General features: G+C 43.5%; 55 protein-coding genes, 4 pseudogenes and 1 riboswitch (1 of these 60 only partly in view). Of the genes and pseudogenes, 15 read left to right on the forward strand and 44 right to left on the reverse strand.

Annotated elements, in window-relative coordinates; all coding sequences use genetic code 11:
• The 6 genes and pseudogenes from NCCP2222_RS16325 to NCCP2222_RS16350 all read right to left on the reverse strand — a co-directional run.
• A pseudogene (locus NCCP2222_RS16325) lies at positions 1-317 on the reverse strand (amino acid permease); the annotation flags it as partial.
• Between the two features lie 22 nt (positions 318-339).
• A complete protein-coding gene (locus NCCP2222_RS16330; protein ID WP_248513415.1) occupies positions 340-1,050 on the reverse strand; it encodes a cysteine hydrolase family protein in 711 nt (236 codons plus the stop codon).
• 175 nt (positions 1,051-1,225) lie between these two features.
• Positions 1,226-1,410: riboswitch (Lysine riboswitch) on the reverse strand.
• Between the two features lie 200 nt (positions 1,411-1,610).
• Positions 1,611-2,726: a mandelate racemase/muconate lactonizing enzyme family protein gene (locus NCCP2222_RS16335; protein ID WP_248513417.1), complete on the reverse strand. Its 1,116-nt coding sequence runs from the start codon at positions 2,724-2,726 to the stop codon at positions 1,611-1,613.
• The gene (locus tag NCCP2222_RS16340; RefSeq protein WP_248513419.1) at positions 2,723-3,883 is read right to left on the reverse strand and encodes a M20 metallopeptidase family protein; all 1,161 of its coding nucleotides are present in this window, start codon (positions 3,881-3,883) and stop codon (positions 2,723-2,725) included. The genes NCCP2222_RS16335 and NCCP2222_RS16340 overlap by 4 nt, the downstream gene beginning before the upstream one ends.
• A 26-nt stretch (positions 3,884-3,909) precedes the next feature.
• A complete protein-coding gene (locus NCCP2222_RS16345; RefSeq protein ID WP_248513420.1) occupies positions 3,910-5,301 on the reverse strand; it encodes a YfcC family protein in 1,392 nt (463 codons plus the stop codon).
• Positions 5,302-5,434: 133 nt separating this feature from the next.
• Entirely contained in the window at positions 5,435-6,820 is a 1,386-nt protein-coding gene (locus tag NCCP2222_RS16350) for a hypothetical protein (RefSeq protein WP_248513421.1), read from the reverse strand.
• A gap of 290 nt (positions 6,821-7,110) precedes the next feature.
• Here NCCP2222_RS16350 and NCCP2222_RS16355 point away from each other — a divergent pair, with 290 nt between their 5' ends.
• Positions 7,111-7,431: a DUF3889 domain-containing protein gene (locus tag NCCP2222_RS16355; protein WP_248513422.1), complete on the forward strand. Its 321-nt coding sequence runs from the start codon at positions 7,111-7,113 to the stop codon at positions 7,429-7,431.
• A 72-nt stretch (positions 7,432-7,503) separates the two neighbouring features.
• Here NCCP2222_RS16355 and NCCP2222_RS16360 read toward each other — a convergent pair whose 3' ends face one another.
• The 3 genes from NCCP2222_RS16360 to NCCP2222_RS16370 all read right to left on the reverse strand — a co-directional run bounded on the left by NCCP2222_RS16360 (position 7,504) and on the right by NCCP2222_RS16370 (position 10,009).
• Positions 7,504-7,995 (reverse strand): hypothetical protein, encoded by a 492-nt coding sequence (locus NCCP2222_RS16360; RefSeq protein ID WP_248513423.1) that lies wholly within the window; start codon positions 7,993-7,995, stop codon positions 7,504-7,506.
• Between the two features lie 132 nt (positions 7,996-8,127).
• Positions 8,128-8,331: a hypothetical protein gene (locus NCCP2222_RS16365; RefSeq protein ID WP_248513424.1), complete on the reverse strand. Its 204-nt coding sequence runs from the start codon at positions 8,329-8,331 to the stop codon at positions 8,128-8,130.
• A 448-nt stretch (positions 8,332-8,779) separates the two neighbouring features.
• Positions 8,780-10,009, reverse strand: a complete 1,230-nt coding sequence (locus NCCP2222_RS16370; RefSeq protein ID WP_248513425.1) for a NupC/NupG family nucleoside CNT transporter — start codon at positions 10,007-10,009, stop codon at positions 8,780-8,782.
• A 171-nt stretch (positions 10,010-10,180) separates the two neighbouring features.
• Between NCCP2222_RS16370 and NCCP2222_RS16375 the strand changes: the two genes are divergently transcribed.
• Positions 10,181-11,179, forward strand: a complete 999-nt coding sequence (locus NCCP2222_RS16375) for a LacI family DNA-binding transcriptional regulator (protein ID WP_248513427.1) — start codon at positions 10,181-10,183, stop codon at positions 11,177-11,179.
• A gap of 20 nt (positions 11,180-11,199) precedes the next feature.
• Here NCCP2222_RS16375 and NCCP2222_RS16380 read toward each other — a convergent pair whose 3' ends face one another.
• From NCCP2222_RS16380 to rbsK, 4 genes are all read right to left on the reverse strand, one after another.
• Complete coding sequence (locus NCCP2222_RS16380; protein ID WP_248513428.1) at positions 11,200-12,486, reverse strand: uracil/xanthine transporter; 1,287 nt, start codon at positions 12,484-12,486, stop codon at positions 11,200-11,202.
• A gap of 64 nt (positions 12,487-12,550) precedes the next feature.
• On the reverse strand, positions 12,551-13,471 hold the full coding sequence (locus NCCP2222_RS16385) for a nucleoside hydrolase (RefSeq protein WP_248513429.1): 921 nt from the start codon (positions 13,469-13,471) through the stop codon (positions 12,551-12,553).
• Positions 13,468-14,673: a M20 metallopeptidase family protein gene (locus NCCP2222_RS16390; protein WP_248513431.1), complete on the reverse strand. Its 1,206-nt coding sequence runs from the start codon at positions 14,671-14,673 to the stop codon at positions 13,468-13,470. Before NCCP2222_RS16390 ends, NCCP2222_RS16385 begins: the two co-directional genes overlap by 4 nt.
• 12 nt (positions 14,674-14,685) lie before the next feature.
• The gene (gene rbsK / locus NCCP2222_RS16395; protein WP_248513433.1) at positions 14,686-15,615 is read right to left on the reverse strand and encodes a ribokinase; all 930 of its coding nucleotides are present in this window, start codon (positions 15,613-15,615) and stop codon (positions 14,686-14,688) included.
• A 212-nt stretch (positions 15,616-15,827) separates the two neighbouring features.
• Here rbsK and NCCP2222_RS16400 point away from each other — a divergent pair, with 212 nt between their 5' ends.
• The 6 genes from NCCP2222_RS16400 (at position 15,828) to NCCP2222_RS16425 (ending at position 22,322) form a co-directional block, all read left to right on the forward strand.
• On the forward strand, positions 15,828-16,538 hold the full coding sequence (locus NCCP2222_RS16400; protein ID WP_248513435.1) for a polysaccharide deacetylase family protein: 711 nt from the start codon (positions 15,828-15,830) through the stop codon (positions 16,536-16,538).
• A 212-nt stretch (positions 16,539-16,750) separates the two neighbouring features.
• A complete protein-coding gene (locus tag NCCP2222_RS16405) occupies positions 16,751-18,268 on the forward strand; it encodes a phytoene desaturase family protein (RefSeq protein WP_248513436.1) in 1,518 nt (505 codons plus the stop codon).
• Between the two features lie 14 nt (positions 18,269-18,282).
• On the forward strand, positions 18,283-19,146 hold the full coding sequence (locus NCCP2222_RS16410) for a phytoene/squalene synthase family protein (protein ID WP_248513437.1): 864 nt from the start codon (positions 18,283-18,285) through the stop codon (positions 19,144-19,146).
• 23 nt (positions 19,147-19,169) lie between these two features.
• Positions 19,170-20,663, forward strand: a complete 1,494-nt coding sequence (locus tag NCCP2222_RS16415) for a phytoene desaturase family protein (RefSeq protein WP_248513439.1) — start codon at positions 19,170-19,172, stop codon at positions 20,661-20,663.
• A 36-nt stretch (positions 20,664-20,699) separates the two neighbouring features.
• The gene (locus tag NCCP2222_RS16420) at positions 20,700-21,809 is read left to right on the forward strand and encodes a glycosyltransferase family 2 protein (RefSeq protein ID WP_248513547.1); all 1,110 of its coding nucleotides are present in this window, start codon (positions 20,700-20,702) and stop codon (positions 21,807-21,809) included.
• A gap of 30 nt (positions 21,810-21,839) precedes the next feature.
• A complete protein-coding gene (locus tag NCCP2222_RS16425) occupies positions 21,840-22,322 on the forward strand; it encodes a glycosyl-4,4'-diaponeurosporenoate acyltransferase CrtO family protein (RefSeq protein ID WP_248513441.1) in 483 nt (160 codons plus the stop codon).
• A 53-nt stretch (positions 22,323-22,375) separates the two neighbouring features.
• Here the strand turns inward: NCCP2222_RS16425 and NCCP2222_RS16430 are convergent, their stop codons facing one another.
• The 9 genes from NCCP2222_RS16430 to NCCP2222_RS16470 all read right to left on the reverse strand — a co-directional run bounded on the left by NCCP2222_RS16430 (position 22,376) and on the right by NCCP2222_RS16470 (position 28,619).
• Positions 22,376-22,819 (reverse strand): GNAT family N-acetyltransferase, encoded by a 444-nt coding sequence (locus tag NCCP2222_RS16430; protein WP_248513443.1) that lies wholly within the window; start codon positions 22,817-22,819, stop codon positions 22,376-22,378.
• Between the two features lie 28 nt (positions 22,820-22,847).
• Entirely contained in the window at positions 22,848-23,186 is a 339-nt protein-coding gene (locus NCCP2222_RS16435) for an NIPSNAP family protein (protein ID WP_248513444.1), read from the reverse strand.
• A gap of 29 nt (positions 23,187-23,215) precedes the next feature.
• Positions 23,216-23,692, reverse strand: coding sequence for a GNAT family N-acetyltransferase (locus tag NCCP2222_RS16440; protein WP_248513446.1), 477 nt, complete (start codon positions 23,690-23,692; stop codon positions 23,216-23,218).
• A 135-nt stretch (positions 23,693-23,827) separates the two neighbouring features.
• Positions 23,828-25,090, reverse strand: coding sequence for an Nramp family divalent metal transporter (locus NCCP2222_RS16445; protein WP_248513447.1), 1,263 nt, complete (start codon positions 25,088-25,090; stop codon positions 23,828-23,830).
• A 50-nt stretch (positions 25,091-25,140) separates the two neighbouring features.
• Positions 25,141-25,776 (reverse strand): helix-turn-helix transcriptional regulator, encoded by a 636-nt coding sequence (locus NCCP2222_RS16450; RefSeq protein ID WP_248513448.1) that lies wholly within the window; start codon positions 25,774-25,776, stop codon positions 25,141-25,143.
• A gap of 130 nt (positions 25,777-25,906) precedes the next feature.
• Positions 25,907-26,881 carry an agmatinase family protein gene (locus NCCP2222_RS16455; protein ID WP_248513449.1) on the reverse strand — a complete coding sequence of 325 codons (975 nt, stop codon included), beginning with the start codon at positions 26,879-26,881 and terminating at the stop codon, positions 25,907-25,909.
• 153 nt (positions 26,882-27,034) lie between these two features.
• On the reverse strand, positions 27,035-27,892 hold the full coding sequence (locus tag NCCP2222_RS16460) for an aminoglycoside phosphotransferase family protein (RefSeq protein WP_248513450.1): 858 nt from the start codon (positions 27,890-27,892) through the stop codon (positions 27,035-27,037).
• Positions 27,889-28,104, reverse strand: coding sequence for a hypothetical protein (locus NCCP2222_RS16465; RefSeq protein ID WP_248513451.1), 216 nt, complete (start codon positions 28,102-28,104; stop codon positions 27,889-27,891). The genes NCCP2222_RS16460 and NCCP2222_RS16465 overlap by 4 nt, the downstream gene beginning before the upstream one ends.
• Before the next feature lie 29 nt (positions 28,105-28,133).
• Positions 28,134-28,619 carry an NUDIX domain-containing protein gene (locus NCCP2222_RS16470; RefSeq protein WP_248513452.1) on the reverse strand — a complete coding sequence of 162 codons (486 nt, stop codon included), beginning with the start codon at positions 28,617-28,619 and terminating at the stop codon, positions 28,134-28,136.
• A gap of 205 nt (positions 28,620-28,824) precedes the next feature.
• Between NCCP2222_RS16470 and NCCP2222_RS16475 the strand changes: the two genes are divergently transcribed.
• Together NCCP2222_RS16475 and NCCP2222_RS16480 are read left to right on the forward strand one after the other, a co-directional pair.
• Positions 28,825-29,106, forward strand: a complete 282-nt coding sequence (locus NCCP2222_RS16475) for a phospholipase (protein WP_248513454.1) — start codon at positions 28,825-28,827, stop codon at positions 29,104-29,106.
• A gap of 170 nt (positions 29,107-29,276) precedes the next feature.
• Entirely contained in the window at positions 29,277-31,349 is a 2,073-nt protein-coding gene (locus tag NCCP2222_RS16480; protein ID WP_248513455.1) for a S9 family peptidase, read from the forward strand.
• 39 nt (positions 31,350-31,388) lie between these two features.
• On the opposite strand, the gene NCCP2222_RS16485 is transcribed toward NCCP2222_RS16480, so the two are convergent.
• From NCCP2222_RS16485 to NCCP2222_RS20775, 3 genes are all read right to left on the reverse strand, one after another.
• Positions 31,389-31,916 (reverse strand): ribonuclease FAU-1 family protein, encoded by a 528-nt coding sequence (locus NCCP2222_RS16485; RefSeq protein WP_248513457.1) that lies wholly within the window; start codon positions 31,914-31,916, stop codon positions 31,389-31,391.
• A gap of 117 nt (positions 31,917-32,033) precedes the next feature.
• Positions 32,034-32,867, reverse strand: a complete 834-nt coding sequence (locus NCCP2222_RS16490) for a GNAT family N-acetyltransferase (protein ID WP_248513458.1) — start codon at positions 32,865-32,867, stop codon at positions 32,034-32,036.
• A gap of 29 nt (positions 32,868-32,896) precedes the next feature.
• Positions 32,897-33,481, reverse strand: a complete 585-nt coding sequence (locus NCCP2222_RS20775; protein WP_375709202.1) for a serine hydrolase domain-containing protein — start codon at positions 33,479-33,481, stop codon at positions 32,897-32,899.
• Between the two features lie 19 nt (positions 33,482-33,500).
• On the opposite strand from NCCP2222_RS20775, the pseudogene NCCP2222_RS20890 reads away from it, so the two are divergent.
• Positions 33,501-33,695 (forward strand): annotated as a pseudogene (locus NCCP2222_RS20890) (hypothetical protein); the annotation flags it as partial.
• Here NCCP2222_RS20890 and NCCP2222_RS20785 read toward each other — a convergent pair.
• From NCCP2222_RS20785 to NCCP2222_RS16520, 6 genes and pseudogenes are all read right to left on the reverse strand, one after another.
• Positions 33,684-33,923, reverse strand: a pseudogene (locus NCCP2222_RS20785) (serine hydrolase); the annotation flags it as partial. The pseudogenes NCCP2222_RS20890 and NCCP2222_RS20785 sit on opposite strands and share 12 nt — an antisense overlap.
• A gap of 183 nt (positions 33,924-34,106) precedes the next feature.
• Complete coding sequence (locus tag NCCP2222_RS16500) at positions 34,107-34,385, reverse strand: CD3324 family protein (protein ID WP_248513459.1); 279 nt, start codon at positions 34,383-34,385, stop codon at positions 34,107-34,109.
• Between the two features lie 232 nt (positions 34,386-34,617).
• Complete coding sequence (locus tag NCCP2222_RS16505; protein ID WP_248513461.1) at positions 34,618-35,463, reverse strand: DUF4037 domain-containing protein; 846 nt, start codon at positions 35,461-35,463, stop codon at positions 34,618-34,620.
• Positions 35,464-35,518: 55 nt separating this feature from the next.
• Positions 35,519-36,481 (reverse strand): hypothetical protein, encoded by a 963-nt coding sequence (locus NCCP2222_RS16510; RefSeq protein ID WP_248513462.1) that lies wholly within the window; start codon positions 36,479-36,481, stop codon positions 35,519-35,521.
• A 455-nt stretch (positions 36,482-36,936) separates the two neighbouring features.
• Positions 36,937-37,350, reverse strand: coding sequence for a universal stress protein (locus tag NCCP2222_RS16515; protein WP_248513463.1), 414 nt, complete (start codon positions 37,348-37,350; stop codon positions 36,937-36,939).
• A 23-nt stretch (positions 37,351-37,373) separates the two neighbouring features.
• Complete coding sequence (locus NCCP2222_RS16520; protein ID WP_248513465.1) at positions 37,374-38,783, reverse strand: SulP family inorganic anion transporter; 1,410 nt, start codon at positions 38,781-38,783, stop codon at positions 37,374-37,376.
• An 848-nt stretch (positions 38,784-39,631) separates the two neighbouring features.
• Here NCCP2222_RS16520 and NCCP2222_RS16525 point away from each other — a divergent pair.
• From NCCP2222_RS16525 to NCCP2222_RS16535, 3 genes are read left to right on the forward strand one after another with little or no spacing between them, the layout of a single operon-like run.
• The gene (locus NCCP2222_RS16525; RefSeq protein ID WP_248513466.1) at positions 39,632-40,174 is read left to right on the forward strand and encodes a histidine phosphatase family protein; all 543 of its coding nucleotides are present in this window, start codon (positions 39,632-39,634) and stop codon (positions 40,172-40,174) included.
• A 25-nt stretch (positions 40,175-40,199) separates the two neighbouring features.
• Positions 40,200-40,985, forward strand: coding sequence for an alpha/beta fold hydrolase (locus tag NCCP2222_RS16530; protein WP_248513468.1), 786 nt, complete (start codon positions 40,200-40,202; stop codon positions 40,983-40,985).
• Positions 40,986-41,033: 48 nt separating this feature from the next.
• Entirely contained in the window at positions 41,034-42,218 is a 1,185-nt protein-coding gene (locus tag NCCP2222_RS16535) for a DHH family phosphoesterase (RefSeq protein ID WP_248513469.1), read from the forward strand.
• A gap of 364 nt (positions 42,219-42,582) precedes the next feature.
• On the opposite strand, the gene NCCP2222_RS16540 is transcribed toward NCCP2222_RS16535, so the two are convergent.
• Complete coding sequence (locus tag NCCP2222_RS16540) at positions 42,583-42,948, reverse strand: amidohydrolase family protein (protein ID WP_375709206.1); 366 nt, start codon at positions 42,946-42,948, stop codon at positions 42,583-42,585.
• A 391-nt stretch (positions 42,949-43,339) separates the two neighbouring features.
• Between NCCP2222_RS16540 and NCCP2222_RS16545 the strand changes: the two genes are divergently transcribed.
• Positions 43,340-44,395 (forward strand): acyltransferase family protein, encoded by a 1,056-nt coding sequence (locus NCCP2222_RS16545; protein ID WP_248513471.1) that lies wholly within the window; start codon positions 43,340-43,342, stop codon positions 44,393-44,395.
• A gap of 49 nt (positions 44,396-44,444) precedes the next feature.
• Here NCCP2222_RS16545 and NCCP2222_RS16550 read toward each other — a convergent pair whose 3' ends face one another.
• From NCCP2222_RS16550 to NCCP2222_RS16605, 12 genes and pseudogenes are all read right to left on the reverse strand, one after another.
• On the reverse strand, positions 44,445-45,077 hold the full coding sequence (locus NCCP2222_RS16550; protein WP_248513473.1) for a GDSL-type esterase/lipase family protein: 633 nt from the start codon (positions 45,075-45,077) through the stop codon (positions 44,445-44,447).
• Positions 45,078-46,165: 1,088 nt separating this feature from the next.
• Positions 46,166-46,386, reverse strand: a pseudogene (locus tag NCCP2222_RS16555) (23S rRNA (uracil(1939)-C(5))-methyltransferase RlmD); the annotation flags it as partial.
• Between the two features lie 44 nt (positions 46,387-46,430).
• Entirely contained in the window at positions 46,431-47,654 is a 1,224-nt protein-coding gene (locus NCCP2222_RS16560; RefSeq protein ID WP_248513475.1) for an amidohydrolase, read from the reverse strand.
• Positions 47,651-48,898 (reverse strand): amidohydrolase, encoded by a 1,248-nt coding sequence (locus tag NCCP2222_RS16565; protein ID WP_248513476.1) that lies wholly within the window; start codon positions 48,896-48,898, stop codon positions 47,651-47,653. Before NCCP2222_RS16565 ends, NCCP2222_RS16560 begins: the two co-directional genes overlap by 4 nt.
• A 74-nt stretch (positions 48,899-48,972) precedes the next feature.
• Entirely contained in the window at positions 48,973-49,683 is a 711-nt protein-coding gene (locus NCCP2222_RS16570) for an ankyrin repeat domain-containing protein (RefSeq protein ID WP_375709203.1), read from the reverse strand.
• A gap of 255 nt (positions 49,684-49,938) precedes the next feature.
• Positions 49,939-50,706: a 3-hydroxybutyrate dehydrogenase gene (locus tag NCCP2222_RS16575; protein ID WP_248513478.1), complete on the reverse strand. Its 768-nt coding sequence runs from the start codon at positions 50,704-50,706 to the stop codon at positions 49,939-49,941.
• 46 nt (positions 50,707-50,752) lie between these two features.
• On the reverse strand, positions 50,753-52,075 hold the full coding sequence (locus tag NCCP2222_RS16580; protein ID WP_309295977.1) for a GntP family permease: 1,323 nt from the start codon (positions 52,073-52,075) through the stop codon (positions 50,753-50,755).
• A gap of 26 nt (positions 52,076-52,101) precedes the next feature.
• Positions 52,102-52,764, reverse strand: a complete 663-nt coding sequence (locus tag NCCP2222_RS16585) for a 3-oxoacid CoA-transferase subunit B (protein WP_248513482.1) — start codon at positions 52,762-52,764, stop codon at positions 52,102-52,104.
• A 17-nt stretch (positions 52,765-52,781) separates the two neighbouring features.
• Positions 52,782-53,474, reverse strand: coding sequence for a CoA transferase subunit A (locus tag NCCP2222_RS16590; RefSeq protein ID WP_248513484.1), 693 nt, complete (start codon positions 53,472-53,474; stop codon positions 52,782-52,784).
• Positions 53,475-53,696: 222 nt separating this feature from the next.
• Positions 53,697-55,040, reverse strand: coding sequence for a sigma-54 interaction domain-containing protein (locus NCCP2222_RS16595; RefSeq protein ID WP_248513486.1), 1,344 nt, complete (start codon positions 55,038-55,040; stop codon positions 53,697-53,699).
• 145 nt (positions 55,041-55,185) lie between these two features.
• The gene (locus NCCP2222_RS16600; protein ID WP_248513488.1) at positions 55,186-56,538 is read right to left on the reverse strand and encodes a glutamine synthetase family protein; all 1,353 of its coding nucleotides are present in this window, start codon (positions 56,536-56,538) and stop codon (positions 55,186-55,188) included.
• A gap of 2 nt (positions 56,539-56,540) precedes the next feature.
• Positions 56,541-57,671 carry the 3' portion of a M20 metallopeptidase family protein gene (locus NCCP2222_RS16605; protein WP_248513490.1) on the reverse strand. The gene runs 51 nt beyond the window's last position, so only the last 1,131 of its 1,182 coding nucleotides appear in the window; the start codon falls outside the window, past its right edge — the gene reads right to left on this strand; its stop codon occupies positions 56,541-56,543.

Genomic DNA, 57,671 nt, shown 5'->3' on the forward strand with positions numbered 1-57,671 from the left:
AACATGGCCCATCCGGCGAAAAAGCCTAAATGAGGATTGATCGCACGCTGTGTATATGTATAAGTGGACCCCGAAACAGGAAAAGCCGCAGCCATTCGTCCGTAGCTATATGCCGAAAACATCATGGCGAACATTGCAACCAAATAAGATAGCGACAGCATCCCCCCTGTCAGCTCGGAAGCATAGCCATAAATATAAGCCGGAGCGATTGGTGTCATAAAGGCGATTCCGTATATGACCAGGTCTCTCAGTTTCAGCACCCGCTTAAATTGCGGAGCCGCTTGATCTGTTGATGTATTTTGCTGCATGATCGTCATCTCGCCCGCTTCCTCTCTATCATTAAACTAGAATTTCTTCTTGTAATTGTTCTTCAATCAACTGAAGTGTTTCTTCCGTGCTCATCACTTGGCAATAGATTTGATTCATGATCATAATCTCGGCATCATGCAATTGCTGTGTTGCTGCGGCACATGCATCTTCAACTAATATCACTTCAAAGCCGGCATCTGCTAAACTGCGGACAGTGGAAGCGACACATTGATCCGTAACCACGCCTGTACATACAACCGTTTCAATGCCCATATTGCGAAGAAGGAATTCATAGTTGGTCCCGCTTAATACGCTGTCCGTTGTTTTATTTACGACAATCTCATCATCCAGCGGCTTCAGCTCCTCCACCATTTCAGCTCCCGGATCGCCGATTGGCAATAAAATATTGTTCCATCCCGGACGGCGCTGAACGGCTGAACGATCACGGCCGTCCTTATGATGGCATGCAATGCGGCCAAAGGTTACTTCCAGTTGATTTCTACGGAAAAAGTCCAGCAGCTTTTTATTGTTTGGAACGACAATGTCATCAATCCGATCAAAGAAGTACTCCCATTTATCGAACATGCCGCGTTCCCGTGCTAGTTTTGCATCCAAGCCATCGCGGCTGATAAATTGATGTTGCATATCAACAACCAACAAAGCGGTCTTTGCCGGATCGATAGTCATTTTCCCTTCCTCTGTCGGTGCGAACTCGTAGTACAAGGTTTGTTGGTTTTCCATCATAGTTTCCTCCGTTTTCACAGCCGGTATCGACTGCATGATAGTTAATTTTAGAAATACAAAAAGGAGATTCTTTATGTGCTAAAGAATCTCCAAAGGCAATAAAAAAAGACTAGATCTTTCCAGAAGAACCGGAAATGATGCAGTCATTCCAAATTCCTCGCCCTTTATCTCAAGTGGAGATAGCACAACTTAATAAATCGGCAAATTTATTAAGACAGTCCTGTAATTATTCATTACAGGCCCAGTACATAATGGCGAGAACTCATTACATACTTCGGCGACATTTCCTTCTTCATAGCATCCACGTCTTCCCGGACTCCGCTATGCGCTAATAAATATCGCGCCTCTACCTCACCTGCGTAAGCAGCAGCGAGGTCTATTAAATTATAGGTTTCATTCTAGTACTCGTTTCTAGCCTGTGTCAATGGATTTTTTTATTACTCATTTAATTGCAAAGATAATAAACCCTTCCGAAGCTTGCAGTAGCAGGTATTTCAGATGTTAGAAGAGAGTACTAAAAATTTTCAAGCACTCTCTTCTTATCTCCGCAAAACTCCTCAATTCAGTTCAATCTTCACATAGTCACTTGTCAGTTTTTCAAGGATAGCTTCGTCCACCTCAATACCAAGGCCAGGACGTTCAGAAAGGTGGACAAAAGGAATTTGAAACTCGAATTGTGCCACGTCCTCGCTGAACATTAACGGACCGACAAGCTCATTGCTCTTAATCCGTTTTTTGGCTGTGGATAAATGCAATCCAGCAGCTGATGCGATAGCAGATTCCACCATGGAGCCGACTTGGCATGTATACCCTGCCAGCTGAGCTTGGTGGACAATATGCGTAGCGGGATAAATACCTCCGCACTTCATTAGTTTGATATTAACCATATCAACTGCCCGTTTCACAGTGATTTCGTTCATTTCCTTGTCCCCATGAAGACCTTCATCAATCATGACCGGAATGGTCGTCTTTTGTTTGATTTCTGCTAAACCATCAATATCCGTTGCAATGACAGGCTGTTCAATCCAATCAATCTGGCAGTCGGTAATTCGCTGAAGGACATACATCGTATCGGCACTTGTCTCCCAGCCTTGGTTGGCGTCGACTTTTAGCGCAATTTCATGTCCGACTGCTTCTCGAACCGCGCGGATGCGCTCTACATCAAGGCGTTTATCTGTCCCCACCTTCAGCTTCAAGGTCTTATACCCTTCTGCCACCGCCTGTTTCGCTTTTTCAGCCATTTCCTCCGGCGACAGAATGCTGATGACTTTTGGAAGCTCCAACTTGTCATAATACCGCCCGCCGAGCAAATTATAGACTGGCTGATTTGCCGCTTTTCCCATAAGATCGTAGCAAGCGATATCCAATGCGGCTTTCGCAGTCGTCGCACCTAAGATCGTCTGATTCATCTTGTCATGGATTTTCTCGATGTCGAATGGATTTTCTCCGAGAATAACAGCTGCCAATGTCTTGCTCAGCACCGCGAAGACGCTTTCCCATGTTTCACCTGTTACATGCTCATCGGGCGTCCCTTCCCCGAATCCGACAAGTCCATTGTCCGTTTGCAGTTTCACGACGATTGATGGCATGTCCTTGTACGTATGGTAACTGACAATGAACGGGTCATGAAGCGGAAGCCGGATTGCATATACCTCGACTGATGTAATTTTCAATTCCCCGCCCCCTCTTTCATGTACTCCAACAGACTCGTTGTGAATAAATCAACACCTACGGAAAGCATCTCTTCATCAATATCAAATTTAGGATGATGGTGTCCAAAAGGATGCGAGTCTTTACCGATTCCAATAAAAATATAAGATGCAGGGATTTCTGTTGAGTAATAGGCGAAATCCTCACTGCCCATAATCCCGTCGATTCGTTGCACCCGCTCTTCCCCTACTAGAGACTTTGCCTGCTTTTCCATAAATCCGGTCAAGCGGACATCATTTAAGAGTGGGGGATCGCCATGTTCGTACGCCAGTTCATAGGCTGCACCGTGTGCATTGCAAATCCCTTCCACAATGGCTTCAAAACGTTTACGTATTAGGAACGACGTGTCTTTATTAAAATAACGGACCGTTCCGGAAGCTACTGCTGTGTCCGGGATGACATTATAATTGGACCCGGAATGTAACTCTCCGATACTGAGCACCGCTTCTTCCTTCGGATCCAGGCTGCGGCTCACAATCGTATGGAGCTGCGTGATGATCGTCGAAATAATTAAAGTCGGGTCGATGGTCTGCTGCGGCATCGAACCATGCCCGCCCTTGCCTTTAATTGTAAGGGAGAAGCGGTCGGCCCCTGCCATCGTCGCTCCTTCCCGTATGCCAATGACTCCTGACGGAATGGGCTGCCATAAATGATAGCCGAATATCGCATCCATTCCTTCCAGAAGATTCGCCGCGACTAGTTCCATCGCGCCTCCCGGGAGTTCCTCTTCTGCGTGCTGGAAAATCAATAGAATTGTCCCGTTGATCTCTGCCTTTTTATTGACGAGCACTTTCGCCACGCCGAGAAGAATTGCCATATGTCCATCGTGACCACAAGCATGCATGACATTACTTGTTTTTGATGAAAACGGCAAACCGGTCTCTTCCTGAATCGGGAGGGCATCCATATCTGCACGGATTCCAACTACTTTGCCATCCCCGTCCCCTTTGATGATGCCGATAACGTCCTTCCCTGTCAGAGAAAAAGTATCGATGCCTAACTGATGAAGCTGCTGTGCAATATACGCTTTCGTTTCGCGCTCCTGATGGGAAAGCTCCGGATGCTGGTGCAAGTAACGTCGCTGTTCAATAACCCAATCCATTAATTCTTGTTGTTTCAAAGCTTTTTTCCACCTCTTCCATCAAATTATGAAAACCCGATTACATGGGCAATTGTTACGAAAATAGCACCTAAGACGTAATGAATGATGATTAATGGGAAAATCCATTTCACCCATTTTGACCAGGGGATTCGTGCTAATGCAAGTCCCGCCATGAAGTACCCTGAGGTCGGGGTAAAGATATTCGATATTCCATCCCCAAACTGGAATGCCAGCACAGCAGTTTGCCGTGTTACGCCGACCAAATCAGAGAGCGGTGCCATAATCGGCATCGTCAATGCGGCCTGCCCGCTTCCCGAAGGAATGATATAGTTTAATAAACATTGGACAACATACATACCGAAAGCTGCAAGTACTGAAGGCAATTCGCCAATGGTGGAAGCAAATGCATGCAAGATCGTATCCATGATTGCGCCATCCTGCAGCACAACGAGTATCGCATTTGCAATACCGACAACAAGCGCTCCCATGACAAGTACACGGCATCCTTCAATAAACGACTCGGCAATGGTATCGAATTTCATCTTTCCGACAATCCCCATTACAATGCCCATTAATAAAAACAGACCTGCGATTTCAGTCAGATACCATCCATATTTGATGACTCCGACTGCGAGTCCGACCAATGTTGCAAGCAGAATCAAAAAGATGATCTTATGGCGTGTCGTCATTTCTTCGACCACTGTAACCTTCTCAAAATCCTGCTCTGTCCCATACAATACACTCTTCGTAGGATCCGCCTTCACTTTCTTCGCATATCGCATGACATACCAAATACTTACACTTAAGAAGATGACCCATAAAACAATACGGAATCCAAGCCCCGAGAAAATCGGTAGCTCTGCGATTCCTTGTGCAACTCCGACTGTAAACGGATTCATAAAAGCGGCGGTGAAGCCTGCAGAAGTTCCCAATAACACGATGGCCGCCCCGACAAGGGAGTCGTAGCCGATCAGCACCATTAACGGCACAAGAATTGTAATGTATGGAATAGTTTCTTCCGCTAAACCTAGCATGGCTCCGGACAATGCAAAAAACGTCATCAAAATAGGAATCAGCCAATATTCCCTGCCGCTCATTTTCTTAGAAATTGTACCGACAGCAGCCGAAATGGCTCCCGTCGCATGTAAAATACCAAATGAACCGCCGACGATGAAAATATAAAAGATTATGCCGGCAGAGTTCAGCATCCCTTTATGAATTGCTTGAAATATGCCTAGAAAGCTAGTTGGCGATGATTCTACAAAATGATAGGTGCCATCCACTACAATGGTCCGGTTATTCTCATCCACCATCTTGTCGTATTCCCCCGCCGGTACCAAATATGTTGCAATCGCTGCCAAAATAATAATGGAAAACAGGATAACATACACATGCGGTACATGGAACTTCCTTTTTACTTTCACTTGATCCCCCATTGGTTTCCCCCCATTTTTTATACGTCGGTATATAGACGCTAACTTGGAACAATACTATCGAAAATTAAAAAAATAGTCAATAACTATTTTGACTATTTTAAATCGAGGGACCCTTTTATTTTTTTCAACACTATCAATCAGGAAGATCTAATCGATACACGGCTCGCGGACGACCATTCTGATAAGGCTGCTCTTCTCCGATGACTTGCAGCCAGCCAACGTCCATGTACTTCTTTAACATTCTCTCAGCGCTCCGCTTTGTAATTCCGAAATAATCGGCTATGTCACTAGACGTAAAACGGTTTAGCGGTCTGGATTTTTGAAATTGAATCATTTTGATTACATTCGTCACACTAATTTTAAGTGTTTTCGCTAATTGGATAATCTGTTCATCATCTGTTAATAAGACATACTGTTCCTTCGCTGCTTGCGGATTAATAACCATCTTATCTTCTGAAACGACAATAAAGGAATGTGACGATTCTTGCTTTTGGGCATACGATAACGCAATCGTAGCGTTATTCTTCGCATCCACAAGTGTCATGCCAAATCCGGATCCGAGATGCAGGTAAACGGATAATTGATCAGCAATGGAGAAAACAGGATGTAGCAGTTCCTGGTGCTCCATCAGAAATTCGATGCCTCCCTTTGTTCCATAAAAAACAAACGATTGTTTCGTTAGCTGCTGTACGGTTCCATTGACTTGCTTGGACAATTCCTGCAAGCCACTGAAGAGGGGCTCCATTTCTTCTGGAGAAAGCTCATGTTCTGTATTTTGAAATGAAATGGACATCGTACTGACCGCCACTTGTGAAAGCTCTGTTTTTTGAAGAAGCCCCTTATGTTTGGCATCCTTCAAAGCATCTAAGATCGTCTTTTCGGCATCCACCATCCGCAAACACGGCAACCCTTGATTGACTAAATGATCGTATACCGCATGAATGCTCGTAATTGCAAGATCTGTTTTCCCAGCGTTCCACAATTCCAGATGGAAATCTAAAATCGGCTTCATCTGGAAAGCCATGCTTTTATCCGTTTTCACCCATGCAAAATCCTTCACATAAATCGGTTCTGGATCAATATGTAATTGCTCGATAATAATATCCAAATTCTTGCGTTCCGGCAGATCAATCGAGATTCTATCCAGATCAGCAAGCCGATGGTGCACAACCGATAATAGTGTCAATGAAACATTCAGTTCATTATCGGCAATATAGACAGCCGGTTTATCAAAACTCCCGACCAGCCGTTCCGCATGTACATAGGGCAAGATGCCTGAAAATAAGTAGACATCACAATGGCCTGCTTGTGGCAACAGCTCTCCCAAATCGTCAACGGTCCGATAGGGAAAGGCTTGTATTGCTATATTATCAATATGATCTTCATACCGTTTTACTAAGTTCACAGTCTCTTCCGATCCGAATAATGCAATGATAATCAATTGTCCAGCCCCTCCTTTATTGGTTTTATTTTTCAATTCACGCTCATCATAACTAATAAAGTAATGATGGTACCTCATTTGCTGCGTTTCCTTTTATTACTCAAATTACTCTCCATATCAACGTTTTCACGATGGATTTCTTTCTTCATTCGCCTCAATGAAAAAGGTCAATTTACTATGTTGCACTTGACAATCTACCCAAAATAAAATCACACAACCATACAAGAGGAGACAATTCTTTGCCTCCTTGGCACGCACTTATTGGAATCATAACACAACTCCAATACACTCCATGTTAGATTTACACAAATAGGTTGCGAATGATTTATGCAGTATGACTCATGATATGGAAAAGGAGAGTTTTCTATATGAAAAAAGTATTGATGAGCCTTGGGTTGTTGTTTCCACTTGCCCACACATTCTTTACCACACCCAGTTTTCAAGCTGAAACGCCTACCTACGCTAAATGGAGCCAAATCGCAATAAAAGAAACACAGGCTCGGTACCCAAATGTGAATATTGTGGACTACTTGCATATCGGAAGCACTTCTGAAGACGGATTGACCAAAGAACAATTCAAGCTTTGGCTGAAAGACGACAAACGAGAATTCGGTGTTTTCGTCACCATTACTTATTGGAATGAGACCGGAACACTAAAGGATATTGAATTCCGTGAAACAGATCGTTGACAGTAAACTCGGCGCTTTTTATTAGAAAAACCAATAGAAAATCCTGCTCAGGAAATCCTAAGCAGGATGTGGTTAACACATAACAATCACTTGAGACGGGGTCGTTTGGGCAGGAATGCTCCTTGTCGTGGCACTATACACGACGATTAACTCCCGATTGCCCGGATTCCTAGTAAATGCCTGCCCATTCTCCAAAACAACTTTCGTTTGCCTCGACAAATTCAGCTTCAGCGTCCCTTTGCTGTTCACCAACTGGTTATCAAAATAATCGACATCGACAAATTGGCCCGCTTGGTTTTTCGCCATGACCACCGCCCGATATTGCGGCGGATAAATGAACGGCACTGGCAAGTCTGCATCATAGAAGCCTGTTACCTGGTCGCCCACTTTCACTAACACATGATCCACAAAATAAGTGGAAGGCTCCACAACAAAATTAACAATCGATCGGTTTCTGTCCTCCACCGTAAACAATTTATAACACCCGGTCATCATATCATTCGGCCCCATCATGAAATCAGTAATCGCCGTCACTCTGCCGCTCACCGCTTGAAAATTCACCATTTTATTGCCTCCATCCTATCAATCATACGCCTAATTAGAATATGCTGATGCTTGCTTGGGTGTTCGCGGTATCGGGCGGCTGATTTTATTTGATGGCCGGAAGAATATACAAGGGGTTTATTGGGCTGAACGTCAGGTTAGCGGGCTGAACGCCAATAACTCCAGCAGAACGCCAATTAATCGATACGAACGCCAATAACTCCGGGTGAACGCCAATAAGTCGAAACGGACGCCAATAACTCCGGATGAACGCCAATTAATCGTAACGGACGTCAATAACTCCAGCCGAACGCCAATTAATCGTAACGAACGCCAATAACTCCGGATGAACGCCAATTAATCGTAACGAACGCCAGATTACCGAAATGAACGCCAGAATAGCGAAACGAACGCCAGAATAGCGAAACGAACGCCAGATTAACAAAGTGAACGCCAGAATAACGATACGAACGCCAGATTAACAAAGTGAACGCCAGAATACTAAAACGAACGCCAGATTAACAAAGTGAACGCCAGAATACTAAAACGAACGCCAGATTAACAAAGTGAACGCCAGAATACCGATACGAACGCCAGATTATCAAAATGAACGCCAGAATAGCGAAACGAACGCCAGATTAACAAAGTGAACGCCAGAATAGCGAAACGAACGCCAGATTAATAGCAAGCACTGCCCAGATAATAATCACCTCGTCGAAAAACCGCTCCTCTCACTCTATCCCCACGCCACGTATTGCCCCAACACAAAAACCGTCCCGACAAAACGTCAGGACGGTTCATTTGATTACATAAACATACCAGCAATCGTACCGCTCATAAGATTGGCGAGAGTTCCTGCCAAGACGGCTTTCATGCCTAGTTTTGCGACAACGCCGCGTTGGTTTTCTGCGAATGCGGTCATGCTGGCGATCAAGATTCCAAGTGAGCCGACATTGGCAAAGCCGCAAAGGGCGAATGTCATGATAGCGACGGTCTTGTCAGACAGCGAATCAATCAAAGGCTGGAATGATGTAAAGGCGACCATTTCATTCAGCACCACTTTTTGGCCAAGCAAGTTGCCTGCCGTCAATGCTTCCGACCAAGGAACACCCATGACGAACGCAAGCGGGGAGAAGATATAGCCAAAAATTTGTTGAAGGGACAGTTTTGGATAGCCGAACCATCCGCCGATGCCTCCGAGTAAGCCATTGAACAAGGCCATGATTGAAATGAAAGCAATCAGCATGGCGATGATCAGTCCCGCCATCTTCAGCCCTTCCATGGCGCCTCTTGTAATTGCGTCAATCACGCTCGGCTTGACTTCATCGGCGCTGGATGGCTTTGATTCCTTTGTTTCCACTATATTTAACGGCGTTTCCGTTTCCGGAATCAGGATTTTCGCGAATACGAGTCCAGCTGGAGCGGCCATGAAACTGGCGGCAAGCAAATAATTGATTGGAATGCCCAATGCGGCGTAGGCAAGGAGTGTTCCCCCTGCGACCGAGGCCAGTCCGCCGGTCATGACGGCGAAAATTTCGGAACGTGTCAACGTTTTAATGTATGGCTTGATGATCACTGGCGCTTCTTGAACACCTAGGAAGATGTTAGAGGCTGCCGTCAGCGACTCCGCCTTGCTTGTCCCAAGAATCTTGGAAAGTCCGCCTCCGATAATGCGGACGAAAAGCTGCATGATGCCAAAATGATAGAGTACAGAAATAAGTGCTGTTACGAATATTGCCATGGCAGCGACTCGGACTCCGAATATGAAACCGGTCGGCTGGGAAGCATCCGCCAATCCGCCGAAAACGAATGTTAATCCTTCGTTTCCATAATGGATTATATTGCGGACTCCTTCAGATATTTTTTCAAGTACCTCTCGGCCGAGTGCTGATTTCAGCACGATATAACCGAATAAAATTTGCAGCACAACACCGATACCCACTACTCGATAGTTGATTCTTTTTTTATTCTCGGATAGTAGAAATGCAATCGCCAAGATGACGAGGCAGCCTAACAGCCCATATAGTATATTCATAGTCCTCTCCCCTACTCCAAAACTAAACTCATTCACACTATTGTGTAATCGGTTACATGTAATTTACCACATGAATTTAGTGACTGTCAATGTGATATTACAAGTCTTTCATTGACCAAAACATGGATTATTGCTATGTTGGTGTAAACGATATCACAATTGAGGTGCTTTATGGCTACGATAAAAGACGTAAGCAAACTGGCCGGCGTATCTGTCGCTACCGTTTCTCGTTTCCTGAACAAGAACGGATATGTAAGCAAAGAGGCGGCACAAGCGATTACAGAAGTGATCGAAAAACTGAATTACCGTCCAAACAATATCGCAAGAAGTTTAGCAGGCAAAAAAACAGCGACTGTCGCGCTCATGGTACCGGATATTTTAAACCCCTTCTTTCCTGAAATCGCCCGAGCAGTGGAGGATGCCGCACATGAAATCGGTTACACAGTCATGCTGTGCAATACGGATAACGATGCAGACAAAGAGGCAAAGTATATTGAGACGCTCATCCAGAAGCAGATCGACGGCCTCATCATCTCTTCCTATACGATAAAACCTGAACAAGTGGCCAAACTGCAGAAGCATTCCATCCCTGTCGTATTGATGGATAATGCATTGCCTGGACAAGATATCATTTCACTTCTTTCTGACAACCGGGAAGGCGGCATAGCGGCAACAAAGCATCTGATTGCCCAAGGATGCAAGAAAATCGTACATATTTGCGGCCCGATGCATATCACTTCCTCTCGCGAGAGAACGTTAGGTTATGAAGATGCATACAAAAAGACTGGCCAATTCATGCCGAGTCTCATTACGTACAGTGATTTCACAGTGAAAGGCGGCTACGATTCGATGAAAGGACTGCTTGAAGCCCATCCCGATCTAGATGGAGTTTTCGCCAGCAATGACTTAATGGCTGCCGGAGCGGTCAAAGCTTTAATCGAACGGGGCATTACTGTGCCGGATGATGTAAAAGTCATCGGCTTCGATGGTATTCATATGGAAATGATGATTCCAGAGCTATCTACCATTGCGCAGCCGATTTATGAAATCGGAAAGACCGCAATGGAATATGTCGTTGCGTTAATTAACCAAGAACCAATGGAAAAGAAAAGCAGACTGTTTGATGTCGAATTGATTGAAAAACAATCAACAAAAAAGGTGAGTTCCTAGTATATGGAACCCACCTTTATTTATCCTGTCACCTTATTCTTCTTTGAAGCTATTTCCATGATGAGTGAAATGAGAACTCCTACAAGCAGGCCATTGCTTATGATTGGCTGCATAAGAACTGGGAAGGTGCTAAATGAAGCTGGCGCAATCGTCATGACACTGAGTCCGATCAAGACTGGCAAGGTCAACCGATACAACGAGATTTCCTCCAGCGGCAATTGCCGGATATTCTTTACGGCATTGCCAAACAACTGTAAATAAGCGACAAACAGAACAGCATCTCCTATACTCATCGGCATGAGAGAGAAGAACGAACCGAACAGCGGCACGAGACCCATCACAATGAAAAGCAATCCACCTAAAATAAAAGGCAGCCGCTGATAAATTTTCGTGCTTTCCAAGAAACCTATGGAGGAAGTATAAGGGCCATAAGGGATAAGACCGAACAATCCAGCAACAATCGTATGCAAACCTGTCAGCACAAAGGCGCGCCGGTATTGGGCATCTGTTGTTTTTTGCTTAAATAGCTTTTCAATTGTGGTAATAGCCACTAAGGAGTTCGCCATATTAATCAATCCAGCGAGGAAAGCGGTTAAAATGATGCCGACATCCATTCGGAACGCCCCCCAAGGCAAAAATGGAAATAACATAGAAGACCCACCACTCACTTGCACACTTGCCTTAAACAAAAGACTATGCGCTATCCAGCCAACAACCATCCCGATTAAAATCGAATAATTCCCGAGTTTGCCAAACCCTTTTACTGCCAGGATCAGAACTAACATCACGATGCCGATCGACAGCATGGCGACCGAAGCATCAATCTTTCCTTCTTCGTTTATTCCTAGCATCCCTTTGAAGAACACCATAATGAGCTGGCAGGATAATAAAAACAGATAGACCGTCAGCACGACGGGATTGAATATCTTCTTCAAGGTGCCGGCAAATCCAAATGCTCCGAGCAAAATTGTCATAATTCCAGCGAGAACAATACCGAGCGCAAGACTGCCCCCCACTTCAGCATAGCTGAGTCCAACTGCTGGCGCAGAAGCACAAAGACTGAGCACCAGCCCCCACCATACACCTCCGTGCCCTTCCATGAGTGGGTATTTATGACCCAATGTTGCTTGCAAAATGCTCGCTGCTCCCGTTACGATGAATGACGTTCGGATGATGCCGGCGATTTCCAGATCGGGCAAATCAAATGCGGCCCCTACCGATAACGGAACGACGACCGTATTGGCAAACATGAAAAACATCCATTGCACGCCAGCCAGTGACAATGCAGGTTTTGATAAAGCGTTCATCCAGTTTCCTTCTTTCTAAACGGAGAAGAGTCTGACACTTGTTGTCAGACTCTCCTTCCGCGGCTTATCTCCCTAACGTCTCAACTAACGTATCAATAAACCGTTCCCGGTCTACTTCCAAGCAGACGTTCACGTTCGGCTCTTTCTTCGTCCAGCCCTTAAAATCGCAAACTGTGTGGCCGTCACATAAATCGCTGTTCGTTTCCACATCGACATAATACGGCACTGTCTGGACAAGGGATCGATCAAGAGCAACGCCTACCGCAAGCGGATCATGCATGGAACAAGCCCGGTTACCCGTTAATGTGAAATAGCGGTTGATGTAATGGACCGTAGATTCTTGCACGAAATCCCGAACTTCCCCAGCACGCATACGATCAATATCGCTTTCGGTCAAGAGTGTTTGCTGCGTTACATCAAGTCCGACAAGAGTAATCGGAATGCCGGCGTGAAACACAATTTTTGCTGCTTCTGGATCGATATACATGTTGTACTCCGCGGTCGGTGTAATATTGCCCGGTGCACTGACAGCGCCACCCATGATGACAAGTTCCTTTACCCAATCCTTCAAACGGGGTTCTTTTCGGACTGCAAGTGCCATATTCGTCAACGGAGCCAGCAAAATGATCGTCAGTTCGCCTTTATGCTCTTTCGCCTGTTCGATAATAAAATCAGGGGCGAAGCCTTCTTCATTCACAGTGACTTCCATCTCTTTCAACGCACCGCCGATTCCGTCATTCCCATGCACGCTCACTTCAAAATGAGGATCTCTCAGCAATGGACGGTCTGCACCTTTAATAATCGGAACATCCTCCCTGCCCAGGAGCTTCATTACCTTTGTTGTGTTGATGGTTGCTTGGTCAAGGGATGTGTTGCCGTTGACTGTCGTAATGCCTAGAATGTCGGCTTGTCCACTTTTCGCTGCCAGGCAAATCCCGATTGCGTCATCAATTCCTGTATCTACATCGATAATTACTTTTTTCATGCTTTTGTTCCCCCTGCCTTATCTGATTCAAGTAAAGTTGTAATACATTCTACCGCAGTTGCGACTCCGTATTTCAGCGCATCCAGATTCACATGATACTTGGCGTTATGCCAAGGGAAGTTTTCTTTCTCAGTCGAACCAGTACCCCAGTACATGAAAACGGAAGGTACATGGTTTGCAACAATGGAAAAGTCGTCTCCACTCATATACGGATTTTCCACTTCCACGACTTTATCTTCACCAAAAGCGGTACGTATTGCATTGGCCACAACATCCGTTAATTGAGGATCGTTCCAGCATGCAGGATAACCTCTGCTATAGTTATATTCATAGGAACCGCCCCAAAATGATGTCACGGATTTGAGCAATGCCTCGATTTGCTCCTCGATGCGATCTTGCGTCTCCGTCTTAATCGTGCGGACAGTTCCCGAAATATCGACCCGGTCACACATGACATTTGACGTAAAGCCGCCGTTTACTGTACCGTACGTGATGACCGCGGGATCGAGCGGCGATGTTTGCCGGGAAACAATGTTTTGTGTGCCGGCAATGAATTGGCCAGCCATTGCAATAGCATCAATCCCTTGCTGTGGCGCCGCCGCATGGCCGCCCTTCCCGATTAATGAAAGATACACACGATCTGTATTGGCAAGCATATAGCCTTTTTTCATTTCAAACTTACCTGGCTCTAAAAATGGATTGGTGTGCAAGCAGATTGCTGCGTCCACTTTCGGATTTTCCAGAATCCCTTCATCGATCATCGGCTTTGCCCCGCCCGGCTGTACTTCTTCGGAAGGCTGGAACATCACTTTCACAGTTCCTTTCCAGTCAGCTTTCCGCTCCTTCAAAATGGTCAGCAGACCGAGCCCGATTGTCGTATGAGCGTCATGGCCGCATGCATGCATAGCGCCTTGGCGCTTGGAAGCATACTCGAGTCCCGTCTGTTCCTCAATCGGAAGTGCATCGATATCACAACGGATCAGCACGGTCTTTCCTGGCTCACTTCCAGTCAATTCAGCACAAACACCAGTCTTCGCCATTTTTTTGTAAGGAACGCCGAGACGTTCCAATTCTTTACCAATAAATGCTTGTGTTTCGTATTCCTCTTTACTTAGCTCGGGATGCTGATGCAAAAATGTATACGTGTCCTTTAAATAGGCTTCCAAGTTTTCCTCTATATATGATAATGAAATATGCTCCATCACACTGACCTCCTATTCCTTCAATTCATTCAGGAACGGCATTCCTTCCTGGGCACCGAATTTTGTTACCGCCTTTGCCGAAACGTTGACTGCGAATGAAACCATTTCACTCATTGGCCAGCCATTTGTCACGCCGACTGCCAGTGCTCCATTGAATGAATCCCCGGCTCCCGTTGTATCCACTACGTCGACTCTAGGCGGAGGGACAATGTTTAACATGCCGTTGTCCAAATAAGCACATCCTTCCTCTCCGAGTGTCACGAGAAGAGTTTGCTTGTGCTTATTTTGCCATTCCTCCATCAGTGCCTGTAATTGTTCACGGGAGGAGAAGGAATGCCCAGACATCGCTTCAAATTCTGTTTCATTCGGTGTTAAGAAATCGACCAATTCAAGCAATTCCACAGGTAAATTTTGTGCAGGCGCCGGATTCAAAATGGTTGTGACACCATGCTGCTTCGCCACTTTCAATACGTGTGCTACGGTGGCAAGCGGGATTTCCAGCTGGGTTACGAGCACATCAGCAGAAGCAATTGCCTGCTCGATACGCCCATCGATTTTTTCCGGAGTCACTGCAAAATTCGCCCCTGGCACAACGGTGATACAATTGTCGCGTTCAACGGAATAGATATTGGCAATTCCCGTCTGAACTCCATCAATCATTTCAACAAACGTTGTTCCTACTCCATTTGCTTTCAATTGTTCAAGAAGACTGCGGCCGAACTCATCGTTACCAACCGCTCCGACCATTTGAACATCGCCGCCAAGCCTAGCCATTGCAACAGCCTGATTAGCTCCTTTACCGCCAGGCAAGTAGGTGACTCGTTCACCTAATATCGTTTCCCCCATTTTCGGGAGGCGGCTCGCCGAAATGACAATATCCATGTTTATGCTACCAACAACGACAATTTTCCTATTCACCCTATCACCTATTCCATCCGTCATTCGATCAAACACCTATGTGTAACCGATTACACATTAAGAATACCATACGCTTAACCACCTCGCAAATCGAATTCTGCACTGCTATGTAAAATGTTTACGTACCATAATGGGATTATTCCCAACAACGTCTCTTGCTTTCTGCTCGATTCCAAACTTTGAATCGACTACAATGGACAACAATTGGAGTTAATTTTTTTGAGTGAGGTGTTACTATGGGGAAACGCACCATTGCAACGATTTTTGCTTGTCTAGGCATCATATCTCTGCTCTATACCGTGCTGGCGACCGCCTTCATCCGATTAACTGGCTTCGGGATTGTGAAGAAATTAAACAAGAACGGAATCGCCCTGACGTTCGATGACGGACCGCATCCCGTGTATACAGTAAAACTTTTGGATTTATTAAAGAAACATAATGTACAGGCGACCTTCTTTGTTGTTGGGGAAAAAGCGAAAGCCCACCCTGCTATTTTAAAAAGAATGCATGAAGAAGGACATCAAATCGGCATTCATCATTTGCAGCACACATCAAGCTGGCTGTTAACGCCGACTCAATTAAAAATACAGCTGGCGGAAACAGAGCGTATCATCCAGCAAGCGACGGGCGTTCGTCCAATCCTATACCGGCCACCTTGGGGCTTCTTGAATGCGGCTTCCATTCCGCTTGCACGATTACGGGGCTATCAAATTATTATATGGACTTACCATTTCAAAGATTGGAAGGTTGCAAGCTGCAAGACCCGCCTGCTGGACGGTTTACGACAGGTTCCGGCAGATGGTTCCATTATTCTGCTGCATGATGACGGAACCAATCCTGGTGCGGATGATGATGCGCCTGGCGTAATGCTCGAAAAACTTGAGATCTTCTTAGAAGAAGCAACTGAACAAGGCACTCCCTTCTTGCTCCCCTGCCCGCCCTCCTAAACGTAACATCTAACTTCAACACCCTTTGGATCGATTTCCGATCCGAAGGGTGTTTCTTTTCCACAAGATAAAACATTGTACAAATTTGTATAAGGTTTTACTTTCCTTTTGAAAAAATTCATGTATAATTCAGAGTAATAGACTAGATTTCCGTCTTCCTAAGGCTATAAACTATACAAACATTATACAAACAATGAAATGAGGAGAATGGAATGAAAAAGAAAGTGATTGTGATTGGTGCAGGTGTTGCAGGTTTGGCAAGCGCAATCCGCTTACAATATCTTGGGTACGATGTAGAGCTCTTTGAAAAAGAGGCCCTGCCAGGCGGGAAAATGCATCGCATCGAAAAGGACGGATACCTTTTCGATCTAGGTCCCACGATAGTCATGATGCCTGAAATTTATCGGGAACTATTTGAATTTTGCGGTCGCAATCCAGATGACTATATACCGATGGAACGCTTAGATCCTATGTATAGTGTCTATTTTGGAAAAGAAGCTGGTGATCATCTCGAAATCTCCTCTGATTTGACTAGATTGATGGAAACTTTCGAAAATGTCAGCGATGAAGATGCACAGGGCTTTCTGAATTATTTACAGGAGATCCATAAACGCTATCTCATTGCAAAGGAACATTTTCTTCAAAGACCGTTCCGCAGAAAATCGGACTTCTACAATGTCGCCATGATTCGGCAAGGATTGCGTTTGAAGACGTTCGGCAACGCGGATAAGTTTGTCAGCAAATATATTAAGGATGAACGATTAAAACAAATGATCAGTTTTCAGACCTTGTACATCGGTGTCTCCCCTTATACTGGCCCTTCCCTGTATACGATGATTCCAATGATTGAATTCCTTTATGGTGTCTGGTTCATCAAAGGCGGCATGTATACAATGGCACAGTCGATGGAACGGCTCTTTAAGGAGCTGGGTGGATCCGTTCACTATAATGCTCCGGTAGATGAGATAGTCATCGAGGCCGGGAAAGCGGTCGGCATCCGTTTACAAGGAGATTTCGTTCCTGCTGATCATGTTATGTGCAATGCGGATTTCCCTTATGCCATGAAGCATCTCGTGCAAGATGTTCAAGCGAAAGGCAAGTACACAGATAAAAAGATTGATAGCATGAAATATTCCTGTTCCTGCTTCCTAATGTATCTCGGCATGGACCGGAAATACGATGAAATTCCGAATGCCCACAATTTCATTTTCAATGATGACCTGAAAGGAAACCTTGATGGAATTTTTGATGGAAGACGATTAGATTCGGCCTCCTTCTATGTATATATCGGCTCCAAACTGGACCCATCTCTCGCTCCTGAAGGAAAAGACGGCTTGTACATTCTTGTTCCGGTATCGGATTTGTCCTGCTCCTCGTATGAATGGGATGACAGCACCATTCAGCATTATCGAGACTATGTCCTGGGAGAATTAAAGAACGTAAAAGGCTTTGAAAATATTGAGGATGAAATTGTAACTGAAACATATATGACACCGGATGCTTTCTTGAAACGGTTTAACGCGTATAACGGAGCCTGCTTCGGACTTCAGCCGAGCCTTAACCAAAGCAATCACATGCGCCCTCAGAGCAAAGCGACACATTGTGAAAATCTTTACTTTACTGGCAGCAGTACTCACCCAGGTGCAGGCGTCCCGATTGTCCTATTGTCCGCCAAAATTGCCACGGAAGAACTGCTTTATGATGATGGCCAACTACTTCAGGCAAGATGAAAGGAGAACCCCTCATGCTACATAACGAACAATCCATCCTCGCTTCCGATTATGCATATTGCGAGGCAATCATTAAAAAGCATTCCAATAGCTTCTATCAGGCCTTTTCCTTTCTTCCAGAGGAAAAGGCGCGAGCGGTCTATGCAATTTACGCCTATTGCCGGACCGCTGACAATTGTGTCGATGAAAATGACACGATAGCAGCGAAGACAACGGCATTGAACGAGATGGTTGATGCATTGAACCGGTTTGCGTTTAATCAGGAGGACGATCATCCACTTTGGCGGGCTCTCCGAGATGTGTTTAATCGCTACGAGATGGATATCTTGCCGTTCTACGACCAGTTGACAGGACAGCTAATGGATATTCATTTCATTCAGCCGGACACAATGGAAGCTATGGAGTCCTATAGTTATTATGTAGCAGGTTCTGTCGGGCGGATGCTGCTCCCCATCATCGCAAGCCAGGCAAAAGAAGATTGCACAAGAGTGGCGGTCAGTCTTGGAATTGGTATGCAAATAACGAACATCTTGCGAGATGTCGGAGAAGATTATATGAAACTCGGAAGAATTTATTTACCAAGGCAGGAAATGCTGCTTGCAGACTATACTCCGGCACATATTGCAAATTACGAAGTGACCGAAGGGTTTAAAGTGTTATGGGAGCGGATGGCCTCACGTGCCGAGGCTCTGTACGATGAGTTTCTCGGCAAAGTTGACTTATTTGATCAGGACAGCCGGTTTGCTGTACTTTCTTCAGCCCTTATTTATCGCGCAATTCTGACGAGCGTCAGACAAAACGGCTATGATTGCCTGCGCAGACGCAATTACGTATCTACTCATCAAATGATACAAATTTTATCTGAAGCGACAGTATGAACTCAGAGAAAAGAGGGATCCAGATGGCTCGAAGTAATAAGTCGGTCATTGTCGTAGGAGGTGGACTCGGCGGATTATCTGCCGCCATCTCTTTGGCGCAAGCAGGCTACAGCGTAACATTATTTGAAAAGAACGATCATCTTGGGGGGAAATTAAACCGGCTGGACCAGGACGGTTTCGGATTTGACTTAGGGCCTTCTATCTTAACGATGCCACATATTTTCGAAAAGCTTTTTCATGGAAGTGGAAAACAAATGGCGGATTATGTGCCGATTCACCGGCTAGAGCGCGAATGGCGTTCCTTTTTCCCTGACGGCACGATTATAGATTTATACGGTGACCTTGAGTTGATGGAGGAAAAGAATTCTTACTTAAGCCGAAAGGATATAGATGACTACAATCAATTTCTCGAGTACGCCAAGCAGCTGTATGATATGACAGAAGCAGGCTATTTTGCAGAGGGGCTTGACACGACAGGCGAAGTAATCCGCCATCACGGCCTATTAAAGTCTTTCAAAGGATTCGATCTGACTTCTACGATGTATGAGGCCATCGCAAAGCGGATCCAAGAGCCGCATTTGCGTGATATGCTCGCTTATTTCATTAAATACGTCGGATCGTCTCCATACGATGCACCAGCCGTACTCAATATGATGATTTACATGCAGCATGCTCAAGGATGCTGGTATATACCTGGAGGCATGCATAAGCTCGCGGAAGGTTTAACAGAGCTTGCAAAATTGGCTGGTGTATCCCTTCATACAGGCACCGCAGTCAAAAAGCTAAACAAAAAAGACGGACGCATTGCCAGTGTGCAATTGACAGATGGCCGTACGTTGGAAGCGGATTATTTTATTTCCAATATGGAAGTGATTCCTGCCTACGAGAAGCTTCTGGAAGAAGACAAATCGTTTACTGACAAGCTAACAAAAAAGTTTGAGCCTTCGAGTTCCGGCCTGGTCCTCCATATTGGCGTAAAAAAGGAATATCCGCAGCTGAACCATCATAACTTCTTCTTTTCAGAAAATTTGAAGGAACAGATGGAGAAAGTGTTCCACCACTACGAGTTGCCTGATGATCCTACGATCTATCTGGTCAATACGAATAAAACAGATCCAAGCCAAGCGCCAGCTGGTCATGAAAACTTGAAGATCCTCCCTCACATTCCTCATATTCAGGATAATCCGTATACAGAAGAGGACTATAAAGAATTAGAAGAACGGGTTCTCCTGAAGCTGGAACGGATGGGGCTCGAGGGTCTGAGGGAGAATATCGTGACGAGGGATGTCTGGACGCCGCATGATATTGAAAGAATGTATGGCTCCCACAAGGGTTCCATTTACGGCACCGTTTCCGATAAACGGAAGAACAAAGGTTTTAAAAATAAAAAGCAGAGCGAGCTTTATGACAACCTTTATTTTGTCGGAGGCACCGTGAATCCGGGTGGCGGCATGCCGATGGTGACGCTAAGCGGCCAACAAGTTTGCAATAAAATCATAGAGCGGGACAGAACGTGAAAAAGATACGGACAGGAGGGATTTGAATTGATCATTGTGTTGACAGTTGCCGGATTACTTGGCGCAGTCGGCGTATTGGCAGGGGGTCTCATGTTTCTCCGCTTCCCTTCCCCTCCTGCCGCCGATCATCCTTTCACATCCTCGCTCGTTTCTGTTATCATCCCCGCCCGTAATGAGGAGCAGCGCATTGTCCCCTTGTTGAGATCGCTGGCCAAGCAGACAGTTATCGATTTCGAAATAATCGTCGTCGATGACGATTCTGAGGATCAAACCGCCAAAATCGCCCAATCTTATGGCGCTCATGTCATTCGAAATCTGCCGCCCGAAGATGGCTGGATTGGAAAATCCGCCGCATGCTGGGCGGGTGTTCAAGCAGCTACAGGCGATTTGCTGTTATTCATGGATGCGGATACTGAATTTCAAGAGAATACGAGTCTTCTAAAATATGTTTCTTCATATGAGCAGCTCGGTGGCACCGGAATTGTCTCCTTGCAGCCTTATCATCGTGTCGTTTCATGGTACGAGAACGTTGCCGCATTATTTCCACTGATAGCTGTCGTCGGGATGAATGTATTCTCGGCTTTCTCGGGCCGTTTTTCAAGTGCAGGTTCTTTCGGGCCCTGCCTTTTATGCCGTAGAGAAGAGTATGAACAAGTCGGCGGGCACGCAGGGGTGAGAGGGCATGTCATGGATGATTTAGCACTGGGACGAAACTTTCAAGAGGCTGAATATCCTGTGCATTGCTACAGCGGAAAAGGACTCGTCACGCTGCGCATGTATTCGGAAGGGCCGGGACAGATGGTGGAAAGCCTGACCAAAAGTTTTGCAACAGGCGCCAGCTTCACGGCACCCGCTGTCATGCTGCTCATCAACCTTTGGATAGCAGGCGGCCTGGCAATCGCATTCATGCTCCCTGCTTCGTTCATTGTCCAAAATTCCATGTGGAACATCATTTCACTTGTTTTGTACATTGGATTCTCAGCCATTTTCGCCCTGTTCGCAAGGCGGATCGGCGATTTTAACATCTGGATGTTCTTATTCTATCCAATCCATATACTGCTGTTCACATTAATCTTTCTGCGCTCCGCATATTTAGGAAAAGTACGTAAACGAGTCAGCTGGAGAGGACGGGATATCCATGTATAATGCGGTTGTCCAAAAGATGGCGATTCGGAAATGAAAGATCTGCCGATTATCTGGCTTTTTGTCATCAATGCACTTGCCTGGCTCTCCATTCAAATTGGCATTTCGGCAATTACCAACAAGATCCCAATCAGATGGTTCTTCAAGTATTCTTGGCTCTTTACAAGCTTCCTTTGGGAAAAGGAAGGGGTTTTCTGGCAGGACGTTGCCCGTGTGAAATCATGGAAGCCATATGTTCCTGACGGTACACTGTTCATCCGCTCGGGTTACAACAAAAAACAGTTGCATGGTTGGGATTCGGCCTCTTTATCCCTCTTTCTGCTGGAATCCAGGCGCGCTGAATTCACCCATTGGATTTCCATTCCGCCGGCGTTGCTGTTCTTTCTCTGGAATCCCATGTGGGCTGGCTATCTCAATGTAGCGTATGCCATTCTATTTAATGTGCCGCTCATTATACTGCAGCGATACAACCGGCCGCGAATCGAGCGCATATTAAAAGCCCCTGCTTCTCGCTGAAGCGGGGCTTTTTTGCAATTTTATTCCTTTTAGATAGATGTTAATTTGTCTCGTTAAAAATGAAATCGTGCCACCTGTTCCCCGTCGACTAAGAAGCCTTCCACTTCGTTGAATCCCAGCTGTCCATAAAGCCGCTTAGCTACCTCATTCTCCGGTTCATACGACAAGTTGATGAGCTGATGACGTTCTTCCTTCATGCTCCGAATATCTTCTATGACGAGCTGAACCGCCTGCTTGCCGTACCCTTTTCCTTGATGCTTGTGATCAATCATCATGCGGTACATCCAATATTCATGATCCTCTTCATCGATGCCAAACAGGGTAAACCCGACCATTTCATCATCGGCATAAATTCCTTTGGCATGGAAGTCGTCTAAAAAATTTAATTGTGCAAGTGATACAGCATTCGACGCAACAAATTTCACTTGGTCCTCTCGCACTCGAAGGGATATTGCGTCAATCCAGTTGTCTTTCGTAATCGGTTTTAAATGTAACATTCTCTCATCTCTCTCTGTTTGCGTCTAGTTAATTTACTGTGGGCAGTAACTGCTCATCCTTTACTTCCACAAGATAATGGCGAAGGACATGATCTCTGCCACCGTTTCTCTCATACCACTCTACAATTCGATTGACATGTTCTTGATCTGCTCTGATTTTCGTTTCAATTTCTTTGTACGCTTCATAGCTCTCGTACTCCCAGATGGCAAAGATCTCCGTTGTTTCCTCATCCCATGGCACCATCCACCTACCGACCAATTTCGAACCATGCTTCAATTGATTCGGCAAATTGGTGTTGATAAAATGGCTATTCAATTCCTCGACGAATTCATTTTTAACGATATACGATTTTCTCCTATGAAACAATGATCCATCTTCTCCTTTTACGTGACTCCCTATAATACCTTTTTAACAACCGTCTCCCCCTCAATCAGTTGCCCCGTCTCATGAAAACCGAATGACTTGTACAAGTTTTTCGCAGCTTCATTTTCGGGTGCATACGAAATATAGACGGAAGCCGCTTCCCCTTGCGGATAGGTCATTATGTACGCAAGCGCCTTTGCCAGCGCCGCTTTCCCATACCCTTGCCCTTGATGCCGCTTGTCGATCATGAAGCGAAGTATGCCATAGCAAGCCTCATCTCCGAACTCATTCTCTTCTGCCGTTTCGTGGTACATCATAATAAAACCCACCATCTTTTCTTCCGCATAAATTGCAAATGTCATTGCTGGCAGATCGTCATTCAATAAGGCTACGTACGATTGAGCCAAGCTGTACAAATTGGAAGCCACATAATTTTTCTGCTCTTCCTTAAGTTCCAGCTTGATGCATTCCTGAAAATTCTTCCAAGTCACTTTTTGAAACTCTATCATTAATCATCCCACCCCTGTTTCTCCTGAATAAAGCATACGTCTTAAGAGTCAAAAAGGTTTCAGATACTTTCCAATGGTTTGATTTTAAAAAATAAAGGCGGCCAATTTATAATTGGCCACCTTTATTACATCGATTTAGCTAAGGAACGAACGAACTGCATCTATTAAACTAAACCCGCCTAGGAAAAGGCACACGAGGATGACAAGTCCGCCGATCAAATTCAACTTCATGGAATTTCTCTGTGTCCCTAGCAAGTTTTTATTATTCATGACAATTAACAAATAGATAGCGATGATCGGCAGTAAAATCCCATTTAATGCTTGTGCCATTAAAAGGATTTCCATCGGATTAAAGCCGATGACAGACGTACTAATTCCAATTAGAATAACTCCTGAGAAAATGAGCTTAAACTTTTTATTTCTCATGCCGCCTTCCCATTTTAGGACACTGCTGATGGCCACTGCCGCACCTAAAGGACTGGCCAGAGCAGAGGAAAATCCTGCTGCAAATATACCGATGCAAATAAACGTTTTTGCCCACGAACCAAAAAGCGGTTCCAGCTGATAAGATAAATCTGCGACATTCTGAACTTCCATCCCATGCATAGTCGCTCCTGCTGTAATAAGAATAGCGGCAGTGATAAACCCGCCGACAGCTATCGAAACAACGGTATCTATACGGGCTTCCTTGATATCTTTTACGCTTGTCCACCGTTCTTGCACCATAGTTGAGTGAATAAAAAAATTATAAGGAACGACCGTCGTACCGATTAACGCAATGATGACAAGCATGGAACCGCTCGGTGCAGAAGGAAGGAAGGCTCCGGAAAATACGGCTCCTATATCCGGTTTGACAACAATCATTGTCGTAATGAAAGTCAAACTCATGACAACGACAAGTCCCAGCATTACTTTCTCAATTAGCCGATAGCTTCCTGACAGACCGAGTATTAATATAACGACCCCGATGAAAGGGCTTACAAATTGTTGTGGAATAGAGAATAATGTGGAAATCCCCATAGAAGTGCCTAACAGATCGCCAGAGATGTATGCTGCACATCCAACTCCGATCGATATAACAACAAGCCAAATGGATGCAAATTTTAGAAATGGCTTTTGAAATTGATCATGGATGGCTTCCCCTAAGCCTTTTCGTGAAATGACGCCTAGCCTTGCCGACATTTCTTGTAAAACAATCGTTGCAATGATGGAAAAAACGACTGCCCATAAAATAGAGTAACCAAAAGACGCACCTGCCCTTGTCGCTGTCGTCACAGTTCCAGGTCCAATAAAAGAAGCTGTAATGACTGCCCCAGGACCGATTGCCTTTAATTTTTGAAAGACACCTTTCTTCGCTGTCACATCCGTATACGAAGCTGTTTGTTGAACTTTTGTCATATGCGACCCTCCGATTTCCCAATATTCCGAAATTTACAAGCGAGGAAAAATTACTTTTCCTCTAACGAATTGTAAATCGTCTGTTTTGATACACCTATCAACTCAGCAATCCGATCAATAGATCCTTGAATTAGGAACATTCCTTTTTTATCAAGACGTTGAACAAAACGGATGCGCTCCTCCCGTGTAATCGTTGCCAAGTTGATCCCCAATTCAACTAATGTGCTGTTCGTAATCTTGTCAAATACCTCATCAATATGTGTTGCGTAACTCTCATCAACCTCTTGATCATCCGTATTGCCAAACGGCTCAACTAAGCCGGCTAACAATTGCTGAACAGCAGTTACCATAGTCACATCAAAGTTGATGCCTAAGAAGCCGATAATTTCGTTTTCATTATTACGGATGAAGACAGTGGAGGACTTGAGAATCTTGCCGTTTTTCGTGTTTGTTTTCATTCCGATAAGGTCTTGAACATCATCAGGATCTTTTTTTAATTCTCGTAAAATAACTTCAGTCGTCGGCGCCCCAACCGCCCTGCCTGTGACGTCGCCTTTTATATAAATAAGAGAGGACTCCAGCCTCGTCGTATCATGAATGACAATTTCACAGTTCACATTGAATACCGCGTAAATTGCATCTGCAATCCGTTTGTAAGCTTCAAAGATCCGATCATTCTCCTTCATATCGCTATGCACCCTTTCTATCCATGTCTACCCATCCTATTTTCTAACAAAGCGGCCGAAAAATCGAGTCTGCCACCTACACGAAAAGTTAAAAGGGGCAATAGCGAATACAAAGTTATTCACAACAAGCTTATCGGATGCTACTTTCCAATTCTTTCTCGCTTTGCTTGGAATGAAGTATATGACCGGCTAACGCATAGAGCAGCAATGTCGATGCGAAATGGGCCGAGAACTGGTTTGGATCCTGTTGCGGATACACTTCGACAAAATCCATTCCGATAACGCCTTGTTTACAAATTTCATGAACGAGTGTAAGAAGCTCATATGACGTCAATCCATTTCCATCGACCGGACCGCCTGGGTTAAAAGCGAAGTCCAACACATCACTGCAAATCGTCAAGTAGACACAATCTACATCTTTGAATGCCATTTCATAAATTTGTGCAGCCAGTTCTTTTAAATTGGCATGAGCACGAATTTCATTGACTGTGATCGTAACAGCGCCGGCAGTTTTCGCATTACGGCCCGCCTCCGGCTTATTGCGAGGTCCATGGATTCCAGTATGGATAACGCTTTCATTCCGAACGCCCTCTTGCTCATAAAGACGAGCAAATGGACTGCATCTGGCAAATGCATCCCCATTATGGGAGGGAAGATTATCGTAATGGGCGTCTAGATGGATGATGCCCACCTTTTTTCCTTGCTCTGTTAATGCCCGCACAATGGGATACGTTACACCATGATCTCCACCAAGCCCAATAACAAATTTTCCTGATTTCCAAAGTTCCGATGTAAATGCTGTAATCCGGTTCATCGTTTCATCGACATTGGCAGGAACAACATCAATATCCCCTGCATCTCCAATGCGGACATGCTCGAAAACATCCATATCATTTATTTCCGGCAGATAACCTGAATATCGTGCAGAGCAAAGACGCATCACTTTCGGACCAAGCTCACAGCCAGTATAGTCACCCCACGTCACCGCCCCTTCCCAAGGAATTCCGTAAACAATTACATCAACATCTTCAAAATTTTTGTTTGCTGAAATATTTTTCCCACTAAGCATGCATGGTGTATTCCCGTAAATCAGATTTTCAGTCATCTTAATCAACCACCTTTTGATTTATTTTAAAACTATTTTTAATTACATTAAAAGATATTTTACTAATTGTCAAATTATTTTCTACTCTCTTTAAAAAAATTAAAAGAGTATGCAACCAGTTAAGGTTGTATACTCTTTATTAATGACAGAATGCTATAGAAATAAAAGTATGTCCTTTAAAAATGAATTCTGTTTTAAAAATTTTGCTTTTCTCTTCTTTGTATTAGTAAGTATAGGAACGCCATCATGCCTATGAAGCAATTCCCATCGCAAACAAGCTAACGCTTCAAATGATTCCAGTTCTGACATGGCTTTCTCCGTTAAATAGGCGGAGCGAAATGCTTCCGCAAGCTCTTCTGATACATACAGATATAGCAACAGGTAAGCCCACGCAAAATCATACCGGGCGTCCCCCCACTGTGCATTGGTCCAATCAATTACAGTGAATTGGCCATCCTGCTGGACAATGTTTTGGAAATGATAATCTCCATGGATCAGGGCGCTTTGTTTGGGCTGCGCAACTTGAGTCAGTGTTTCTAAAAGTTGCGCGAGGTCTGAATGCTTATGGATGTCTGAAAAAAAATAATCCATAAAATGATAAGCAGGAACTTGCAAGACCCCAATCTCCTCTTTCGTCAGTCGATGAATACTGGATAGGATTCGAGCCATTTCCACTATATTGTCCTTCGTCAAATCAGATACTGGACTGCCATTGTCACTTGTAAGTAATACCTGATTTTCTTCCACATCCAAGCCCCAGCCTAAGGGAGCTGGCACTTTTATTCCATGCTGTTTCAATCGATCTAGCAGATGATACTGGAATCTGACGTCCGGTTTAGAGCTTTGATTCCATACTTTTAAGACAAATGCCTCCCCCTCAGTATGAAACTTGGCTACTTCCGCCTCAAAGCCTTGATTGACAGGGTGCCTGCTGTTGTCGGTGGCTGCTTGCATTAAAACATTCAGATCTATCTTTGTATCGATCCAATTAATTGTTTGAAAACGATTCATTTATGATTCCTTTCCTTCAAAAGTGCAATAATTTCTTCATTCTGCTTCAATATCGTTTCCATCTTTTCTTCCATACTGATCAAGTGACTGTAATGATTGGAAGAGTTAGCCGTCCTTCTACGATCCAGGAGCATGAAGAGCATAAATAATATGATACCTGGCAGTGAGAAGCCAACCAGCTTAAATAAGATGATTAGCAATATTGATTCCATTCTTTCCCCTCCCTAACGATTAAAGGGCGTTACACGTTCGTGCTATATTCTTTCAGGTGCCGCTCCTCAATTAATTCAATCGACCGCTTGTTTTTCACATAATCCATCAGCTGCTCTTTAATATTGGGATACAGCACAATCTGCTCAAGATCCGCCAATGGCACCCAGGCCACCCCTGATTGATTCGGATCGGGAACTGCCGGGAATTTGGGAATGCTCCCCTCTCGCAAAGCGCAGTCAAAATAGAGCGCCAGCGAGTGTGTGGATCCATATCGATGCTCATTGATACCAGGAGCATATTCATATACGAATGCAAGCGGCCCTACATCCACCTCGGCAGATGCCTCTTCCCATGCTTCCCGCCGTACCGCGTCGATAATTGTTTCGCCTGGATCCACGCCCCCACCCGGCAAATTATAATGGATTCCCTTTTCTTCTTTCGAAAATTCCACTAGAAGAATCGAATCATTTTCAATGATGACGGCTCCTGCTTTCACTCTGATATGGTAGGTCATCTTTCCATCCCCTCTTCCCCAATAATTTTCCAATGTATGTGAACAGTATAATTCGCCGAGCGGTATCTGAAACCCTCTTATTCTTCCCCTCAATTTCTTGTTCATTGACTCTTAGACAAAGGTGAGTTAACCGTTGAGACAGCAAAACTGCAAATTGAATATTTTACAATACATAGCAGTTTGGCAAGGAAAGGGGGTTTTGGGGTTGACACAGCGGCGGAAAAGAAACTTACGCTTTTGCGTCTTTCCGGGGTACCACTGGTGTGGACCTGGCTGTAGCGGACCCGGAGAGCCTGTAAATAATGTAGATGCGGCTTGCAAAGCACATGATATATGCTATCAAAGCGGTTGCAGGCGTTGTGAATGCGATCGGGAATTTCTTCACTGGTTAGAGCGGGAAATCGATCCCTCCACGATAGCCGGTAGACATGCCCACATGCTGTATCGCTACATGAGAATGCAGGCATTCTTCACTTGTGGACTTTGAACACCAACCTAAAGCTAGTATTCCTCCCCGGGAATCACTAGCTTTTTCCTTTCTGGGCAGCATTTCAGCACCCTCGTTCTACCTAAAACACTCTATCTATTTCCAGAAATAAAAGAGGGTTTCCCGAAGCATTTCACGAACCTAGTACCAAGCCTGAAAGGAGAGGTAAAATGAAACCACCTATTGCAAAACGAATTCCCCATCCCCATGAATTGCATGGCGATGTGCGTGAAGATGATTATTATTGGCTAAAGGACCGAGACAATCCGGAGGTTATCCAGTATTTAGAGGAAGAGAACGAGTATTTTAAGGACATCATGCGTCCACTGGAAGAGCGTACAGAGCAGATCTACCAGAGCATGATAGACCGTGTGCCGGAATCGGAAGTACAAGTGCCCGTACAACGCGGTCCATACTTTTATTACTCCCGCCTCGAAAAAAGCAAGCAATATCCAATCTACGCGCGCAAAAAGGCGACAAACCGAAATATGCTGGAGGACGCGACCGAGGAAATCGTGCTTGATCTAAATGAATTGGCGGAAGAGAATGGCTACCTGAGCGTTACAGCGTTACGCTTGAGCAACGACCAGACGCGCCTTGCCTATTTGGAAAACCGCGATGGCACCGATCGATACACCGTCTTTATCAAAGACATGGCTTCTGGAGAGCTGTTGCCGGACCAAATTCCGAATGTCTATATTTATGGCAGCGTGGAATGGAGCGGTTGCGGAGACTATCTCTTCTACACTACAGTCGATGACAACGAACGGCCATGCCGTTTATGGCGACACAAACTGGGAAGCGAAGCAGGCAGCGACGAACTTATTTATGAAGAAACAGATGAGACATTCACGCTATACATGGAAACGTCCCAAAGCGGAAAATTCATTTTTGTGTATTCTCATTCAACAACAACGAGCGAAGTCCGAATGCTACATACGGATGAACCGCTATCCACTTTCGAAGTGGTGGACGAACGGCGTGAAGGCATTTTGTACGATGTGGAACATTGGGGGGATGATCTGCTCATCTTAACAAACGAAAATGCGATGAACTTCCAGCTTTTCAAATGTCCGATCGATGATTTACATACGCGAGAAATCGTCGTGGCATACAAAGAGGAGCGCTTTCTTCAATCAATATATCCGTTCCGTGATACGTTAGTCATCTCAGGACGTGAAAACGGATTGACGCAAATTTGGATGTTGAGGGACAATGAACTGGAGCTCATCCAATGGGACGAGCCACTGTATACTGTCGGAGTAGTTTCAAATCAGAGCTACGAAGCAAGCGAGATATTAATTCAATATGATTCCTTGCTAACTCCTAGAACAACGTACGGACTACATCCGCTTTCCGGAGAGAAGCACTGTTTACAGGTTGCTCCAGTCAGCGGTGAGTATGATCACTCTCAATTCCGCCAAGAACAGTTGTGGGCGACAGCGGAAGACGGCGTACAAGTGCCCCTGACTGCTGTTTACCATAAAGATGCGCTACGTGACGGTCCAGCGCCATTAATCCTATATGGTTATGGATCCTATGGTGCAAATAGCGATCCTCGTTTTGACCCATATCGTCTTCCACTGCTGGAAAAAGGAATTGTATTTGTCACGGCGCAAGTGCGAGGCGGTTCCGAGATGGGACGTGGCTGGTATGAAGACGGGAAAATGCAAAATAAACGTAACTCGTTCACCGATTTTATTGCTGCGGCCCAGCATTTAATTGACGAAGGCTATACAACATCAAGCCAAATGGCAGCCCGTGGCGGAAGTGCTGGCGGCTTGCTCGTCGGTGCAGTCGCCAACATGGCAGGAGATCTATTCCAAGTCATCGTGCCAGCTGTGCCATTTGTTGATGTTGTCACGACGATGCTCGACACATCCATTCCACTGACGACACTGGAGTGGGATGAGTGGGGAAATCCACAGAAGGCCGAGGACTATTTTTATATGAAGTCCTATAGCCCGTACGACAATGTCGAAGCAAAGGATTATCCAAACCTGTATATCACGACCGGCCTGAACGACCCGCGTGTCGGGTACTGGGAGCCGGCCAAATGGGTGGCTCGTCTCCGAAGGTTAAAAACCGACGACAACATCCTCGTCATGAAAACGAACATGGGCGCCGGCCACTTCGGTGCATCCGGCCGATTCAACCATCTGAAGGAAGCAGCAGAATGCTATGCATTTGTTTTGGATAAATTAGGTGTTACTAGTGATGTAGAAATGGCAAACCCCCGTTAATCGGGGGTTTGTTTTTTCACTGTGTGTTTATCTCAATCTTTACGTTTTCTTCAATGTAGTTGGAAGGACGACACCACTCTCGTTCTTAACATTTTCTATTAACGCATCGACCTCTCCTAAGAGAGAATTTAGAACATCCTTCACAAATCCCTCTTCAAATTGATCTAATGGCTCCGGAAGTTCTTCTTCATCTAAAATATAATGATCCCCATTTGGGAGTATCAAAATATCAATAATTAAATCTTCAAAGGACACGATCTCGTCTGTAATAATAGTATTTCGAACAATGTTAAAATAAGAACCCAAATAATTTCCCTCTTCATCTATCCAGTAATAGAAATTATATGGTCGACTAGCCCAATAGGAAGCTATCGTATAGCTGCCTTTAGAAATGGTTACTTCCAGTTGATCTGCCTTCATGGTAAAAGACTTTTCGATTTCATGAAAAAGCATCATCTTTTCCTGTTCAACCTTTAGCAGCCTACATGTATGATCTACAGTTGATGAATCATAACAGATCTTTCTTTCGATAATTGTCTTGTCAGTATGTATGGCTGGAGTTTGCATTCTATAATCCCTCTTTTACTACCAGATTCGCGTGCCCCTCTAATCTCTCTTCGGCACAATTTCTGCTTGCACTTTATTATTACATAGTTAAAATCATCATTCATTCAAGTGGTGCCATCACTCTTCAAACGAAAATGCATGTCCCATGTAATTAAAAGTGCGACAAAACCCTAGATGTTCCGCCACTGCAATAGAAGGTTTATTCATATCCATGCAGTCCCAATACGGAACCCGATCATTTTCAAAACAATCTTTTACAAAACGGTGGGCTGCTATTGTAGCTAATTTCTTCCCTTGATGCGCCTGTAAAGTTTCAATACCGATGCATTGCACATTTTCAAAGACAAAACTTGTGGAACAGATACTAACAATTTCATTTTTATGTACAATACAATAACCAATTCCCTTACTGAAAAACTGATCGGTTGATGTCCAAGACCAAACGATCGTATTGTGTAAAAAATCTATATTCTGGATGGAATTATCCTTATTCTCGTAGAGAGTCTCAGTGATTTTATGAACCGTATATCCACCTTCCAGCTCTGGCTCTCTTTCTTGCTTATACTTCTCCTTTGGCAACTCATAAACTCGTTGCAGCCAACTACTTAGTTTGCGTTGATTCAACAATCGTTTTATTGTTATGTCCCATCCTTCATGATTGCCGATCCCTTCAAACCATTGCAGTCCTATTCTTCTCGCGTCCGGTGCAATCACCGCGTCGATGAATGAATTCAGTTCAAGATGGAATTGCTCATTATTTTCATCACCAATAAAAATAAACCCATCGTTATTTCCTAACCAAATCAGACCAGATCTGGGAGTATCGAGATTATCTACAAATATACGTCCCGGATTAATTCCTGCAATGACTGCCTTTGCCTCTACCTGCCCTCGCTCATTTAGTATCCTTTTGCATTTATGAAAGTCTCGTTTCTTTAATTCAGAGATCATTTTTTCCCCTCATCCCGCTATTAGATTCCTCATTTTAGAAGCCCTATTTTTTCTTCCATTTCCTGTAACACCTCATATGCGCCTTCCGATTGGTTGGAACATACCACGACTATCGTTGAACTAGTTGGGTAGTACGCAGAATGGAAACTAACGCCGGGATCATAACCCATTACATGATATTTTAAAATGTCGGATCCATTTTTCTTAATCCAAACACCATACCCATAGTAATCATCCCCTTCAATTGCAACATGCGGACTTAGCAAAAGTTGTGTGTACTCTTCGCTGAGGAGTCGATTATCTAGCAGTGCTCCCCACAGCATGGCCATGTCTCCAACCGACACATAAGCTCCACCATCCGGTCCCCCTTTAACAGGCAATGAGTAGCTATTCGTTTTCCACGTCCCATCTGGATAATCGATGTATCCCAGTGCCGTATTCGTGGGAAGAGCATCCAATTCGAAATAACCCGAATCCGCCATCCCGGCTTTCTTCAAAACAAATTCTTGAACATACTCAGCAAACGAACGCTTGCTGGCTTTCTCGATAATCAAACCAAGCAAAATATAGCCAGCATTATTATAATGAAATCGTTCTCCTACTTTAAACTTCATAGGCTGATCTTGAAATAACATCGGAGGAGGAATTGGCTACTCTACGGAAGGTCTGCTGAATGCCAAGTTGCTGTTGCAAGTGCTCGTCGGCACCATGATTGGGGCGTATATTGGGGCAAAATTTACGAACATCGTTCCAAATATGATTGAGGAGATGATGAATGGTAATATCCTTGTCAAAATTCGGGAAATCCGCATCAAGACAATCTGCTAATGTAGTATCAAAAGAAAGAGCTCCTTTCTCAACAAGCTGACAAATTGCAATAGCAGTAAATAGCTTACAGCCGGATGCAATTCCAAACCGGGTAGAGAAAGTATTTTCTAGTTGTTCCGAACGATTGGCATATCCATAACTCATTTCGGCTCGAATCCCCTGATTATCTTTCACAAGCACTGCCCCTGAGAATTTATTGTTCTCAATCTCCGTAATATGTTCCTGCATGTAGATCCCCCATTTCCCTGCACTTTGAATACACTCAAATTCCAATGCTCATCATTAGCAACTTATCTATACTTTATCACCAATCTGTGTAAGTAAAAGCTCAAGAACAGTTCCTAATTAAAGTAGAGCCCTCTAACAAGAAAAGAATGCTTATTATTTTGACAATAATAAGCATCCTTCCAGTCATATCGCATTCATTTTCTCTTGCCTTATGATTCTCCGAATACTTTTTTCGGACAGATAATACAACTCTGTTAATTCTACTATTGTGCTGCCCTTACGAAACATTGAATAAATTTCTTTGTTCCTTTTTAGTAGCGCATCACGTGTTCCGTTCTTTTCACCCCAGGATTTTTTCCTTTCCTCTTTCCTTGGAATGTACAACGGTTTTCCATCTACGTATTTTTGGATATCTTTAATTAATTCAGCTGGCAAAACACTTTCCGCATTAAGATAGGTCATCTTCTGCTCACTCCTAAATAGATTTTCAGAGATTGCAGCTATTCTTACATCGGAAGTGTTTTATGTAGTTTTCATATAAGCATGACGACTATTTTCATCTAAGTTCACCTCGCAAATTCAACCTGATACTAAAAGGACAGAGTATCATTTCTAGTATTATACCATTTACTGACGATTGAAATAGTTCTTTAGGCTAGCAGGATATAGATACTTGACCCTTATTTTTCATCATTCATTTAACATCCATAATGTTTTCAGGCCTTAAAAATAGAGTTTTCTCCCTTACTTCAGTCACGTCCATATCCGGATATTCTTTTTGAATTAAATCGAAAATCTCCCCAATCATTACTTCTAACTCTCTTATGCCTTTTTCAGGGTGTTCCAATAGTATAGAAGTTAACCGACTCACCACATTTTCTGGGACAACCGTCATGTTTTCTAATGATTTTTTTTGCCATTTATAAGCTGGATGATGAACATACACTCGATTTAGCCCGAACAGGATGCCCATTATCTTTTCCTGGACAGAAACGATTACTTTATACAACATTAGCCAATCTTCTCTTGCCAGTAACGCCTCACGATTATGCCACCTATTTCCCAAGTTCATATTCTGACTGATCATTGCTTTACTCAACTCGGCAGGATATCCTTTTATCTGTTCCTTAAGCTGATAAATAACTTGTTCTCCACCAAGCCGAATTCCCTCATGTACTGAGGCTACCAGACATTGTTTATTCAGGTCCGTATCAAACTCCAAAATTACTTCGTTACTGATCTTCTGAATCGTACTTGTTAAGAAGTTACTGATTTCAAATTTTACACATTGCGCCACATATGTTTCCGACCACTCCTCTTCCTCATAAGGATGAAAATCAATAATGCTGCCGTTCGCTAACGTAATGGGACGTTTTCTATCTTCTTCTGTCGGGTTCTCTCTCCAAAATATAAATAACTCGATATCTGAGAATTTATCCTGCCAATTCCGAGAAACGGAACCACCTAGTAAGACTGCTTCAACCTTCGCATTCTGCATGTAGTAATTGGAGTGTTCCAACGCCAACCTGTTAAGCTCCATATAAATCCCCCTTATTCTAAACAACAGCAAAATATCTTTTGCCCTCTAAATGCATTTACTTCTTCTTAATGAAATAACTCTTTCTTATGCTACTAAGCCCGACTAAAAGATTGTTCAGCTCCTTCTCAGAAGGCGTGTGCAAACCATATCGGACAGCATTGTAAACTGATAAGATGTTTTCATTATTCTCCCAACCCATTCGTAAAAACCATTCCTGTATCGTCTCCTCATGATACCGATTTAATTGATACGTTTGTGCTTCCTTCTCGAATTGTTCAATTGATTTTCGGACTTTATCTTTGGCAACTGAGTAATCATACAGCATTTTTTGTTGCTCTTTTTTAGGCTTACTTTTGCCTTTAAACGAAAAAAAGTACGATATTTGTCTGTCCTTATATTGTTGTTTTTTCTTTATTAACATTAGTACAATGGCGATGATGACGAGCGCTGTTGCAATAAATGAGAATGAGAAGTTTTCAAATATCGAGGATGTAGCCTTCTGCTCTTCAAAACCGAAGAGAAGAATTTCTGTACGAACGTCTTCGCTTTTCTTTTCCGATAGATTTTCAATAAAAGCCAGTATGGAGTCTATTGCTTGAAAGAAAAACATTAATCCACCGCCAAAAAGAAGGCCCATCGCTTTTATAAACAGTAACTTTGCAGGCTTAAGAGTAATCAGCACAATGAAATAGACAGCGACTCCTATCCCCATAATTAGACTAAAAACTTTCCCAACTTCTCTTACTTTAAAATTGCCTACCTTTCTACTATTGATCGCCACTGTAACCATGCGTATAAAATAAAATAGGAATGTTGTTACCAAATAGATTTTCAGCTGTTGTTGCAGTAATTCCTTAGGTTGATTCGTAACAAAAAGGGCTCTTGCCAAAAGGTACAGAGAGATAAAGACGACTGTATTGAGAACAGTAATAAACGGCCAGCCACTTATTCGGGAACCGTTAAAATTCGCTTGAATTCTCCATAACACAAATACGAAGAATAACAGTACAGTTAGCAAAGGAACTCCGAAAAAAGTTAATGGCATCGTTACACATAATGCCAGTCCGATACCGAGGTTACGTGAGTATTCACGGGAATAGAATAGGAGATGGGATAAAATCCCACCTATGATTGAAATGAGCATCCAAATATACGGTATTACTGAGCTTGTCTCCCCTAAGAAAAAAATTAAAAAATATGATAATAGAAACATCTCTGCAACAAGACGTTCAGAGAGGTTGAAGCGGTTCCGATCATAGTCAAACCTTTCTTGATCCAGTTGTTTTCTCTCCTTTCAGGCTAGCTGCGATTATTAGAGATAGGTTAATTATAACAATATTCATACAGTGCTTGGTATATATTATTAATACCGTCAGGATGTTCCTATAATTAGAGCGAATGATGAACTAAAAAAGAAGCCGAACCGTTGTTATCACGGTTGGCTTCTGATCCATTACGTAGTTGGCATCTAAATTATTTCACAATTGTCACGGGACAGTCTACATGTTTCATCACTTTGTGGCTAACACTTCCAAGCATCATTTCTTGAAATGTATTTAAACCTCGGCTGCCCATGATGAGCTGGTCCATTGCTTGTGCATTCACATACTTTATAATTTCTTGGCTCGGGTTGCCTTTTAGTAATGTCATTTTTGCTTGCAAGCCGGCTGTTTGTGCAAGTTCCAAAACGGGTTCCACTTTTTGTCTCCGTTTCAAAAGGAGGCTTTCTTCGTTTTGAGATAGGAGTCGTTCGTCTTTTGCTTTGTCGTAATCCGCCACATAAATGAACTCTAAGTGTGCTTCTGGAAAATGTTTAGCAAGCGTAATGGCGTGTGTGGCAGCTCGCAGTGCATTTTCCGATCCGTCAATCGCTACAGCAATCTTCATTCTCATTCCTCCCTCGTCTGTTCTCAAAGTAATTTCTCGTATAACTGTTCACTGGAAGAATTCAAACCTCGAATTGATACCGCCACTCCTTCTTCCTCAAGCTTTTGTTTCACCTTAGCTACCGCACCGACAGAAGATTCATCCCATAACTGGCTATCCTCAAAATCAATAATGATTTCCTTTTCCTTAACGGCTTGGAATGACTGGATGAATTTTGTTGTGGATGCAAAAAACAGCGGGCCTTTTACCTTGTATATGCCCGAATCGCTCGTTACAGTCACACGGGAAATATTTGCAACAAAGAATAGCGAGCTCAAAATAACACCGACCACCACACCGATTGCGAGGTTATGCGTATATAAAATAATCGCAACGGTAATCAGCATGACGATCGATTCTGTTTTTGGCGCCTGTTTCAGAAACTTGAACGAGCCCCAATTAAACGTAGTCATAGCTACCATAATCATGACGCCGGCAAGTACAGGCATCGGAATTTTAACAACAACATCGCCTAACACAATAATCAAGAACATAAGGAAAACACCCGCGGTAAACGTGGAAAGCCGTCCACGTCCACCTGATTTGATATTAATCATCGATTGGCCGATTAATGCACATCCTGCCATCCCTCCGAAAAATCCTGTGAAGAAGTTGGCGATGCCTTGTCCCCGCGCCTCCCGATTTTTATCGCTTGGCGTGTCCGTCATATCATCCAGCACCTGAGAAGTGAGCAAGGATTCAAGAAGCCCGACAATCGATAGTGCTAATGAATACGGGAAGATGATTTTCAGCGTTTCTAAATTAAGCGGAATATCCGGAAGAAAAAACGTTGGCAATGAGTTTGGCATCTTTCCTAAATCACCGATTGTTTGCAGCGATACGCCGCTTATCAGTGCGATACCAGTCATCACGACAATTGCAATGAGGGGTGCAGGGATTGCGGTGAAAAAACGCGGTACCGCATAAACTAGTACCAATGTGGCGATGGCAAAAACATATGTCATTGCATCATGGCCCCTCAAATAGGGAAGCTGCGTAATGAAAATCATAATACCAAGCGCATTTACAAATCCAAGCATGACAGAGTTTGGAATGAACCGCATCAAATTCGCTACCCCGAGCCCTCCTAGAATAAATTGAATAATTCCTGTCAAAACCGTGGCCGCTAAAACATATTGCAAGCCATGGTCCGCCATTAAGTTGACAAGGATTAACGCCATCGCCCCTGTTGCCGCAGAGATGAGCCCAGGACGTCCTCCTACGAACGAAGTGATGACGGCAATGGCGAAGGAAGCATAAAGTGCGACTCGCGGATCTACTCCTACAATGAACGCAAAGGCTAATGCTTCCGGAATAAGCGCCAGCCCTACGACAACGCCTGCTAACAAATCGGCCCGCACATTGCCGAACCATTGTTGTTTTATAGTATGCATTTAGTGCTCTCCTCTCTCTCGTGTATATGCATACCTAAATTAAGATTCTCTATAAACCGTTCCTAATTATATCAGAAGAAATAACTTGGAGCAGTCGGTAACTATACTACAGAAAGTTAGATAAAATCAAACTAATACGTTCTTAGTTAGGATTCTTAAAAGGTCTCTTTTGCCATGTTACTTATTTGTATAATTTCCTTCAAACAGTACAAAACCACTTCCCTCGTTCTAAACAACTCAACTATGCTAAAAAGCCTGACTGGCCTTTCTTGTTTTTTCTTTTTTGAAAACGGAATTTACTGCAAATTAGTCCTCTTTTTTATCATTAGTATAAACATACACACTATCTGAAGGGGAATCTCACTTCAATTGAACACCAGTTACCTCGATAGTCGATATTAATGACAATACACACAGAAATCTGTCCACCCATCAGTTCTTTCTTTTCGTCTGATACTGACTCAGTATGCTAAGGCTAATTTCGAAAAGCATTAGCAATAGTAAAAAAGAAAAACTGGAAGATGTAAGAACAGAAAATAATAAAGCATTTATTTCAATATAATCTAAATTTGTTTGACCGTGAGCTGTAAGCCCACTAAAAATGAATTGATAAGTTGATTTTGTCCGCGTTTACTCTGAGCAGAAATAGGATTGATAACAAGAATTAAAGTGAATACGGACAAGTTCATATCTTTAAATTTGGATAATCAAGATGTATGAGAAAAAGTATAAATTCAATGTGTGAAGGAGAGGTTACCAAAAGAAGTCTTAAATGTGTAGATACATCAGATTAAACGTATTCATGCGGGCAGGAGTAGCAGCAAATAGGAAGTTAGGAGGAACTGAAAGTGATTAAAACTATATATCTGGTAAGGCATTGCCAAGCTTTCGGGAAAGAGCAGAAGGCAGAATTGACTGAAGAGGGAAAAGAGCAGGCAAAAGAATTAATGTATTTCTTTGCAAACCGGAATGTTAAACGCATTGTTTCTAGTCCTTTTACGAGAGCTCTTCAATCCGTCCAACCGCTGGCAGACAATCTAGAGTTGCAGTTAGAAATCGACGACCGTCTTGCTGAGCACAGATTGATTTCAAATAACCTAAAAGATTGGCTAGAACGACTTAAAGAATCCCTGCAAGATCTTGATTTGAAACTGGAAGGCGGAGAATCCATAGGAGAAGTGACAAAAAGTGCAATGGAATTACTTGAGGAAACAACCGATGGGACCGTGTTGGCTACACATCGCAATATTATAGGTCTAATATTGATGCAAATTAAAGGCATGAAAGGAATTAAAGAATGGACAGACTTGTCTCACCCGGATGTCTACGAAGTGCTTGTAAAAAATGATTCCTATGACGTGAGAAGAGTTTGGGGGAAAAGTGAAATTTAATCTCTTATAACGGAGGTGTAATACATTGCCAGTAGTAAACCTAAATGGAGCCGATCTCTATTATCACGTTCAAGGCAAAGGGATACCTATCGTGTTTATCCATCCTCCCTTACTTACAAGCATGAATTTTATTTACCAAGTAAACGAATTATCAAAACGCTTCAAAGTTATTGTTTTTGATATTCGTGGTCATGGAAACAGCTCTTTTTCGAAAACAGCATTAACGTATCCAATCATTTCACAGGACATTAAGCAGTTATTGGACTATCTAAATATAGATAAAGCTTTCGTATGCGGCTACTCAACTGGAGGGACCATTGCTCTTGATTTTTTGTTGACATATCCCACGCGCTCTTTAGGAAGCGTTCTTATCGGATCTATGTCAGAAGTTAAAGACCAATCATTAAAAAGTAAAATCACTTTAGGAGTAAAGTTCGCGGAATGGAGAGCACTTCAGGTTCTTGCTTTATCCGTCTCCTTTACTAATTCCAATAATGCACTTTTGTTTAAACACCTATATATCAATGCGAAAAAAGGAAGTGCCCTGAATATTGAACAGTATTACCGTTACAGTTTGGACTATAATTGTACCGATCGTCTGGATCAAATCAACCTCCCCGTTTTATTGCTCTACGGTGAAAAAGACAAGGCGTTTCATTGCTATGCCCGCTTATTACACGATAAGCTCCCTATCAACAAGTATATCCTAATAGGAGACATAAAACATCAGCTACCTACGAAGGCAGCCGCACAGGTAAACAATTTCATTAAACAGTTTGTAGCCTCTTGGAGTCAGAACGGAGAAAAGTAAAATTCCCATAGATGTAATTTGACTATACTGTCGTTGAGGAGGAAGGTCATGTATAAATTATTGTCACACAATGATCTGGATGGAGTGGGATGTGGAATTTTGGCGAAGTTGGCTTGGGGTAAAATGGTAAAAGTTCGCTATAATTCCGTTTCCAGTCTCGACCGGGAAGTGGAATGGTTTCTGGAAAATGAGAATCAGAACATATTTTTATTCATTACGGATCTGTCAGTTAATGAAGAAAATGAAAAAAGGCTTGCTACTTTCCATGAAAATGGAGGAAAGGTTCAACTGCTGGATCATCATAAAACCGCTTTACATCTCAATGTTTATGACTGGGGGCGTGTCCTCGTTGAAGATGACGAAGGTAAATTAGCTTCAGCCACTTCCCTTTTCTATGAGTATCTTACGACTCATCAATTTTTAAAGCCATCCGAATCGGTTGCCGAATTTGTCGAGTTAGTCAGGCAATACGATACATGGGAATGGGAGAAAAATGAGAATCTTCATGCTCAGCGGCTCAATGCCCTCTTTTTCTTACTCACCATTGAAGAATTCGAAGAGAAGATGATCAGTCGGTTAACTTCTGACGAACATTTCCAATTTGATGAGTTCGAAAAGAAGTTACTTGATTTGGAAGAGGATAAAATCGAACGTTATATTCGCAGGAAAAGACGAGAGCTCGTCCAGCTACAAACCGGCAAACAGTTTGCAGGCATTGTCTATGCGGAATCTTATCATTCTGAACTTGGAAATGAGTTAGGAAAAGAATATCCACATCTAGATTACATCGCTATTCTGAATATCGGTGGAAAACGAGTCGGGTTTCGGACAATTCATGACCATATTGATGTATCTGAAATTGCAGGGCAATTTGGCGGAGGCGGACATGCAAAAGCTTCTGGCTGTTCTTTACACACGGAGGCGTTTCAGCAATTTGTTTTAGATGCGTTCGATCTAGAACCAATTCGAGAGGATGCCCGGCGGAATCGCTATAATCTGAAGGACTCTTCTTTCGGTTCGTTATATAAAAATCGGATGGAAGATAACTTTTTCCTCTACCCGATAGACGCGCTAGGCTGGGCCATCAAACAGAACAATAAACTCTTACAAGAAACCTTTGCAAGTTTTGAGGATGGAGAGCGTTACCTTAAGAGAAAATATGAAGCATGGCTTGTGCGTGATGATGCGTTTGTCAACTACTTAATGAATCAGTTGCAACCTATTAGCCAGTAACTTTACATGTATGAAAAGGAATAGCAATAAGCCTTTGATTGCTGCCAGGCAATCAGAGGCTTTTTCTTTGTCACAATACTTGATTCTCCCACGCATAGACTACAGCTTTCCCATTAAAGCTCAGAATTTCTCTCACCAACAAAAGTTTCTCTCTCTATGGTTTTTGAATCCTCAATACTATCTAAATGATATTTTTACGTAGATTAATTCTTTAGAACGGGTCGGAGGCCTCAATCCATCCAAATAATGATAATATTATACAAAAACTATATTTGAGCAAAGGGCTGCACCGATTATTAACGGTGCAGGTCCATTGTATTGACTACTATACACATTTAATTATTATGCGACGCTTGTGATGGTTTTAATTATATAACTTCCCTTTATGCATTAACTGTCTGTTATTCGGCAATCTGGCAACCGCTTCTGCGCTGCAGTTTGCATTTACCAATACAAAACTTGCCTCATCTCCAACCTTCGGCCACACTTGCTTACCTTCACCATTCAAAGGCGTTACACCTTGTGTAATTAAACTTACACTTTCGCGTAATGAACGTTCGCTTGATTTCCCTTTATAGTCACAGAAGTTATGCACCTTCTCCAAAATGTCTCCAGGAACATAAGGACTCCACGAATCATAAAAACCGTCGCAGCCTAATGCCACTTTTACGCCTTTCTCTCTCATAATATCAATTGGAATGGGCTGAGAATTCGCTGAGTTGTTGGGAATATTCTCCGTTTATGCAGCTTTTATAGTTTTAAGTGGAAAGGTCGCAGTTAAAGTCAATCCGCTAACACGTTCAACTGAGATGAAAACAGGTTCAATGATGTTGATGTTTATCGTCTTTATTGCTGTCGGCGGCACCCGTTAGTTTTAGGAGGGCTGGCGAATATATTAACTTCTGTTGAACTCCCTGTCGCAATTTTCTTCACAAGAATTATCTGAGTTGAAACCATCACTTCTGTTCAGTGGTTAGGAATTCTTTTATAGACACCACAAGAACCCTTTATCTCCGCATTTTACCGTTTATTTATCAATTACATATCTTTATTGTTACAATACGCAATTAACACGAAAAGGGGGTATATAATAGCAGCATATTTTGTAGAGGTGTATATTAATGAAGAATAAACGGATAACGTGGGCGGATATTACGAAAGGATTCTTAATGATCCTTGTCGTCATCGGGCATTATCCAGGAGAGCTCGACTTTCCACTCGCGAAATATATTTATTGGTTTCATATGCCTGCATTTTTCATTTTAAGCGGATTGTTCTTTAAGCCGGTTTTAGATAAAAAGGATATAAAGCCCACGATTCACAAGCGTTTCATGCAATTAATCATCCCTTACCTATTTTTCCTTGCTAGTATTACACTAGTACGTTATGGAATGGAGATTTTTTCTGGCAATTGGAATTTTGAATGGTATCTTAATGACTTATGGACACTTGCCATAGGGGGGCGTTTTATTCGAGGAGCATACGGTGTTTTCTGGTTTGTGACGACATTATTCTTCACGTATTTATTATTCATGTTGTTGACAACCTACTTCAATCGAATGAAACAGTTTATAATTCTAGGTTTCTTTTATGTTTTCGCACATTTTGAGAGCATCATCGCTATGAATGTCATCGGCGGCAAGCCCTCCGAAGCAGCGCAATCGATTCCAATGATATGGAACATCGATGTTGTGCTGATGGCAATCGTCTATTTTGCAATCGGGTATTATTTCAAAGATCTGTGGATGGATATTTCAAAACGCTGGATGAGTACAGCTGTGTTCCTGAGTGCCACGGCGTTATTGCTCGATCGCTTCAATATCATCGATTATCATTTGAGTATGAAGTTCTTACGGTATGACCATTTACTATTGGATTTGGTCATTCCCTTATCATTTACAATCGTATTAGTAGGATGCTTCCAGTTGCTCGCAGCAAAACTGTCACTCAACTGGCTGAAAAAAATAGAAAATCACTCGCTTTCCATTATGTATTTGCATATATTTGCAGATATTATTTTAAATGATTATTTCACGTACGGGCTTATTGGTTACACAACGATTGGGATATTCATTCCTATCATTGTTTCAATTTTAATAAAGAAATTGCTACCTAACGGGAAGATACTGCTTGGCGGGTTTTCAATCAAGAAAGAAAAGACAGCTATTCCGACGTAAAAAAATGCTGGACCTCATCTCTGAGGTTCAGCATTTTTAAATATTTATTTTATTTAGAGCGAATCCTATCGACCCAAACTTCATACCCTTTGCCATTTAAATGAAGCCCATCAACTGTGAACTGCTTATCCAGTTGCCCGTTTTTATCGATAAAACTCGAATACAGATCGAAATACTTAATTCCCTTATCTTCCGCAATCTGTTGCAAAATACTATTAAATCGCTTCACTTTGACATTTGTCACTTCATTCCCGAATATCCCGTTATTCACAGGTAGGATTGATTGAATAGCAAGCCTTGTATCTTTTCCTTCAAACGAATCCACGATTTTCTCGACGTTACTTTTAAATACATCGGCTTCTGTTCCATAACGGATATCATTGACACCAATCATCAAATACGCCTCTTTGGGGTTGCGGTCCACTATTTCCTGTATCCGATTCAATACACCTTCTGTCCAATCATTCCGAATTCCTCGATTCAGCACAACTTCACCGGGAAAGTATTCTTGGAATTCTCCGTAATCAGAAATACTGTCACCAATGAACACTTTATCTACATTACTTAGTGACGACTGTTCAAAGATGCTTTTTTTCGTAAGGTAATAGGCGTAATCCTTCTTAGGAGAAGGTGTTGACTGCCTTTTTGTTTTAATATATTCAAATCCACCGTTATTTTTCACCACATAGCTTCCTGTTCCTAACAACAGTACATTAAAAAGTAATGAAATTATTAATATTATATAAACCTTTTCCAACATAAACACTCCTATTTCTAATTGGCTCTGGGATGCTATTCCCGCTGAGTAGCCGAACAAAACGCAAAGTTGCTACGTCCTGTTGCAATGCATTATTTCGACGCCTCCTGCAAGCCCCAACCACCGGGTTTCTCGAAGAATTTGGAACTTTAGCATTTGTCTCGATGAAACTCTATGTATTGATCTGGCTCTGTATCGTCCCAATGGGATGCCATGCTTTTTAGCAAACTTTGCTAGTGTACTTTTGGTTGTTTCATATTCCCTTTTAGTTTCTCCCCAGTAACCATGCTGCATGCATCAAAACCGCCTCTGAAATTCAATATAAAAAGGTACTCCGTCGAGTACCTTCAGACTGTAGACAAAGTCACTTCGAGATGAATAGAAATGCATAAACTAACCGGCAGGGAGCGCAACTTCGCTTTCCATGGGCTTGGCTACAGCCAATCGAACAGCGAAGGGTTCGATTTGTATAATTCCTGCGCCTCGCGCAGAAATTATACATCCGTTGCTCGTTGCGCTCCCTGCCTTTAATATAATTTCTTTATGATTAAGTAAATATGAAAGTTCCTTTAACTTCCTATATACAAGGTTCATCATTTTAATTATAACTAACATAACTTGTCAGCAGAACATCCGTTGATTGGAGCGGAAGGCGGCGACTCCTGGGGGATGAGCGGGACAGGCGAGACCCCGCAGGAAGCGCAGCGGACGAGGAGGCTCACCGCCCGCCCCCCGGAAAGCGACCGCCAGAAGCGGAAATCAACTTTATTATGAATCTTATGTGAGCAACAGTTGCTTATTATTTTTATACGCGACAACAAATTAATATGCTTTTGTCTACGCTCTGAAGGTACTCCGTCGAGTACCTTCAAATCAAGATTATCTACTATTACTTATTATCTCTTCATCAATTTTTTCATTCTTTTGTCTGCCTTATTATCACGACATTAAGTTAGATACACTAAAGATTCATCCGAATTAAGCGTACGTTTATAAGCACGCTTAATTACGGATTAGTCAGCTAGTTCAAGCCACGCCACACACTCCATATGACTCGAATGCGGGACACATCTACTGGTTGGACTTCTATAGTTTTATATCCCCCATCCTCAAGTATGCGAAGATCACGCGCCAACGTTCCTGGGTTGCTGGACATAGACGACTCGTTTTGGTTTGTCTTCCAGTATGGTTGCTAGTAATTTTTGTCGCAGCCTTTTTTCGGAGGACTGGCGATTCTACCCCAAAAGCAATTATTGCTTTGGCATATCAATGTTCCTATTAACGTTTTGAGCTGTATAATTTCCCTCTATGCATCATCTGTCTATTTTTCGGCAATCTGGCAACCGCTTCTGCGCTGCAGCTTGCATTTACAAATACAAAACTGGCCTCATCTCCAACCATCGGCCACACTTGTTTACCTTCACCATTCAAAGGCGTTACACCTTGTGTAATTAAACTTACACTTTCGCGTAATGAACGTTCGCTGGATTTCCCTGTATAATCACAGAAGTTATGCACCTTCTCCAAAACATCTCCAGGAACATAAGGGCTCCATGAATCGTAAAAACCGTCGCAGCCTAATGCAACTTTAACGCCTTCCTCTCTCAAGATATCTATAGGAATGAGCTGAGAATTTATTGATATAGGGATGGTAGACATAATTTCAACGTGATGCTCATTTAATTTCTTTGCAAATTGCTTTTGCATAAAAGGCGTCAAGGCACTCAAACCAAATGCATGACTAAAAGCGGTGGATCCCTTAAAATCTTGTTCTTTCACCATGTCCAGCCATTTATCCATTGTATAATAGCCGACCTGTCCCCTGTCGTGCAGATGCATGTCGACATCCACGTTATACTCCTTCGCAATATCCATCGTGACTTGCAAGGATTTTTCGATGTCTTGATCAATGCCAGCCGGGTCAAGCCCCCCTAAGATTGTGGCACCAGATTCCAGTGCTTGTCTTAATAAGCCAGGCATTTCTTCATGTGCCAGCAAGCCATGTTGAGGAAACGCGACAATTTCATAGGTTATGTATTGCTCATAAGCTTTCAACGCTTTTTTTACGCCTTCTAAATTTTTCAGTTTAATGAAGGGATCAATATTCACATGTGTTCGAATATGGTTTACACCATTGCTCAAGTGCAATTCAATCATGGCAGATGCTCTTTGTTCCACTGTTTCAGCAAGTTCCTCTAACTCTGCTGCTTCAAGAGCCAATCTCTCGGATAAATTTTTGACAGGACGACAAGCCCGCCATCCTAGCGATAAATACGTCTTGTCCAAATGATTATGCATTTCTTTGAAGGCAGGAAGTGCTAATTTCCCTTCCATATCAATGGCATCTGCACCCGGGACATTTTCAGTTGCGGGAACTATCGCCTGAATGATGCCTTCTTTTGTAACTTGAATGTGAAACACATCGGTAATGGTTTGAATGCTGCCATCTTCATACGTTGTTTCACCAATTTCCAGAAGTACGTTTCGCAGCCAAGTACTCATCGGAACTCCCCCTTTAGCTCTATCTCTTCTTCATGAATGATATTTCCTTTTGAAATCACTGTGGAAATAGGGCATTGTCTGGCAATCAGATGCGCAGAGCTAACCGCATCGACGAGCAACGCATTCGCCGCATCTCCGACTTTTGGCCATTGCAGCTCTCCAGTGTTATTTAATGGTGTTAATCCGCCTGTCGCATATTTCAACGACTGTCCAATATGCCACTCATCAATATAGCCAAAGCGTTGGATAAACTGATTTAATTTATGTACCGTATCGCCGCTGCCAAAAGGAGACCAATGATCAATCAAGCTATCATGCCCAAAAGAAACATTTATTCCCCGGTCAAACATATATTTCACAGGGATAGTAATCGGACCTGCACCAATAGGAACCGTTGTTGTCACGCCGACATGATTGGCAGCCATTCGATCAATAAGATTGTCCACTGGCTGTTGCGGCAAGTCTGCAAATGCAAATGCGTGACTAATAGTTACCTCATTCGTAAAAGACCTTTGTTCGATTTCATTCAGAATTTGTTGGATTTCAAATTCCCCTAAGGTGTTACGGTCATGTAAATGGATATCAATTCCTACATCGTATTTTTCGGCTAATTGAAAAGTCGTTTTTATAACATCCCCACTATTACGGTCCATTGAAGCAGGGTCCACCCCACCGATATGAGTAGCGCCCATTTGTAATGCTTTTTCAAGGATTGCTATAAATTCTGGTCCATTACGTAAAACACCATGTTGTGGAAATGCAACGATTTCATACGTGATTTGGTCTTTATAACTTTCTAATACTCGTTTCGCTATTTCTATATGCTTCGTCTCAATTTGAGGGTCCACATTCACATGCGTACGAATATGGGTGTGTCCGTTTTTAATATAATGTCGCACCATCGCATGCGCTCTCTCTTCAGCCACACCCAATTGGCGGGGCAATAAAGTTGCTTCTTCTTTTAAACGAGTAAAAATTCCTTCTGTAGCGGGAGATGGCGCTTTCCACTCACCCCCGAAGTATGTTTTATCAATATGGGTATGCATTTCTTTAAAAGATGGGACGAGCAGTTGACGCTTGGCATCTGCCACTACTGCACTCTCCGCATTGATCGTAGGAGCTATCTCAATAAATTTTCCGTCTTCCATTAAGACATCAAATATGTTCGTATCTGTAGCTGTTACAAACGTTTGGTCATACAAATAGCCTGTTTCCAAACGTACATTTTTCAATAGTAATGTCAAAAGAATCTCTCCCCTTATCAAAATTTCTTTTTCTATGTAAAAAACAAAAAACTAGGATACCTCTGGGGAAAGAATTATGCACCCGCTTCTTTCAATATCTGTTGAATTTCATTATAGCCGCGTCTTTCCGCATGTTCTAACGGGGTAACCCCATCTCTATCCGCAATATTGACATCAGCTCCATGATCAACTAGCAGTTGTACAATCTTTTGATGCCTTTCCCCGCCGTCTCCCAAAATAACCGCTTCCAATAGTGCAGTCCAATGCAAATTATTAATATGATTTACGTCTGTATCCGAGTTTGTTACTAGCTCCTCGACGACTTCCACATGTCCGCGTTCTGAAGCTGGAATTATTGCTATTCCACCATAGCGATTGGTTAGGGTCGTGTCCGCACCGGCTTGGACAGCAAGCTGAACGATTTCCAGGTAACCGGCTGCACCAGCATATAAAAGTACATTATCTAAATTATGATTACGAATATTTATGTCTGCCCCATGTTCAATCAGTGTCTTAACCAGATCTACGTGGTTTCTCTGTGTTGCAGCCATTACTGCTGTATTTCCTTGATTATCTATCGCGTCAATATTCGCTCCCGATTCTATTAACGCTATAACCGTTTCTGTGTCCCCTTCTGCTGCGGCACTAATTAACCGATTTTCCAAATGGGTCTCCTCCTTCTTTTCTACCTGTACTGCTGAACTTTCCTTGGAGTCTGGCGCTGTGCTGCATGCCGTGAGCATCACTACAAGCAAACTTATAATAATTCCTCTCTGCTTCCACATGTTCTGCACCTCCAATAGTAATGTTATCATAAGGACAAACATTCGAAAAATATCAATAATACTAGTTTTAAGAGAATGTCAGCACTAGATAGGAAACCTTCCTCCATTCATCTTTGTAGATAAGAAAGGAATCGCATAGTGCTAACTAATTCCCACAATTTTAAAAGTCCCTCTGACCACGATCAGAGGGACTAGGAAACGAGATGGCATCGCATCTTATTCACTATTTGAGTGTAATTATGCATTCATACTAGTTCACTGCACTGTATACCCGCCGTCCAAAACAACCGCCTGGCCGGTTATCCCTTTGGCGCTGTCGCTTGCCAAATATAGAGCAAGGTCTGCAATTTCTTTTACATCGAGCAATCTCTTTTGTGGTACTAACGGATATATAACTTCGTCTAATACGAATTCTATCGGAACGCCTCGTACCGCTGCTAAGTCTTCTAACTGATTGCGAACGAGAGGCGTATCTACATACCCCGGACAAATGGCGTTAACCGTAATCCCGTCTGTTGCGGTTTCAAGGGCAGCCACTTTAGTCAGGCCGATAACCCCGTGTTTGGACGAATTGTAGGCGGCCTTGCCAGCAAAACCAACCAGTCCGTTAATGGAAGCCATATTTAGGATCCTGCCGAATTTTTGTCTTCTCATATGAGGCAGCACCAATTTTGTTGCAATAAACGGTGCAGTGAGCATGATTTTCACGAGCAGCTCGAACTTCTCAGTCGGAAAATCCTCGAGCATCGCGACATGCTGCAAGCCCGCATTGTTAATCAAAATATCGATTCTGCCAAACTGCTCGATCGACGCATCAATCGCTCGTTGAATGTCCTGTTCATTTGTCACATCACACTTCAGACCGATCGCACGGCTTCCTAAATCAGCTGCGGCATTTCGAACCTTTTCTTCATTCACATCTGTCAGAACAACAAGCGCGCCTGCTTCATAAAAAGCTTTGGAAATTTCATAACCTATTCCTTGTGCTGCGCCTGTAATAAAAAGCACTTTATCTTTCACCAACATAATTCCTCCTTCGACGGGACGACAATCCGAACACTTAATTCGTTTAAATACCGAGACCAAGTGAGAACAAGATGATGGCAATAATGACGCCGATGACCGGTACAATAACGGTTATGGCACCCATCGCTCCATATGCGGCACGGTGCGTTTCTCCTGCAATTGATTGGATTGTCGTCACGACATATCCATTATGCGGCAAGGAATCGAGTGCGCCAGAAGAAATGGCAACAACGCGGTGGAGCGCTTCTGCGTTCACACCCATATCCATATAATGCGGTGCTATGAGTGGCAAGGCAATGACTTGGCCACCAGATGCCGATCCCGTCATCCCGGCAATCACAGATACGGCAATCGCCGCGCCAATTAACGGTGATCCAGGAATATTCGTCATTATATCTACTGCACTTTGGAACGCTGGAACTGCTTTCGCAACGCCTCCAAATCCAACTACTGCCGCTGTGTTCCCAATTGCGATAATGGCACCGAGTGTTCCTGCGGAGATAGCTGCCCCATAATTCTTTGAATATTTTCTGCCCACGAAAAACGTGGCGATAATGCCGCCTAATAGTGCCACAATTAATGCAGACTGCGCTAACTTATCATGGAAGATGAAAGAAATGATAAGCACGATCGCTAGCGGAATCATGGACAGAAAAGGATTTGGCAACGGACGGGACGTATCAAATGCCGGATCTGTCGTACGGCCCTCAAAGCGTTCGCCTTTGTTCACAGCTTTTATAATCATCCGCTTCAGCCACCAATAGCCGAAGAATGCCATGAATAAACCGACAATGATGCTCACTTCCCACCCTGCATATGCGTTGGTGCCTAAGTATTCAATAGGAATCCAGTTTTGGATTTCAGGTGATCCGGCAGAAGTCATCGTAAACGTAACTGAACCTAATGCCAATGTGGCAGGGATAAATCGCCGCGGCAAATTCGCTTGCTTAAACAAAGAAATCGCCATCGGATAAACAGAGAATGCTACTACGAATAGACTGACACCCCCGTAAGTCAGGATAGCACAGGCAAGGACAATTGCCAGAACGGCATACTTCATCCCTAGTTTTTCGACAGTCCATTTGGCGACCGCATCCGCCGCCCCGCTGTCTTCCATCACTTTCCCGAATACCGCTCCTAGAAGGAACATCAAATACCATGACATGATGAAGCTCGTGAATCCGCTCATATAGCTCGTTACGAAATTCGCTTCCCCTTCACCGGCAAGCTGCGGAAACAAGGACATCCCACTCGTCAGCGCGACAAACAATGCTGATATTGGTCCAGCAATTAATATATTCATACCCTTCATAGTCAAAAAGATTAACAGAGCCAATCCTCCGACTAATCCTACCATTCCCAATATGTCCATTCATATACCCCCATTAATTTCTAGATAGAAACCTGTTCTCTTGCATTCGTCACGATCAAATCCGCTGCTGTCGAGTCGATGACATCTTGCACCGAATACCCTTCAAAAACCTCTTTCAGCTCCAGTCCAGCTTGCGTCACTTCCATCAATGCACGTTCCGTAATGATGATATGCACGACCCCTCTACCTGTTAGCGGCAACGTACATTCCTTTTTTATTTTCGGCGAGCCATCCTTTGCTACATGATCCATAATGACAATGATTTTCTTTGCCCCATGGACAAGATCCATCGCTCCGCCCATTCCTTTAATCATCTTTCCCGGGATCATCCAGTTGGCAAGATCCCCTTTCTCTGAAACTTCCATCGCGCCTAATATCGCAACATCAATATGGCCACCCCGAATCATGCCAAATGATTCAGCACTTGAAAAGAACGCCGCGCCCGGAATGGTCGTAATGGTCTCTTTCCCTGCATTGATCAATTCTGGGTCAACTTTGTCTGTACTTGGATACGGCCCAATTCCAAGCAAGCCGTTTTCCGATTGGAGAATGACTGTTTTGCTTTCTGAAATGAAGTTTGCGACAAGCGTCGGCATCCCAATTCCCAAATTGACATAGTCCCCATGTTGAATTTCCTGTTCAGCCCGCTTTGCAATCTTCTCTCTGCCTGTTAACGCCTTCATGCTCCCACTCCCTTTCTCTATGAGGATCTGGTTACCAGCCGCTCAATTCTTTTTTCTTGCTCCGCTTGCAGAATCGCTTGCACGTAGATGCTTGGTGTATGCACTTGAGCAGGATCTATCATTCCTGTTTCTACAATCTCTTCTACTTCAGCGATCGTAAATCTGCCAGCTGCCGCCATCATCGGATTAAAGTTCTGAGCGGTTTTGTGATAGACGAGATTACCCAACCGGTCAGATTTGGCTGCTCTTACTAAGGCATAATCAGCATGCAATGCTTCTTCCAGCACATATTGTTTGCCGTTAAACATCCTCGTCTCTCTACCCTCTGCGATTACAGTGCCTACACCCGCCGGCGTGAAAAACGCCGGAATCCCGGCACCGCCCGCCCGGATTTTTTCCGCTAATGTGCCTTGCGGTGTCAGCTCTACCTCGATTTCGCCGGAGAGCACTTGTCTTTCAAACTCTTTATTTTCACCAACATAGGATCCGATCATTTTCTTGATTTGCTTGTTCTTCAATAAAAGCCCTAATCCCCAATCATCCACACCGCAATTATTCGAAATGATAGTCAGATCGGTAACGCCAGTTTCAACAAGTGCGAGGATCAGCTGCTCGGGAATGCCAACTAAACCGAAACCCCCTACCATGACTGAAGAACCATTTTGTATGGAATGTACTGCTTCTATAGCAGAATCATAAATCGTTTTCACATCCTCTTCTCCCCTCAATTTTGTCTAATTTATTAACAGTAAAGCGCTTTCATTCATTTAAACAGATAAAAAAAATAAATGCAAACCCACTTATATCAGGGTTTGCACGCTTTTCAAGAATAAATTAGTCCGGTTTTCCGGACAATTTATAGAGTATATGGTAAAACATAATTGAACTCAGTCCGGAAAATCGGAATAAATTCCGGATTACCGGAAAATAGTTCATAACTCATATTTTTTCAACTTTTCATATAAAGTACTTTTGCTTAATCCAAGTATGATCGCCGCATCTCTTTTATTCGGGAATTGCCGCAATGTATCCTTTAATATTTTCTCCTCCAGTTCTTCAAGCGATTCTGCAAGCGTCCTTGAACTTGGAGTATAGTAGGCATTCCGTTGTTTCACTTGTGGCGGTAACGCATCCGGATAAATGATGTTGCCACTCGTTAAATAGACTGCCGCTTGGATAACACTTTGCAATTCACGTATATTGCCTGGCCAATGATAACTAGTTAAATAATCCATCGTCTCCTTGGCAAGTACGAGGCTCCTCTTCCCTCCTTTAACAATCGCCTGATGAAACATGTAGCTTGTAATCTCTGAAAAGTCCTCCATTCTCTCTCGCAGAGGCGGCACATACAAAGTGATCGCCTGAATACGGTAATAGAGGTCCTCACGGAAATGTTCAGACTTGATCAGGTCCGTCAACGGCTGATTAGCCGCTCCGATTACACGAACATTCACCTTGTCTTCTTTGGGTGAATTCAATGATTCGACCTCTCCTGTATTGAGCAGGCGCAGAAGTTTCACCTGCACAGGAAGGGGCAAGCTGCCGATGTCATCTAAAAACAACGTCCCGCCATCTGCCATGTGGATCCTTCCCTTCACTTCAGGAGAAGTCGACGTTTTACCCCGTCCAAACAGCTCCAATTCAAGTAAATCGGGAGGTATGGCAGCGCAATTCACTTTTATCAATGCTTTATCCGATCGATCGGACAGATGATGGATGCTATGAGCAAACATTTCCTTCCCTGTCCCACTCTCCCCTTGAATCAAGACAGGCAAGTCGCTCGGTGCAATCATTTGAATCGTCTTCTTTATGGACCGGATCGCCTGAGAAGACCCTTTTATATCGCTGATCCGGTACGACGTTTCTTCTGAAGACAAGGACGTAATGTTGATTTTCTCCAAAGTCTGCTTCACATTGGAACTCAAATGATGCCAATCATGCAAATCTCGAAAGACAACACTCCCAAAAGCACCGACAATCGTGCCATCCACTTTGATCGGTATTCGGTTCGCAAGCATATAGGTTCCTTTGATAAAATGAGGCGATGCAATATGTTCCTCACCCGACTGAACCACTTCATGCATGCGTGTATTTTCGATCACTTCATTTACCGGTTTGCCGATTGCCTCTTCCCGATCAACCTCCAGAAACTTGCAGTAATTTTCATTTATGTACAAAATCCTTGAATTCTGGTCAACGACAACAAACCATTGAAACGCGTTCTCCAAAATCTGCGTCAGCACATACTCCGGTACATTCATTGTCCACCGTTCCAAACGACCACTCCCCCAGTTCACGCTTGACTATTTATTATCAGTATAGCAAATACGAATACACTTACTAGAAGAAGTAGCGCCAGTTTGAACAGTACTGTCCAAAACACAACAAACCCCCTTGGCACTAAGCCAAGAGGGTTCTGTTTTAAAAGATAGATGCGTACAACTGACGTTCCCACTCATCCACCCGGTTATGATGTTGGTTCCATTCTTCGTTTTTCACCTTGATGAATTCCTGCCAAATGTCTCTTCCGATACTCTCAGCGAGGATGGTGTCCTTTGCGAGATGATCCAAAGCTTCCTTCAAATGACGTGGTACCCAGTCGATCCCCAGTGCTTCGAGTTCTTGATTGGATAAGGTGCCGGCATCTTGTTCCAATGGAGCGCCCGGATCCATCCGTTGTCTGACGCCGTGAAGACCTGCGGCAATTAAAGCAGCTGATAACAAATACGGATTGCATGTTCCATCTGCACCGCGATACTCAAATCTTCTTTCCCTTCTTGGTTCGAGAACCCGCACTAATACCGAGCGGTTCCCAGCACCATAACAAACATGAGCAGGTGCCCAAGAGCCGGGAATCATCCGTTTATAAGAGTTCATTGTCGGTGCGCCGATTGCCGATAATGATTTCCCGTGGTGGAGAATGCCTCCGATAAAATGATAGGCCGTGTCGGATAAATCCAGTCCGCGCGTATCACTTAAATCTTTAAACAGGTTTTTCTTTTCATCAAATAAGCTGATGTGGATGTGAAGTCCGCTGCCGGCATAATCATTGAATGGTTTCGGTGCAAGTGTTCCGACCATTCCCAAGTCTCTCGCGACATGCTTGAACAATTGACGGAACGTCACTTGATCGTCCGTTGCTTTAAGGCAGTGATCATATTTCAAATTGATTTCGACTTGTCCCGGACCATATTCGCTCGACATCTGTTCCGTTTCAACGCCCATTTGTTTCATCGTTTCTATGAAAGTTTGCACAAACTCTTCTTGTTCGTCCAATCCGTCTGTTGAGAAGCATGCACTTCGGTCAGCCGGGACTAGTTTTCCATTTTCCTCTTTCAATAAATACGCTTCCTGCTCATACACCATGAACAGTTTACCGCCCAGGACCTCTTCTGCTTCCTTGAGCAACTTCTTTAACACGCTTCTCGGACAGCCCGACCATGGGTTGCCATTCTCATCGACCAAATCACAGAACATCCTAGCCGTATTTCTACGATGAGGCAGCACAACGAATGTCTCAGGATCCGGCATTGCAAAAAAGTCTCCTCCGTCTGTTCCATACAACGGGTTTGGCACATACGTATCGAACATGGTGAAATCCATGATGGCAGTGCTAAAATTCACACCGCTTTCCATCGCCCCGGCAATAAACTCTTTACGTATAGTCCGTGCACGTGTAACCCCTGTATAATCCAAAAACTCAATCCGGATATAATCAATGCCCTCTTCTTCGATACGCTGGAGCACATCTTCTTTCGTTGTCACCTTCTTCATACTCATGACCTCACTTTCTTCAGTAGATGTTTTGCAAAATTGACGTATAAATTGACCCCGACCGCCAGGACTTGATCGTCAAAATGGAATTTTGGATGATGCAAGTCGTAGGACACTTCGCCCTCTTTTTTAATTCCCAATCTGAAATAAAAACTTGGTACGGCTTCGGAAAAGTAACCAAAATCATCTGCTCCCATGGAAGGATCCTTTAATTCAAAGACTTGTTCCTCTCCTAGCAGTTCCTTCGCCATGGCTTCAAACTCATTTGCAATTAAACGATCATTTTCGATCGGAGGAGCGCCTAAAACAAATTCTACGGTAACGTTCGCATCCCACAGACATTCCGCTGCCCGGCACACTTTTTCCACTTCAGTCTGTAATTTCTTGCGAACGTCGGGTTGTAAGGCCCGAACCGTCCCTTCCAACGTTACGGTGTCGGCAACGACATTACTGGCTTCCCCGCCTACTATCTTCCCAACATGGATCACCATCGGATGAACAGGGTTAAAACTTTTCGCCGTAATTGACTGCAGATTTTGAATCAGCTGGGTGGCAATGGTGATGGCGTCAACCGCCTCATGTGGTCTTGCACTATGGCCCCCTTTTCCTTTGATGACTATCTTGAAATCATCACAGGATGCGGTCATGCTTCCAGTTTTCACTCCCACAGATCCGAATGGCAAGTACGGCCATAGATGAAGGCCAATTACTGCATCCAATTTGGGATTTTCCAGAATGCCTTGTTCAATCAGTGCCAATGCAGCACCATCTGCCTCTTCCCCCGGCTGAAATATGCAACGGACTGTTCCTTCCAGAACATCCCGTTTTGCATATAACTCGTGGACTGCACCAAGCAAGATGGACGTATGCCCATCATGTCCACATGCATGCATGACATGGTCGATTTTCGATTTGTAGGGAACGTCAGCTTCTTCCTGTATCGGCAAAGCATCAATATCTGCTCGCAATCCGATAGCCGGTCCCTCTTCATTGCCGACAATATCCACATAGACGCCTGTTTCACCAATTGTCTTATATGGGATTTCCCAAGCCTCTAGCATCTTCCGAATAAACGTTACAGTTTGATACTCTTGGAAACTCAGTTCAGGGTACTGATGTAGATGTCTTCGAAT

Origin of the sequence: Sporosarcina sp. NCCP-2222 (assembly GCF_023168145.1) — a bacterium.
In the GTDB taxonomy this organism is placed as follows: Bacteria; Bacillota; Bacilli; order Bacillales_A; family Planococcaceae; genus Sporosarcina.

Excerpts from the sequence above, each read along its gene's own strand:
- NCCP2222_RS16480 (WP_248513455.1), top strand. The coding sequence starts at position 29,277 with ATGAAACCACCTATTGCAAAACGAATTCCCCATCCCCATGAATTGCAT.
- NCCP2222_RS16345 (WP_248513420.1), bottom strand. The coding sequence starts at position 5,301 with ATGGGGGATCAAGTGAAAGTAAAAAGGAAGTTCCATGTACCGCATGTG.
- NCCP2222_RS16370 (WP_248513425.1), bottom strand. The coding sequence starts at position 10,009 with ATGAATATACTATATGGGCTGTTAGGCTGCCTCGTCATCTTGGCGATT.
- NCCP2222_RS16410 (WP_248513437.1), top strand. The coding sequence starts at position 18,283 with ATGCTACATAACGAACAATCCATCCTCGCTTCCGATTATGCATATTGC.
- NCCP2222_RS16505 (WP_248513461.1), bottom strand. The coding sequence starts at position 35,463 with ATGGAGCTTAACAGGTTGGCGTTGGAACACTCCAATTACTACATGCAG.
- NCCP2222_RS16400 (WP_248513435.1), top strand. The coding sequence starts at position 15,828 with ATGGGGAAACGCACCATTGCAACGATTTTTGCTTGTCTAGGCATCATA.
- NCCP2222_RS20775 (WP_375709202.1), bottom strand. The coding sequence starts at position 33,481 with ATGAAGTTTAAAGTAGGAGAACGATTTCATTATAATAATGCTGGCTAT.
- NCCP2222_RS16600 (WP_248513488.1), bottom strand. The coding sequence starts at position 56,538 with ATGAAGAAGGTGACAACGAAAGAAGATGTGCTCCAGCGTATCGAAGAA.
- NCCP2222_RS16375 (WP_248513427.1), top strand. The coding sequence starts at position 10,181 with ATGGCTACGATAAAAGACGTAAGCAAACTGGCCGGCGTATCTGTCGCT.
- NCCP2222_RS16485 (WP_248513457.1), bottom strand. The coding sequence starts at position 31,916 with ATGCAAACTCCAGCCATACATACTGACAAGACAATTATCGAAAGAAAG.
- NCCP2222_RS16470 (WP_248513452.1), bottom strand. The coding sequence starts at position 28,619 with ATGACCTACCATATCAGAGTGAAAGCAGGAGCCGTCATCATTGAAAAT.
- NCCP2222_RS16390 (WP_248513431.1), bottom strand. The coding sequence starts at position 14,673 with ATGGAGCATATTTCATTATCATATATAGAGGAAAACTTGGAAGCCTAT.
- NCCP2222_RS16355 (WP_248513422.1), top strand. The coding sequence starts at position 7,111 with ATGAAAAAAGTATTGATGAGCCTTGGGTTGTTGTTTCCACTTGCCCAC.
- NCCP2222_RS16430 (WP_248513443.1), bottom strand. The coding sequence starts at position 22,819 with ATGTTACATTTAAAACCGATTACGAAAGACAACTGGATTGACGCAATA.
- NCCP2222_RS16500 (WP_248513459.1), bottom strand. The coding sequence starts at position 34,385 with ATGACCTATCTTAATGCGGAAAGTGTTTTGCCAGCTGAATTAATTAAA.
- NCCP2222_RS16535 (WP_248513469.1), top strand. The coding sequence starts at position 41,034 with ATGTATAAATTATTGTCACACAATGATCTGGATGGAGTGGGATGTGGA.
- NCCP2222_RS16440 (WP_248513446.1), bottom strand. The coding sequence starts at position 23,692 with ATGATAGAGTTTCAAAAAGTGACTTGGAAGAATTTTCAGGAATGCATC.
- NCCP2222_RS16490 (WP_248513458.1), bottom strand. The coding sequence starts at position 32,867 with ATGATCTCTGAATTAAAGAAACGAGACTTTCATAAATGCAAAAGGATA.
- NCCP2222_RS16330 (WP_248513415.1), bottom strand. The coding sequence starts at position 1,050 with ATGGAAAACCAACAAACCTTGTACTACGAGTTCGCACCGACAGAGGAA.
- NCCP2222_RS16425 (WP_248513441.1), top strand. The coding sequence starts at position 21,840 with ATGAAAGATCTGCCGATTATCTGGCTTTTTGTCATCAATGCACTTGCC.
- NCCP2222_RS16455 (WP_248513449.1), bottom strand. The coding sequence starts at position 26,881 with ATGACTGAAAATCTGATTTACGGGAATACACCATGCATGCTTAGTGGG.
- NCCP2222_RS16380 (WP_248513428.1), bottom strand. The coding sequence starts at position 12,486 with ATGAACGCTTTATCAAAACCTGCATTGTCACTGGCTGGCGTGCAATGG.
- NCCP2222_RS16460 (WP_248513450.1), bottom strand. The coding sequence starts at position 27,892 with ATGAATCGTTTTCAAACAATTAATTGGATCGATACAAAGATAGATCTG.
- NCCP2222_RS16545 (WP_248513471.1), top strand. The coding sequence starts at position 43,340 with ATGAAGAATAAACGGATAACGTGGGCGGATATTACGAAAGGATTCTTA.
- NCCP2222_RS16450 (WP_248513448.1), bottom strand. The coding sequence starts at position 25,776 with ATGAAGGAGAATGATCGGATCTTTGAAGCTTACAAACGGATTGCAGAT.
- NCCP2222_RS16405 (WP_248513436.1), top strand. The coding sequence starts at position 16,751 with ATGAAAAAGAAAGTGATTGTGATTGGTGCAGGTGTTGCAGGTTTGGCA.
- NCCP2222_RS16350 (WP_248513421.1), bottom strand. The coding sequence starts at position 6,820 with ATGAGGTACCATCATTACTTTATTAGTTATGATGAGCGTGAATTGAAA.
- NCCP2222_RS16585 (WP_248513482.1), bottom strand. The coding sequence starts at position 52,764 with ATGAAGGCGTTAACAGGCAGAGAGAAGATTGCAAAGCGGGCTGAACAG.
- NCCP2222_RS16520 (WP_248513465.1), bottom strand. The coding sequence starts at position 38,783 with ATGCATACTATAAAACAACAATGGTTCGGCAATGTGCGGGCCGATTTG.
- NCCP2222_RS16385 (WP_248513429.1), bottom strand. The coding sequence starts at position 13,471 with ATGAAAAAAGTAATTATCGATGTAGATACAGGAATTGATGACGCAATC.
- NCCP2222_RS16465 (WP_248513451.1), bottom strand. The coding sequence starts at position 28,104 with ATGGAATCAATATTGCTAATCATCTTATTTAAGCTGGTTGGCTTCTCA.
- NCCP2222_RS16445 (WP_248513447.1), bottom strand. The coding sequence starts at position 25,090 with ATGACAAAAGTTCAACAAACAGCTTCGTATACGGATGTGACAGCGAAG.
- NCCP2222_RS16415 (WP_248513439.1), top strand. The coding sequence starts at position 19,170 with ATGGCTCGAAGTAATAAGTCGGTCATTGTCGTAGGAGGTGGACTCGGC.
- NCCP2222_RS16360 (WP_248513423.1), bottom strand. The coding sequence starts at position 7,995 with ATGGTGAATTTTCAAGCGGTGAGCGGCAGAGTGACGGCGATTACTGAT.
- NCCP2222_RS16560 (WP_248513475.1), bottom strand. The coding sequence starts at position 47,654 with ATGAGTACTTGGCTGCGAAACGTACTTCTGGAAATTGGTGAAACAACG.
- NCCP2222_RS16570 (WP_375709203.1), bottom strand. The coding sequence starts at position 49,683 with ATGTGGAAGCAGAGAGGAATTATTATAAGTTTGCTTGTAGTGATGCTC.
- rbsK (WP_248513433.1), bottom strand. The coding sequence starts at position 15,615 with ATGACGGATGGAATAGGTGATAGGGTGAATAGGAAAATTGTCGTTGTT.
- NCCP2222_RS16515 (WP_248513463.1), bottom strand. The coding sequence starts at position 37,350 with ATGAAGATTGCTGTAGCGATTGACGGATCGGAAAATGCACTGCGAGCT.